The 57671-nt window shown below is 32.6% G+C and carries 19 protein-coding genes (1 of these 19 only partly in view); 6 read left to right on the top strand and 13 right to left on the bottom strand.

The window, feature by feature from the left end; all coding sequences use genetic code 11:
* Nucleotides 1-1241: 1241 nt before the first annotated feature.
* The 3 genes from GQS57_RS16725 to GQS57_RS16715 all read right to left on the bottom strand — a co-directional run bounded on the left by GQS57_RS16725 (nucleotide 1242) and on the right by GQS57_RS16715 (nucleotide 5257).
* A complete protein-coding gene (locus GQS57_RS16725; protein WP_165734008.1) occupies nucleotides 1242-3017 on the bottom strand; it encodes a long-chain fatty acid--CoA ligase in 1776 nt (591 codons plus the stop codon).
* 364 nt (nucleotides 3018-3381) lie between these two features.
* Entirely contained in the window at nucleotides 3382-4164 is a 783-nt protein-coding gene (locus GQS57_RS16720) for a pentapeptide repeat-containing protein (RefSeq protein ID WP_165734007.1), read from the bottom strand.
* Between the two features lie 286 nt (nucleotides 4165-4450).
* Nucleotides 4451-5257, bottom strand: coding sequence for a helix-turn-helix domain-containing protein (locus GQS57_RS16715; protein WP_165734006.1), 807 nt, complete (start codon nucleotides 5255-5257; stop codon nucleotides 4451-4453).
* Nucleotides 5258-5613: 356 nt separating this feature from the next.
* On the opposite strand from GQS57_RS16715, the gene GQS57_RS16710 reads away from it, so the two are divergent.
* The 3 genes from GQS57_RS16710 to GQS57_RS16700 all read left to right on the top strand — a co-directional run bounded on the left by GQS57_RS16710 (nucleotide 5614) and on the right by GQS57_RS16700 (nucleotide 7654).
* A complete protein-coding gene (locus tag GQS57_RS16710) occupies nucleotides 5614-6360 on the top strand; it encodes a head GIN domain-containing protein (RefSeq protein ID WP_165734005.1) in 747 nt (248 codons plus the stop codon).
* 278 nt (nucleotides 6361-6638) lie between these two features.
* Complete coding sequence (locus GQS57_RS16705) at nucleotides 6639-7202, top strand: hypothetical protein (RefSeq protein ID WP_165734004.1); 564 nt, start codon at nucleotides 6639-6641, stop codon at nucleotides 7200-7202.
* The gene (locus GQS57_RS16700; RefSeq protein ID WP_165734003.1) at nucleotides 7193-7654 is read left to right on the top strand and encodes a hypothetical protein; all 462 of its coding nucleotides are present in this window, start codon (nucleotides 7193-7195) and stop codon (nucleotides 7652-7654) included. Before GQS57_RS16705 ends, GQS57_RS16700 begins: the two co-directional genes overlap by 10 nt.
* A 73-nt stretch (nucleotides 7655-7727) precedes the next feature.
* On the opposite strand, the gene GQS57_RS16695 is transcribed toward GQS57_RS16700, so the two are convergent.
* The 9 genes from GQS57_RS16695 to GQS57_RS16655 form a co-directional block, all read right to left on the bottom strand.
* On the bottom strand, nucleotides 7728-8954 hold the full coding sequence (locus GQS57_RS16695) for a threonine/serine exporter ThrE family protein (protein WP_165734002.1): 1227 nt from the start codon (nucleotides 8952-8954) through the stop codon (nucleotides 7728-7730).
* Nucleotides 8955-9045: 91 nt separating this feature from the next.
* On the bottom strand, nucleotides 9046-12738 hold the full coding sequence (gene purL / locus GQS57_RS16690; RefSeq protein WP_165734001.1) for a phosphoribosylformylglycinamidine synthase: 3693 nt from the start codon (nucleotides 12736-12738) through the stop codon (nucleotides 9046-9048).
* Between the two features lie 157 nt (nucleotides 12739-12895).
* Nucleotides 12896-14929 carry an endonuclease gene (locus tag GQS57_RS16685; RefSeq protein WP_165734000.1) on the bottom strand — a complete coding sequence of 678 codons (2034 nt, stop codon included), beginning with the start codon at nucleotides 14927-14929 and terminating at the stop codon, nucleotides 12896-12898.
* A gap of 33 nt (nucleotides 14930-14962) precedes the next feature.
* Nucleotides 14963-17170, bottom strand: a complete 2208-nt coding sequence (locus GQS57_RS16680) for an endonuclease (RefSeq protein WP_165733999.1) — start codon at nucleotides 17168-17170, stop codon at nucleotides 14963-14965.
* 75 nt (nucleotides 17171-17245) lie between these two features.
* Nucleotides 17246-18457 carry an RsmB/NOP family class I SAM-dependent RNA methyltransferase gene (locus GQS57_RS16675; protein ID WP_165733998.1) on the bottom strand — a complete coding sequence of 404 codons (1212 nt, stop codon included), beginning with the start codon at nucleotides 18455-18457 and terminating at the stop codon, nucleotides 17246-17248.
* Between the two features lie 281 nt (nucleotides 18458-18738).
* Nucleotides 18739-23238: a GEVED domain-containing protein gene (locus GQS57_RS16670; protein WP_165733997.1), complete on the bottom strand. Its 4500-nt coding sequence runs from the start codon at nucleotides 23236-23238 to the stop codon at nucleotides 18739-18741.
* Between the two features lie 636 nt (nucleotides 23239-23874).
* Entirely contained in the window at nucleotides 23875-33138 is a 9264-nt protein-coding gene (locus tag GQS57_RS16665) for an Ig-like domain-containing protein (protein WP_165733996.1), read from the bottom strand.
* A complete protein-coding gene (locus GQS57_RS16660; protein WP_165733995.1) occupies nucleotides 33132-33302 on the bottom strand; it encodes a hypothetical protein in 171 nt (56 codons plus the stop codon). The genes GQS57_RS16665 and GQS57_RS16660 overlap by 7 nt, the downstream gene beginning before the upstream one ends.
* 809 nt (nucleotides 33303-34111) lie before the next feature.
* The gene (locus GQS57_RS16655) at nucleotides 34112-46378 is read right to left on the bottom strand and encodes a tandem-95 repeat protein (protein WP_165733994.1); all 12267 of its coding nucleotides are present in this window, start codon (nucleotides 46376-46378) and stop codon (nucleotides 34112-34114) included.
* Nucleotides 46379-47524: 1146 nt separating this feature from the next.
* On the opposite strand from GQS57_RS16655, the gene GQS57_RS16650 reads away from it, so the two are divergent.
* The 3 genes from GQS57_RS16650 (at nucleotide 47525) to GQS57_RS16640 (ending at nucleotide 56834) form a co-directional block, all read left to right on the top strand.
* Nucleotides 47525-47806 carry a hypothetical protein gene (locus GQS57_RS16650; RefSeq protein ID WP_165733993.1) on the top strand — a complete coding sequence of 94 codons (282 nt, stop codon included), beginning with the start codon at nucleotides 47525-47527 and terminating at the stop codon, nucleotides 47804-47806.
* Between the two features lie 169 nt (nucleotides 47807-47975).
* On the top strand, nucleotides 47976-54125 hold the full coding sequence (locus GQS57_RS16645; RefSeq protein WP_165733992.1) for a T9SS type A sorting domain-containing protein: 6150 nt from the start codon (nucleotides 47976-47978) through the stop codon (nucleotides 54123-54125).
* Between the two features lie 156 nt (nucleotides 54126-54281).
* Nucleotides 54282-56834, top strand: a complete 2553-nt coding sequence (locus GQS57_RS16640) for a DUF559 domain-containing protein (RefSeq protein WP_261973755.1) — start codon at nucleotides 54282-54284, stop codon at nucleotides 56832-56834.
* Here the strand turns inward: GQS57_RS16640 and GQS57_RS16635 are convergent.
* Nucleotides 56827-57671, bottom strand: partial view of an MFS transporter gene (locus GQS57_RS16635; RefSeq protein ID WP_205860288.1) — the 3' portion only. It continues 310 nt past the right edge of the window; 845 of the gene's 1155 nt are visible here — the last part of the coding sequence; its start codon lies beyond the right edge, outside the window — the gene reads right to left on this strand; its stop codon occupies nucleotides 56827-56829. The two genes, GQS57_RS16640 and GQS57_RS16635, sit on opposite strands and share 8 nt — an antisense overlap.

Raw genomic sequence — 57671 nt, 5'->3', positions numbered from 1 at the left:
TTGAGTGAAGGAAAGTAACGAAAAGCCCACAGTGAGGTACGAGCGAGGGAAATCATAGTCATTTTTCTGTAATCAATGCATTAGATATAATTATCTAACCTTTACAATTTTGACGGTAGGAAAAATCTGATATGCTTGATCATACACTACTTTATATTGTTATGTAAATTTCTCAAGTAGTCGAAAAGACAATCTGGGTGTAAAATATGTTAATACATGACGGTACTCGTTACAAACAAGCACTAGCCTTACATTATTCTTTGTTGTTTTATGTCAATCTGAATTTATTTTTTATATTATGTGGGTTCTACTAAGTTGTTTATCTGCTGAAACAAGTTTAGCATGACTAAGTTTAGTTTTTTTAAGACAACCTTTTGCTTTAATTTGTTTTTTAGATTGTTAATAAAGGAGCTAAAAGTTGAAATTAAAACATATAAACGTTTGTTCTAGTTATTTCATGGTATTATTGTTTCTTTTGAGTGAAGGAAAGTAACGAAAAGCCCACAGTGAGTTAAGAGCGAGGGAAATCATAGTCATTTTTCTGTAATCAATGCATTAGATATAATTATCTAACCTTTACAATTTTGACGGTAGGAAAAATCTGATATGCTTGATCATACACTACTTTATATTGTTATGTAAATTTCTCAAGTAGTCGAAAAGACAATCTGGGTGTAAAATATGTTAATACATGACGGTACTCGTTACAAACAAGCACTAGCCTTACATTATTCTTTGTTGTTTTATGTCAATCTGAATTTATTTTTTATATTATGTGGGTTCTACTAAGTTGTTTATCTGCTGAAACAAGTTTAGCATGACTAAGTTTAGTTTTTTTAAGACAACCTTTTGCTTTAATTTGTTTTTTGAGATTGTTAATAAAGGAGCTAAAAGTTGAAATTAAAATATATAAACGTTTGTTCTAGTTATTTCATGGTATTTTTTCTTTTGCGTGAAGGATAGTAACGAAAAGCACACAGTGAGGTACGAGCGATGACTTCTTGTGGATAGCCTGACCATTTGTACTTTTAAGGTTTTATAATAAGGATATTTTTTAAAATGGGCACGCCCTAATTATTACATGTAACGGAATGTTTAAAGTTAAGTGTGTAGACAGTTTTAAACTTTTACTCTTTTTGTTTAGGATATATGTTATTTAAATATTTTAAGGTCAAAAAAAAATGAGCGTACAGTTATATAATTAACTTACGCTCATTTTTTAAATTTTAATTTTTATAAAATTATGCTCTATAAATTTTATCAAATAAGTCTTTATAGATTTCTTTGATGATCGCACGTTTCATTTTCATTGTTGGAGTCAAATGACCATCTTCAATTGACCATACTTCTGGGGTCAGTTCAAAACGTTTAATTTGCTCCCATTTACCAAAGTTTAAGTTGCATTTATCTACTTCTTTCTGAATACGCTCAATTACAATATTTGAACTAGCTATTTCTTTGTCAGACAAACCAATATTTAAATTTTTATGCTTAATCCATTCTCTAATAAAGTCGAAGTTTGGTTGTATAAAAGCCGCTGGCATCTTTTCTCCTTCACCAATAACCATTACTTGTTCTATGAATAAGGATTGTTTTAATTCTCCTTCTAATAATGGTGGAACTACATATTTACCTCCAGAGGTTTTAAACATTTCTTTTGTTCTACCAGTAATTTTTAAGAAACCTTCGCTATCTAGTTCTCCTTTATCACCAGTGTAAAAATATCCTCCTTTTAATACGTTTTCAGTTCTTTCTAAATCTTTGTAGTAACCTAACATAACATTTGGTCCTTTTACTAAAATTTCACCGGTTTCTGCTATCTTCACTTCAACATTATCTATTACTTTACCAACAGTACCAACTTTAAAACCTTTATTTCTTTGGTCATTTACTGAGATTACAGGAGATGTTTCTGTTAAACCATATCCTTCCATTATTGGCATTCCTGCTGCTGCAAATACTCTGGTTAATCTTGGTTGAAGTGCTGCACTTCCAGAAACCATTATTTTTAGTTCTCCTCCTAATGCTGCTTGCCATTTAGAAAATATTAATTTTCTAGCTAATTTTAATTGAGTTTCATACCACCAACCATTTACACCATATGGTTCATATTTTAAACCCAAATTTACTGCCCAAAAGAACAACCCTTTTTTTATACCGGTTAATGCTTCTCCTTTCAAAATTATTTTGTCGTAAATCTTTTCATATAAACGAGGTACCGCAGTCATTACATTGGGTTTTATTTCTTGTGCATTTTCAGATAATTTTTCAATTGATTCTGCAAAATAAATAGAAACTCCACAATATTGATATAGGTACAAAATCATGCGTTCAAATATATGACAAACGGGTAAAAAACTTAAACCAATAGATTTTCCATAATCAAAAGGAACACGTTTTTCTGAACTTAAAACATCACTAACTATATTTCTATGAGATAACATTACCCCTTTAGGTTTACCTGTGGTACCAGATGTATAAATTAAAGTAGCTAAATCGTCTGTTTTTACATTGTTTTTTCTTTCTTCAACAAGATTTTGAGAGCTAGTATTTTTACCGGATTCTAATATTTCATTCCAGCTTTTTTCACCTAATATATCATCAAAAGTATAAATAGCTTTTAAGCTTGTTTTACTTTTTATCTTATTAATCTTTGTTAGAACTTCTATATCTGATACAAAACAGTAAATAGATTCTGAATGATTTAACACATATTCATAATCTTCTTCTGATATAGTTGGATAAATCGGTACATTTTGGGCACCAGTTTGTAATATTCCAATATCACATATGTTCCATTCTGTTCTATTCGTAGATGAAATTACGGCAATTTTGTCGTTTGGTTTTACACCTAAGTTTATTAATCCTCTACTAACTTGGTTTGCTTGATCAATATATTGTTGTGTTGTAATAGATTGCCAATTACCACTGACTTTAGAACTAAATGCTTTTTCTAAATTATAGGTTTCTAATTGGTAATAAGGAAAATCGAATAATCTTGTAACTTCTACTGCCATATAATCATATTATAATTGAAGTAGGCAAATTAGGTATTTTAGATTGAATTAACAAATACTTATTATAAGAGTTTATTATTAAGAATAATTTAATATTGATAGTGCTATATATCTAAAATACTAAATAATAGATTGTTTGTTTATGAGTATTGTATTCTACTTATTGTGATTTAGATATTCTTAAGAGTGAATCTATCCTAGTAATATTGATAATATTTTTTTGTAAAAAAAAAGCTAGCCTTTATAAAAAAAAGCTAGCTGAATACGGTTTTGGTTAGCCCCCTAATTCCAACCTCTTCCATTATGATGTAAATTTATAATTTATTATAGAAATTAAAGCAGGTATAAATACCTATTTTGTGTTTTATAAGGACTTATTGAAGCTTTTTCCGTTTATTTTGGTGTATTTCGAATCTATTTCATAGCCAACTTTCATATTAGTTATGTTGAAATTACCAGATACTTTCATGTATTTAATGTTTAAGTCTTCTTTAAAATTAGTGTTTTTAAAAGATATACCATTTAAAATTTGTGTGTATTTAAATGTTGCAGATTCTTCAAAGGTAGAATCACTAAAACTGACATTATGATTAAATTTTGCATACTTAAATGTAGCAATTTCATTGAAAGTGGTATTGATAAAACTAACCTTGTTATCAAATTTTGCATATTTAAAAGTACTATCACCTTTAAAAACACTGCCTGAGAAATCTGAGTATTTTTCAAATTGAGAGTATTTAAACATTGCTTTATCTTCAAATATGCAGTTTTTAAAAATAGTTTCCTCTTCAAAACTAGCTGTAAATGTTAGTTCAGATTCTTTATTTGGAATATATGCTAAAACATCATCTTTAAAAGTGCAGTTGGTAAAAGAAATATTTACATCTATTATTTTTTTTATTTCGTTTGTTGAGTTGTTAGAGTTCCAATTAAACCAACTATTTTTCTTTGGATGAGTTGTTTTTTTAAGAGCTTCATTCATAAAAGTAAAATCTAAGACACCAATAATAGTTGCATTATGAAGTGAAATTGATTTTCCTGCTTTAATATCCTTAATAATATTAGAGGCTTCAATTTTTTTTTGAGCAATAGTTATGGTGGATATTAAAAATAAAGTGATTACAAATAGAAGTTTTTTATTTTTCATTTTATGAATATTGATTGGTTATACATAATAATGACTTTTAATTTTATAAACTGTGACACTTTAGCAAAAAAAATAGAAACTAACAATTATGGAAGGAATATAAAGAAGTGTTTATTTTAAAAAAGCAAAAAAGACCAAATAATTAAATTTGATCTTTTTAAACTCCATAGCAAATATACGTTGTATAACAATATTAAAGTATTTCCCCCAAAACACTTTAAAATAGCACATCAATGAACAAATATAGAAATAGTGTAGCATATTATATCGTAAAAAATCGAAGTGGCTATTTTTTTAAGGCTTGTTTTATAATTAGGTAATCTTCTTTAAAATAATTTTTAAAAGAATTTGAGGTAAATAATTTAAAATCTTTGGAAAAGTGAGATTCATCATAATAATCATACATATAGATTAAGTCTTTTAAGTCTATTTGATCTTTTTCATATTTTCTCATTAAATTGAGAAAACGTTTTATTTGAATATATTTTCCAGGTGTTATACCTACCATTTTTTTAAATTTTGTTTCTAATGTTTTTTGACTAAATGGAATGGTATCTAAAAGGTCGTTAACAGAAAGTAGCCCTTCTTTTTTATTAATTTCTACAATAATTTCATCTATAATTAAAGTGTCTTTATTCTCTATAATTGGTAAAGAGTTTAGAAAAATAGCAAGCTGTTTAAAAAGGTTTTCATAATTATCTTCATAATTTATAAAAATAACACTTAATTTTTTTGATATATCTGGTGCAATTGAATCTAAAGAAATGTGTTTGTTAACTAATTTAGACAAATCTATATTTGTTAATTTAAATAGAGTTGTAGGTTTAAAACTTATACCACAGCATATCCCTAAATTTTTTACAAGAATAGTGTACGATTTAATAAATTGACCAAATATAGTAAGTCCTTCTAATTTTTGCTTATTGCTATTTTGTAAAGTTTGTTGGTTACCAGAATAAATGTAGGCAATACTAGAATACGCCATAGGAATTATGGTGGTTTTAAGAGGCGTAATTTTCTCTGAGTATTCAATACTATAGAATTCATCTACTAAATGAGACGCTATTTCAGTATTATAATATTTTAAATTCATAGGGGTAATGTTATCAATAAAAACAATTATTTAAACCTATTTTTTTTATAATTACTTTTTTTGACTCATAAAGATAAATTACAACTACTATTTTAATAGCTGATTTTTATTGTTTTTTTAGAATTACTTTAAAAAAAAGAAGGTGTGGTTAATCTCTTTTAGTTTTTTCTTAAAATTTTTCAATACATTAAAACAATAGATTTGCAGCGTGTAGCTTTATTTAGGCTGCTATTATTTGTACTATTTTGTAAAAATAATTAAAAACAGTAACAAATTAAAAATGAAACAGTCCTTTAAGTACTAACAATGTAATTATAAAAATTATAAATTAAAACTCATTTCTAAACTTATAAATTATGAAATTTAATTCAATTATTTTCTTTTTAACCCTACTATTTCTAAATAATACTGTAAATGCACAAGAAACTATTAATCTAAATACTAGTTTTAATAAAATTATTGTCAGTCCTCATATAGAAGCTATTTTTATAAAAGGTATTAAACCAAGTATTGTAATAGAAGATATTATTGTTTCTAGAGAAAAGTTTAAATATGAATTACATAAAGGAATACTGCAAGTATATCTAGAAGGAGCCAAAACATACACCAAACATAAAAAGATAGTCTCTAAAAACAACAAGAATAAGGTTCCTTTATATGAAAACAGGGTGGTTAAAGTAATAATAACTTATACAGATGTTAAAACGTTTTCTATTAGGGGAGGAGAAAAAGTGAAATTCCAAACTTCTTTAAATCAAAAAGAATGTACAATAAATTTATATGGAAAATCAGAAGTGACTATCCCTACCATTAATGTTGATGAATTAGATATCTCTATCTATGGAGACAGTTTTTTAAAGATGGAAAATGGTACAGTTAATCATCAAAAAATTAAGGCCTATGGAGCCAGTAAAGTAATGGCGATAGATGTAGTTTCTAATGAGACCAAAATTACAGCTTATGGTAATGGAACTTTTCAATTAAATGCATCAGAGAAAATTAAGGTCAATTCTTATGGAGAAGCAACTATTCTTTATAAGGGAAGTGCGCAACTAAAAAAAGGGATTGTTATTGGAGAATCTATCATTAGAAAATTGATTTAGAATTAGGGCGTTCCCAAAGGTCGGGCTTTCCGCTATATCTTTTTACTGAAAAAGTGAAAAGGATGCCGCTGTAATCCCTAACGCAAAGCAGCTTTTAGAATTTTCTAATAGCTGTTTTTTAGTTAGGGGTATTCTGTAATTAAGTTTTTTTTTAAAAAGTTTCTATAACTTTAAAACCCTCAGTTAAATGATCTATAATAGTATTAAAATGCTCTTAAATTAGAAAGTTTAAAGAAGTAATTTAAGTACTTTTGCAACGCATAAATTTAATACAGACTATGCTTAAAAAGCACGTAAAACAGCTCTCATTTAGTTTAATATTATTAAGTCACTTAGGTTTTTTAGCTGCAATTTTATATGAAAAACAGCAAAATATTTATGTTTCTATATTTGTTGTTTTAGTAATTGTATTACTTCTAATCAGATATAAAAAAACATCTTTAAAATCTAAAAATCATGATTTAGAACATGTATTAACTGTTGCATTTGTTTTTTTTGGAGCAATTATTACCTATGTTTTAAGTGTTTCATTCAAATTAAGCAGTGTTTTAGCAGCCAGTTTAGTAGGTTTGGTTGTTAGCTTTGTTCCTTCACTTTTTAAAAAGAATAATTTTATTAAAGGGATGCCTACCGCTGTTTATTGCGGAGCCTTTGTTGGTATGACAAATGTTAATATTGCCCCAGATTATATATTTATAGCACTAGCAAGTGTAATTACTGGTTTTTTGTTAGTAGGTACAAAAGATGCTTTTCACGGTTTTGGAGGTAAGTTAGGAACCTTAGCTTTTGGAGGTGTTACCCTTGCTTTTTTTATCACTTTTATAATTTCTAGATGGCTATAGATAACTTTATATTGTTAATAGTAGGAGGGTTTTCTTCTATAGTTACGTTTCTTTTACAAGTAAAATTTAAACAAGGACCGGTTAGATCATCTTCTTTAGTGGGGGTTTTAGTAGGAGTATTTGTTTTAATGTTTCCTAATTTATTATCTACGTACTTAACAGAAAATTTACCCTTAGTATGTTTTGGAGCTTCATTTATTGGTATGGTATCCTCTAAAATTATGTCAGATTATTTGTTAATTGGTTTCTCAGGAGTCGTTTTTACTCTTATTTATTTCAATACCAGTAACTATTTTAGTGGCTTTGGTGGTGGTTTAGGATCTGCAGCTTGTATTGCCTTATTAGTTACTTTAAGTATTCCTGTATTAAAGAAAAAAAGAAAATTAAGTAACGGATTTTTATTATTAAGAAGGCAAATGCGTTCTAGAATGAAAAAGAAAAATTACAAATAAATTAAATAGAAAAGCAGTTTTTAGGTAATTCTAAAAACTGCTTTTCTATTTATAAACGATATAGTATTATGTTTTAATGAGATTTAAAATGATGTTCTTTCGGTTTTCTTTCTCTAAAAGTTCCCGCAAAAAGGAGTCCACCAATAATAGCCATTAATATAAAAGTAACTTCTTCAAATAAGTTTGCAGAAGCCGTAATAGATGGATTAAAAAATGAATTACTTAGTCCCATAAAAGATTTACTACCAGGAACTAGCATGATAATTCCTTGTGTTAAATAGACAGATTTTGGTGTTTTAGAAATTCTACCAAATATACGGCTGATACCAACAACTGTTAAAGTACCAATAAAAGTACTAACCAATATTCCTAAACCAGACGATAAAAAAACGGTTATAAAAAACGCAAAAATACCTGTTAAAATTCCAAAAAACATATCCTTTTTTCTCACTTGAAAAATGGGTAAAGTACATATAGAAAATATTGGTATGGCACAAAATATTGTCCATTGTGGCATATTAGATTCATAATGAGTTAAATCAATATCAAGTAAAGAAGTCATTAAACCTAAACCTAGTATTACTCCAAAAAATTGTTTAAACAAAACAACCATTGCATCAAAGAGTTTTGCGCCACCTGCAACCAAACTTTTAGAGGTTATTTCCTCTAATGCGGTAGTAATAGCCAACCCTGGAATAAAAATAATTATAGAAGCTAATATGGTTAAACCTAAATTAAAATCGGGGAAAATAAATGTTAATAGACAAGCAAAAATAGTTACCACTAAAGCACATAAAGATTCTAAAACACTTTCTACATATTTAGATTTGTTTGCTAAATAAACAAATAGATAAGTAAGTGAACCTAGAAGTATAGAGAATGCAAAAGAGATCCAATTGGTACCGATCATTAAACTAAAAGAACCGGCTGCAAAGGCATAGGCTAAAGTTAAAATAAAATGATTAACCTCTTTTGTTTTTGCATGAATAATCTTTAATTCTTTATCGATTTCATCTACCTCCATCCCTGAATCAATAACTTTATTAGTCAATTCATCAATTCTAGAAAAAGCACCTAAATTTAAAGATCCTGGCGGAATACATTCAACATAATTATAAGAGTTCTTTTCATCATAAAAAACATAATTCACCCAAGTAGGTAAATCCATAAAACTACCTGTAATGCCTTTTGTTTTGGCAACTTGTGTTAAGTATGATTGAATTTTATAAGAAGGAATACCGTATATGTGTAACGCTTTTCCTATTTCAACTATAAATTGATATTTTTTTGGAACTCTCATTTTTCTTAATTAAATAGGGTTGTTATTTTCTATTTTTAGAGCCAAAAAAAGGGCTTTAAAAAAGCCCTTTTGATCTACTTTTTTAAATAAATTATTTTGTCAACCAGTTTTTAGCATTTACAAATGCTTCTAACCAAGGCGTAACTTCATCTTTTCTATTTGTTGGGTAATTGGCCCAGTTCCATTGAAAAGTAGAACGCTCAATATGAGGCATTGTCACTAAATGTCTTCCAGACTTGTCACATAGCATTGCTGTGTTAAAATCAGATCCATTTGGGTTATTCGGGTATCCTGCGTAACCATACTTGGCAACAATATTATAGTTTTCTTCAGATTCTGGTAAGTTAAATTTACCTTCACCATGAGAAATCCAAACACCTAATTCAGTTCCTGCTAAACTAGATAACATTACTGAATTATTTTCCTGAATTTTTACTGAAGTAAAAGAACTTTCATGCTTCTGAGAATCATTATGACCTAATTTTCCATGAACTTTATGTTCAGGGTTAATCAATTCTAATTCCATCCATAATTGAGCACCATTACATATACCAACAGATAAAGTATCTTCTCTTTCAAAGAAATTCTTTAAAGCTGTATTTGCTTTTTCATTGTATTTAAATGCTCCTGCCCAACCTTTTGCAGAACCTAAAACATCAGAATTAGAAAAACCACCAACGGCTCCAATAAACTGAATATCTTCTAAAGTTTCACGACCAGAAATTAAATCTGTCATGTGTACATCTTTTACATCAAAACCAGCTAAATACATAGCATTTGCCATTTCACGTTCTGAGTTAGAACCTTTTTCACGGATAATTGCAGCTTTAGGTTTGTCTTTTCCAATTTTAGGAAGTTTACCAGTAAAGCTCTCTGGGAACTTATATGTTAAAGGCTGATTTTTATAATTATCAAAACGGTCTTGTGCTAAATTATTAGCGGTTTGTTTTTGATCTAATAAGAAAGAAGTTCTATACCAAACATCTCTCATTTCTGTAACATCAAAAGAGAAATTATCTTCGTTGTTTTTAATAGTAACTGCTCCTGAATTGTTTGCAGAACCAATATTGAAAAATTCAATATTATTTTCTGATAAAATATTTTCTACAGAAGCATCTGCTTGAAAAACAATACCTGAGTTTTCTGAGAACAATACTTTTATAGAGTCTTCTTCATTTAAAGAAGAGATGTTAAAATCTGCTCCTAAATTTACATCAGCAAAACACATTTCTAATAAAGTGGTAATTAATCCACCAGAAGCAACATCGTGTCCTGCTGTAATTTTATCCGCTTTAATTAAATCTTGAATCGTGTTAAAAACAGTTTTTACATACGCAACGTTTGTAACATCTGGTGCTTCATTTCCAATCGCATTTAAAGTTTGGTTGAAAGAACTTCCACCTAATTTAAATTCGTCTTGAGAAATATTGAGATAATAGATGTTTCCACCATTAACTTGTAAAAGAGGCTCTACAACTTTAGTAATTGCATTACAGTTACCTGCAGCAGAAATAATTACAGTTCCTGGCGCAATTACTTCTCCATCTGTATATTTTTGTTTCATTGATAAAGAATCTTTCCCGGTAGGAACATTGATTCCTAAACCAATAGAAAATTCTGAAACCGCTTTTACAGCTTTGTATAAACGAGCATCTTCTCCTTCGTTTTTACAAGGCCACATCCAGTTTGCAGAAAGTGAAACGCTTTTTAAATTGTCTTTTAAAGGTGCCCAAATTAAATTGGTTAAAGATTCTGTAATTGCATTTCTAGAACCAGCTTCCGGACTAATTAATGCAGAAATAGGAGAGTGGCCAATTGACGTTGCAACTCCTTCTTTTCCTTTATAATCTAAGGCCATTACACCAACGTTGTTTAACGGAATTTGTAACGGACCAACACATTGTTGTTTGGCAACTTTACCACCAACACAACGGTCTACTTTATTTGTTAACCAATCTTTACAAGCCACAGCTTCTAACTGTAAAACTTGTTTTAAATAGATTTCTAAATTCTTGGTTTTATAACGTGGATTTTTATATTTTCTGATAACCGTTTTATCTGTTAAAACAGTTTTTGGAGAAGAACCAAACATGTCTTCTAAAGCTAAATCCATTGGTTTTACACCTGTTGATTTAGATTCGAAAGTAAAACGATCATCACCTGTAACTACACCAACATCGTAAATAGGAGAACGTTCTCTATCTGCAATTTTGTGTAAAGTTTCTAAATGTTCATCAGCAATTACTAATCCCATTCTTTCTTGAGATTCGTTACCAATAATTTCTTTTGCTGATAAAGTTGGGTCTCCAACCGGTAAAGCATCTAGGTCGATTTTACCACCTGTATCTTCTACTAATTCTGATAAACAATTTAAATGTCCACCAGCTCCATGATCGTGAATAGAAACAATAAAGTTTTCATCACTTTCTACCATTCCACGAACTGCATTTGCAGCACGTTTTTGCATTTCTGGATTCGAACGTTGAACGGCGTTTAATTCAATTCCTGATGCAAACTCTCCAGTATCTGCAGAAGAAACTGCCGCTCCACCCATTCCAATTCTGTAGTTTTCACCACCAAGAATTACAATTTTATCTCCTTCTTTTGGCGTATCTTTTAATGCCTGATCTGCTTTTCCGTATCCAATTCCACCGGCTTGCATGATTACTTTGTCGAAACCTAATTTTCTTGCAGGAGAATCACTTACAGAAGAATTTTCTTCGTGTTCAAAAGTTAAAACAGAACCTGTAATTAAAGGTTGCCCGAATTTGTTTCCAAAATCTGATGCTCCGTTTGATGCTTTTATTAAAATATCCATTGGAGTTTGGTACAACCAATCTCTAGCTTCAAATTTATTTTCCCAATATCTTGTGTTCTTAACTGAATCTATAGACGCTTCTAAACGAGAATACGAAGTCATATAAACTGCTGTTCCGGCTAAAGGTAAAGAACCTTTTCCACCAGCCAGTCTATCTCTAATTTCTCCTCCAGAACCTGTTGCTGCTCCGTTAAAAGGCTCAACTGTTGTTGGAAAATTGTGTGTTTCTGCTTTTAATGAAATGACAGATTCAAAATCTTTAGTTTGATAAAAATCTGGTTTATCCGCCGTTTTAGGTGCAAATTGTTCCACTTTTGGTCCTTTTACAAAAGCTACATTATCTTTATATGCAGAAACAATATCATTCGGGAATTGTTTAGACGTTTCTTTTATCATATTGAATAGGGAAGTAGGTTGCTCTTCTCCATCAATAACAAATGTTCCACCAAATATTTTATGACGACAGTGTTCTGAGTTTACTTGGCTAAAACCAAAAACTTCAGAATCTGTTAATTTTCTTCCTATTTTAGTAGCAACACCTTCTAAGTATTCAACTTCTTCATCACTTAAAGACAATCCTTCTTGTGCATTGTATGCAGCAATATCTTCAATATCTAAAATGGCTTCTGGTTGAATTTCAATAGTAAATGAATCTTGATGTAAACCATTGAATTTTTCTGAAATCATTGGATCAAAATCAGAAAATTCTTCTGTAGATGCAGTAAATTCTTCAATTCTAATGATGTCAGAAATCCCCATATTTTGAGTAATCTCAACAGCATTGGTACTCCAAGGCGTAATCATTGCGGCTCTTGGTCCAACAAAAAATGCATCTATTGTTGTTTCTTCTATTTTTGGTTGATCGGCAAATAACCAAGTCAATTTAGCAATAGTTTCTGTAGTTAATTTTTCTGATGTTTGAACAGCGAATACTTTGCTGTTTATATTTCCAAAGAAATGAATCATTATCGTGTTTTATTTGGGTGTTGTTGTAAATTGCAAATTTACTTTTTTTCAATTTAATACTAATGATTTAATTTACTGAAATTTAAGAGTTATTCACCAGGTTATAAACCAAAAAAAAAGACCGCCGAAGCAGTCTTTTTTAATGATAATGTGGTAATTAATTCTTTATCAATTTTTTTGTAACAGATTGATTATCAGAATTTATTTTAACTAAATATATTCCTTTAGCTAAATTAGAAGTATCTATACTATTGTTGTTCGAGTTTATAGTTGCTTTTTTTATCAACTTACCTAAAACATTGTAAACGTTAACCTCTGCACTTTCTGTTATTTTAAAATAAACCTCATTACCGTCTGTTGGGTTTGGGTACATTTTAAAAGAGTTAAATACATCTTCCTCTGTACTTAAAGTAGAATAACAGGTCCAAGATAAATCGTCTAAAAGGACACGATCTTCTTCAGAACCAGATCTACGGAATTCAATTATTACATTCTCTGCAATATCTATATTAGAAATAGTTGTTGTTTGCAAGTCAGCGCCATAAGGCAAAGTACCAACAACGGCTCCGTTAACTAAAACGTTTATATCTCCAGAACCACCATCATAAATAAGTTTTGTAGACGCTGTTAAACTTCCAATACCGTTTGCGAATGTAGATGAAGTTAATGTGCCCTCTGTACCATCTCTATAAAGAGCAATTATAATTGCTTTACCGTTTAATAAAGGCTCATCCGTTCTACCTTTTACAGCACTCCAATCGATACCGTCATCTCCTGTCCAACTAAAACTAGAGTAAGAGCTACCATTATTTGGCATTTTTTCAAAAGTTTCAGCACCACAAGTAGATGAGGCTACTGTTGTTGTTGCGTTTATAGCGGCAGAATTAGCAGATACATTATTTGCATTATCTTTTGCCGAAATTGTTACACTATAAGTTGTACTTGGTGCTAAACCAATAGCAGTATAAGTTGTAGTGGTAGTGGTTCCGTTTAAAGTACCATCTACATAAACAGCATAACTTTCTACAGAAGAATTATCTGTGGAAGCAGACCAACTAACTTTAAAACTAGAGCCAGATTGATTAGTAATAGTTATATCTGTTGGTATAGTTGGAGGTGTGTTATCTATTAAAGTTGTTGCGCTTGCTGCTGTTGATTGAGCAGATTTATTATTTGCAATATCTTTAGCTAAAACAGTAATACTGTATGCTGTACCTGAAGTTAAACCCGTTAAAGAGTAGGTTGTATTTGCGGTGTTAGCTTGTAAAATACCATTTGCAAAAACCTCATATTTTGTTACTGCTTCGTTATCTGTAGACGCTGTCCAAGAAGCATTAATAGAAGTTGTTGTAATATTATTTAGCGTAACATCTGTTGGTACAGTTGGTGCTTCTGTATCTGGAGTTAAATATATTCCCCAAGAATCTAAAGCATTTTCACCACCCCAAATTCTTGTTGCTAAATATGCATTGTCTATAAAGGGATTTCTGTTTCCTTGTGCGTATGATTCATTAGAATCATGATACGTGTTTCTTTGTCTTTCAAAATCTGATACTGGGTCTTCTACATTCCATTCTAGAAATAAATCGATCATTTCATCATCTGGCCCAACTAAGTTTCCAACACCAACACCTGTTGGTTTACATTGGTCTCCGTAACGGATGTACATGTACATCATCATTCTAGCAACGTCACCTTTCCATTCATCTCCAGGATACCAACCACCAGAAACAGCACCAGCATTACCAGAGCCATCAACAAACTTTAAACTACCTCTTTGAGCGTTAAAACCGACATCAGAAGGTCTTAAATGATGCGCATCTGCCCCAGGACCTACAGTACCAAGGTTAGGAGTTCCTAAAGATTTTGCATAGGTATGTTCTCTATTCCAGTCTGTACCATTATTACCTCCATTTTGGTTAATGCCTCTAGTTCTTGCTGTGGTTCCAGTAGCAGTATATCCATAGATTAAGAGTACTTCTTGATCATTTTCTGGGTTTACATCTGTTGCTTGTAAAGCAGGCCAACCATAAGATAGTATGTTTGTATGAGCAGCCATCGTTTTATTAGCTAACTCTTCTTTTAGATCTAGTTCATATTTTTTTAAATCTACATCGTTATAATAAGATTCTGCTTGAGCATTTATTAAAAATGAAGAGAATAATAAAAGTATAAGTAACGTTTTTTTCATTTGTTTTATGTTTTATTGAGTTTGAAAAATAATTTAATTTTTAATCAATTTTTTAGTGATAAATTGCTTGTCAGAATTTATTTTAAGTAAGTAAACACCTTTAGATAAATCTGATATATCAATTTTATTTTTACTTTTAGTAACATTAACAGATTTTGCTAATTTTCCTAAAACAGTATAAATATGAATCTTAGCGTCTTCTGTAACACTAAAATAGATGCTATTTCCATCTGTTGGGTTTGGAAACATTTTAAAAGTTTCAAAATTATTTTTGGAAGTACTTAAGGTAGAAGTAAAACTACCAAATCCATCTGAAGTGTTTGCAGGAAAAGAAGTCCATTCTCCTTCTAAATCAAAAGTGGTATTTGGACCACTTATATCTCCATTTCTTCTTAAAGTTTTATTTGTGGCAAAACTAGAATTGCTACCAAATACACCTATAATATCTATTAATACGTCGTTCTTAAATAAACCAATGGCGTCATTACCTGTAAAATTAACAGGTTCTCCCCAATTATTATCCTCAATAACAGGTTGTACTAAATCTACTTGACCGTTCGGGTTAGAAGTAGAGTGAGGTTGTAATTGAAGTATATCGTTTTTACCATTTCCTATCACAAATACATCTCCAGGAACAATATTTTTAACTGTTCCGCTATCTAAAGCTAATGGAGTTGTCCAAGTAGATGCGTCATTTCTATCTAATTTTATAACATAACCAGAGAGGTCTACGGTACTGCCCGTTAAATTAACAATTTCTAAGGCCTTATTTGTTCCTCCATCACCTTCAAAATATTCAGAAAAGAATAATTCAGAAGCGACACCTCCAGAAACACCGTCTGTTGTAGTGGCATTTACAGCAATACTTTGTGCAGATTTATTATTGTCTTTATCTTTAGCTAAAACAGTAACTGTGTAAGTAGTTGATGTTGTTAAACCAGTAACAGCATAGGTCGTTGCTGCAGAAGTAGCTTTGAAAGTACCATCAACAAAAATATCATAACCAGCTACTTCATTATTGTCTGTAGCTGCAGACCAATTTACGTTAAAAGAACTATCTGTTATATCTGTAATTGTAACGTTTGTTGGGACTGATGGTGGAGTGGTATCTGTTAAAGTTTTACCTGAAACAATATTACTTGCTTCTGATTTATTAATTAAATCTTTAGCAATTACTTGAAAATTGTAAGTAGTATTTGTTTCTAAGGCAGTAATAGTAGCAGAAGTTGTTGATGTCTGTTTTGTTAAAACATCATTTACATAGACTTGATACCCCGTAACACCAATATTATCTGTAGAAGCTGTCCAAGAAATATTTATAGAGGTTAATGTAATATCATGTAATGTAACATTGTTTGGTTTAGAAGGTGCTTCGGTATCACTACTTGTGTAGATTCCCCAAGTATCTTCGGCATTATCTCCTCCCCAAATTCTAGTAGCTAAAAACGGATTGTCTATAAATGGATTTCTATTTCCTTGAGCGTATGTCTTAGAAGTATTTTCGTGATACGTGTTTCTCCTTTTTTCAATATCTGAAACAGGATCTTCTCTATTCCATTGTAAGAATAAATCGATCATTTCATCTGGTGTAAATTGAGTGTGACCAACTCCAACGTTGGTAGGTAAACATTGGTTACCATAACGTAGGTACATGTACATAATCATCCTTGCTACGTCTCCTTTCCATTCGTCTCCAGGATACCAACCTCTTGTTTCTGGACCATCTGGACCATTGTATGTAATAGAAGAACGACTAGAATTTCCGTTTCCTAAAGCAAATTTGTAATTATTTCTTGCTGAGTTTCTACTTTTATCTGCAGGTCTTAGATTATGAGCATCTGTACCTGGCCCTGGGTTATTGGTTTCTAAACTAGGGTTTGCTAGCGATTTAGAAAAGACGTGTTCTCTATTCCATACAAATGTAGCTCCTGTAGCAGCATCTTGTAATGTATTGTTTCTAAACCTATCATTAGTAATATCGCTGTCTGTACCATCTTCCCAACCGTAAATTAAAATAACATTGTCTGGTTCTGCGGTATCTAGATCTGTAATTTTAGAAGCTTCCCAAACACCAGGCGTATAGCTTAACATATTAGAATGTGTACTAATAATTTTTGCAGTTAAAGCGTCTTTTAAAGCAATACCAGTTAGTTGTAAATTTACATCATCGTAATAATCTTCTTGAGAAAAAGATATAAAAGATGTAATTGTTAAAATAAAGAAAAGTAGTTTTTTTACCATTTATATTGAAATTAAATACTTTCTTTTTTAGCAATTTAAGGGTTACATCAGCAATAAATATAACCCTTTTTTGTGTTATTTTCTTTCTAAAAGTGCCATATAAAATCCGTCGAAACCAGAAATATGTGCTAATACTTTTTTATCTGATACAAAGGTAAAATCTTTTCCTGCATCTGATGTTAAGAAATGTTTAACTTGTTCTTGGTTTTCCGATGGTAATACAGAACACGTAGCGTACACCATTTTTCCTCCTGGTTTAACCATTGTAGAATATTGTTGTAAAACGTCTTGTTGAATTTTTTTAATATTTTCTATAAATTCTGGTTGTAATTTCCATTTAGAATCTGGGTTTCTACGGATAACACCTAAACCAGAACAAGGAGCATCAATTAAAACTCTGTCTGCTTTACCTTGTAATTTTTTAATTGGTTTTGTAGAATCAATTACACGCATATCTATATTGTGTGCTTTGTTTCTTTTTGCTCTCACTTTTAATTTACGGAGTTTACTTTCGTAAATATCCATGGCAATAATTTGACCTTTATTTTCCATTAAAGCAGATAAATGTAAAGTTTTACCTCCAGCACCTGCACAAGTATCAATAACTTTCATACCTGGCTTTACGTCTAAATAGGCAGCAACAAGTTGCGATGAAGCATCTTGAACTTCAAAATAACCAGCATGAAATGCTTCTGTTTTAAAAACATTGGCTCTTTCTGGTAAAATTAAAGCATCAGGATGATTTGGTACAAATTCTGTATTTACACCTTCTGCTTTTAATTTTTTCTGAAGAACTCCTCTTGTAATATTTAAAGTATTGGTTCTTAAAATTACACTTGCTTGTACATTTAAAGCTGCAATTTCTTTGGTCCAAATTTCTTCGCCTAATTCTTTAGCACACATTTCATCCATCCAATCTGGAATAGATTCTCTATATTTTCGGGTTCTAGACAATTCCGCAAAACGTCCTTTGATTCTTCTTTCTGGTACATCACCAATTTGGTTCCAATCTGGTAAAGCAATTCCTCTTAAAATACACCATACAGAGAACAATCTCCAAATATTATCTCTGTCATACGGAGCTTTTACTTCTGCAATTTCTGCGTATAACCTATTCCAACGTACGATGTCATAAATAGTTTCTGCAACAAATTTACGGTCTCTTGCTCCCCAACGTTTATCTCTTTTTAAAGCTTTTTCTACAGCTTTATCTGCATAAACACCTTCATTAAATATATCTCTGATGCTGTCAATAACAGCAAAAGTTAAGTTTCTGTGTAATCTCATTATTTCATTTGAATATAGGGCACAAATGTACAAAATCTACGGTACCAATCAGTAGTTTTGCTTCATTTTTAACAAGTGAAGTGTTTTAGTAAAGAGAAGCGTTGTTATTCTATAATTTTTGAGTTATTTATAATAAAAGAAAGACTAAATAGAGAAGAGGATAGTTCTGAGGGGCATAACTATTTTTTACAATAAAAGAAGGAACTTCTTTTATCAATCTTCTCTATTAGTCTTATAAAATTATGTAGCTTTAATAAATTAAAACAATAAGCTACACAGTATTATTCAATTACTACTTTTTTACTTGTTATCCCTTTATTGGTATTCATTTTTACAATGTAAATACCTGTAGGTAATTGTTTGTTGATGTCTAATTGATATGAAGTTTTTTGCTCTTTAATATTCCAAAGGCTTATTTTTTTACCTAAAATATTAAACAACTCTACGTTATTAATTTCTACTTCATTGTTTTTAGAAATTACAATCTGGTTATTTTTATTGTCTGTGTAGATGTTTGTGTTTTTTGCTAGTATATCGTTTTCAACATCTAATACAGTACCTGTTTCGTCCGTAAAGGTCAAAACAAACCTATCAGTGTAAGTACCTTTTTGTAATTGATACGCAGCGCTAGCATTATTTATTTTTTGTGTTTTACCCGTAAGTTTGTCTTTAATGAATACATTTTGATTGATGTTACTCTCTTCATCGATACGAATAGTGATTACACTATTTTTACTAACAACAATTTCTAAAGGTATTTCTAATTCATTAGATATTTCTTGTACACCAGCAATTACATAATTACGTTGATCATTCGGAAACTTCCAATAGAAGTCTGTAGAATTCATATCGTACATTTCAGAATCGGAACCTTTGTCATAGTCAAAAGAGTTTTCTTGATTAAAAGAGATTCCTATTTGGCGATGATAATTGTTTCCTACTTCATTAGAGTAGTTCATACCTAGTTTTAAGATAGGCAGGCTAGAGTTATCAGTTTTTTCTGTTGTTTTCTTTTGATCACTTTTAAAAAACACAGATTCTCCAGATTCTTTTGTAATATATGCTCTTTGACTATTGTTAAAAATAATTTTACCTTTAGTGTTACTACCTTCTACAAAAAAACCTTGTCCTATTGCAATATAAGGTTCTGGAGCTTTGTACTTGTCTGCATAGCTAGCTCCTCCTGTACTAGGAGCACAATCAATTTCACCATTCTTATTTATAAGCGTTATTTTGTCTATTTTAACACTAGATTGATCATTTGTAGAGGTTAGTGTAATATCACTACCTGCTGCTACACATAAAGTAAATACTTTGTCAACATAATAATTATTTGTGTTTGTAAAGGTGATGTTACCTTTTTCGATGTTATTTACTTTTAGTTTTAAAATTTTGTCGCTGGTACTAGCATAGGTTATTTTTAAAGTGTCTATTCCGTTAGAAATATTATTAATTTTTAGGTAGTCTTCTTCGTTTAGAGAAACGGCACTAATAGTAAACGATTTAATTATAAGTCCATTATGTTCTGCTTCTTCTGCTTCTAGTAATATTTCTACAGGATCATTTGAATCAGCAACATATGCATTTGTAGCCATATCTTTATTTTGAGACGCATATCCACCTATATATCCTCCAAAGTTATGACCAGCAGTTCCATTGGTAGATTCTTCACCAACGTGTTGCCAAAAATATAACGTACCTGTGGTAGTATTTATATTGTCTTGAATAAATTTTCTAGCATTCATGGCAGACGGAAAAGGGTTTCCAATTAAATAAGATTCTCCGCTATTAATTTCATTTTCGGTAGTAAAACTACCATCATTAGGTGTACCTACAAATGTGTAGTTTTGTATTTGTCCGGGACCCTTAAATATATATCCATCACCTTTATTTATGGTTCCATTTTTATATTTATGTTCCCAATTAGATCTTCCGTTGCTTCCTGCAGCGTATGTATAAATCCAATAATCTGGAAGTTTAAGAAGACCTCCGTTATAAGAACCGTCATAACCAGAAACAAAATCAATATCTTTAGGATCATTAGTATTGGTACCATCTTTAAAAACGGTTTCTAGCGTATAAGTACTTTCACCTAGCGTAGTAACAGGGGAACTCATATAATTATAACGATACTTGCTAGGTACTTCAGATTCTTGATTTACAAATAGTTTTCCGTTACCAGTAATTTTAGTCGAATTGGTATGAGTTTGCACTAGTTGTGAGTTCCCTAATAAACGAATGTTTCCGTTTAGTTTTATATCGTTAGTAACAACGAGTAAATTATCAGTTATTGTAAGTTCTTTACTAGCTTCTACAGCTAGTTTTCTAGCTCTTAGTTTATCATTTATCTGATTATAATTTTCATTTATTACTACGTATCGAGATCTATCCGGATACCCATTGTCCCAAAGAGGTAAGGTTTCAGCTGAGTTTGTTGTTTTACCAATTCTATGTAAGCCTAGTAAGGTATTTGCTTCTTTAGAAGAATTTAATACCTCTGAAATTAATGGAGCTTGCGGATGTCTGTTTATACTGATAATATCTGCACCAGATCCAGATTGATAGGTGGCGATATCATCATCTATAAATACCACCCATTCTTCAGAATTATAATTTTTGTTTGGCTTTAATACTTCGTCTATTCTTACAAGAGAGGTGTTGTTTTTAATTGAAGTAACAACATCATACCTGTTTTCCCAAGCTGTTGCATCTATTTTTTTTGTAGTTATTATAATGTCTTTACTATCACTAAAATCTGTAATTGAAGCTTCTTCTATTGCCAAACCATTTATAGCAGTAATTTTAGAACTTGGTTTTTTTATCAAGACAGATGTACCTGGTGCTATTTCTGCATTTATAAAAAAAGTTGAAGAAGGTTTAACACCTGTTAGATCTCCAGGCACATTTTTAAATAATGCCAAAGCAACTTTATTTGCGGGTATTGTTTCTGTGGTGTTTGTATTTGTGACTTCTATCCACCTGTCTGTTGTATCATAATGAAGTACTTGTGTAATCATTGCAGATTCAAAAGCGGTGTTATCAGTAGGGCCAATATAAATGTCGTAATCTTCAATTTCACCAAGTTGACTATCAAAATTACAGGCAGATGTTGGTGGTGCATTGTGTTTTATGCTGACACGTAATCTTGTTTTACCAAGAGTAGCGGTTTCTGGTACTAAAATATCTTTAAGTGCTATATTAAATACACTATTAGAATTTCCTTGACCAAGATTGGATGTGCTAAAAACTTTATCCTCAGAGTCAGAAAAATCACCATTATTATTATAATCTATCCAAACTGTAACAAAAGTATCATTATAAGGATCTTTAGTATACGTTATTTCTCCGGAAAATGTTTCTCCTGCAGTAATAGTTGTAGAGACGTTTTTATAGTATTTGTAAACGTCTGCATTTTTATCACTAGAATTGTTAATGTTACCAATTTTAACATTAGAGATATAGTATTTACTATTTTTGTTTACATCTACATTCTCATTACAATATTGTACTTCTACTGTTGTAAAAGTGGTAACAGCTGTAAAATCATTACTACATGTAGTAGCTGTTTTAACTTGTACGTCATATTCTAAACCATCATCTAAACCAGTAATCTTTTTGTACTTTAAGCTAGAAGTAGTTTCGTTCCAATCAGTAGTTCCTTTTAGACGATATTGTATTATAAAAGGACCTTCATCTTTAGATTCCCAGCGAACTATTGCTGTGGTTTCACTAATATTGGTTATTGAAATAGTAGGTGTACTTGGTGTTTTTATTGTAATGTTTTGTGTACTAATTTTAGTAGTTGTTCCATTATTAAACATCCAATCTATTTTATAAGTACCTGGTGTTTTAAAAGCGGTAGGGTCTGTAGTTGTAGCTGTAATTTCTTGATTACAATTAAGGTTCATTACAGGTGTAATTGCTGTGTAAGAACAATATTCTGTTACATCTTCTAAAGTAGGAGTAACAAAATTACCAGTATAAGGTTTTACATTTACAGTAGTTGTAGACGTAGCTTTTAATCCATCTGAATCTGTTACAGTTAAAGTAACTGTAGATGGAGTTGAAATATCATTACAATCAAAACTAGATATATCTAAAGTCAACTTTAAATCCAGTCCATTAGCGGTGTCATAAGCATCATAAGAACCATTATTAATAGCTTCTGCTGTTATAGTTGTATTTCCAAGAGCATCTAAATTAACATCAATACTGTTTATACTTTTTGCAATAGGAGCTTCTGGGACATCCTTTATATAAATATCGTAATCTTCTGTTTCTCCAACTTGGTATTCTGCATTACAAGCGTTACTTAAATTTTTTCTATTGATGGCAACACGCATTCTTGTTTTTCCTGTTTTAGCTGTTGATGGTATGTTTATTTGAAAGTTTTTGATAATACCATCTTTACTAAATGGTTCGGTAACCGTGTTGACGTATACAACTTCTCCTTCGTCGGAAAAATCACCATCCCTGTTAAAATCGATCCATACTTTTAATGTACTTGCATTATAATTAGTTACGTTATACCTAATTGAAGCAGCATAATTTTGACCTAGGTAAACATCTGTATGTGTAGATAGAGTATTATAATATTCATATACGGCAGCAGTATTGTTAGAGTCTTGAAAGAGATCGCCAAAACTGACCTTACTTATATAGAACTCTTTATTATTCTGAGTGTTTTTAGGAATACAATATGAAGATTGAGCGTTGCTATTATTGATTATAGTGCTTAGTAGTGCAATACTAAAAAGGATATGTTTTTTTAGATTAGGCATTTTTAAATGTGATAAACGAAAGTTATTTTTATTTTTTTGTAAAGCAGAATTATTCTATTCTAAATTTTAGAATTGAGCATGTGTTGTTATTAATCTTATACGCAAAACAATACTTTAGTAGTACCGATTGTGCATTGTAAAATTTTTAAAAACTTTTAAAAGAGTAGCTGCTTTCTGTTGCTTATTATAAGTTGCTATAACTTATAAAATAATTATTAAATTATTCATGTTAAGCAAAGTTTCTTGTTAAAAATAAATGCTTTCGCTATTTTAAATCTTAGCAGTAAGAGGAAGTTGTCATTTAATATAGAACGAGTTATTTCCCCAAATAAGTACGTTCCTTTTAAATGTAATAACATAAAAGAAAAATTTTAAAATGCAAATTTCGTTATTATTTGAAAATGAACATAATAAGTATTGTTAAAATTTAGATAAAAATAATTATTATTCTTTAGCTTAATTTTCGTTTTTATTTATTTATGATTGTTTCGCTTTTGTAAGAACAAAAATTATTAATAATGCTTAGAGCCATAAGTCAAAAAAACACCCTATTAAATAATTTTAATAGGGTGCTTTTATAATTGATGAAATTAAATAACTCTTTAAAGTTACCAATTAAGGATTAAATTGATAGTACTACTCAATAATCACTTTTTTGTTTATTGCACCTTTATTAGTATTCATTTTTACAATGTAAACTCCCGTTGGAATTTGCTTTTTAATATCTAATTGATACGAAGTTTTTTGTTCTTTAATATTCCAAAGACTTACTTTTTTACCAAGAATATCAAACAACTCGACCTTGTTAATTTCAACTTCATTGTTTTTAGAAATTACAATTTGCCTGTTCTTATTATCTGCATAGATATTAGTGTAAGCGGCTAAGATTTCGTCTTCTAAATCTAAACTACTATTAGGAGCAAAAGCTAGTACAAAACGATCTGTGTATATTCCTTTATTTAACGTTAATGAGATTTTACCACCTGTAATATTATAAGACTCACTTGTAAGTTTATCTTTAATAAATAGCGTATTAGATACATTCTGAATTTCATCTACCATAATCTCTACTGTTCCAGAGTATCCCATCACTACTTCTAAAGGCACTTCTAATTCATTAGAAATTTCTTGTACTCCTGCAATTACATAATTTCTATCATCCGTTGGAAATTTCCAGTATAAGTCTGTTTTACCAGTTTCGTATACTTCCGAGTCATATCCATTATCAAAATCGAAAGAATTGGTTCTATCAAAAGAAATTGCTATTTGATGGTGTAAGAATAAGTCTTCCTCATTCTTATATTCAAACCCTAATTTAATAATAGGTAATAGGTTGGTAGCTGTTTCTGTTTTACTACTTTTTGCATTTGTTTTAAAGAAAACTGATTGTGCATTTTCACCACCTTCTTCAGTAACATACGCTCTTTGACTATTATCAAATTTTATAGGTCCGCCAGTTCCGTTTCCTTTTACAAAGAAACCTTGTGCTATTGCAATATATGGTTTAGGTTCATTGTAAGGTTCATCACCTAAACCAGAAGTTCCATTATCTACGTTACTAGTAATTTCACTATTAGCAGCTACTCCTGTTGCTAAGTTTAGTGTTGAATACCCTCCAATATATCCACCAAATATGTGTCCATCGATTCCGTTTCCTTCACCAAGTTTACTTTTATGATGTTCCCAGAAATATAGTGTTTGGTTAATAGAACTAAAATTGTCTTCCATAAACTTTCTGGCATTCATTGCAGAAGGGAAAGGGTTTCCAATTAAATAATCGTCATTAGCACCAATTTCGGCTACAGTATTAAATTTCCCATCATTTGGTGTACCCACAAATGTGTAGTTTTGTGGTTTACCTGGTCCTTTAAAAATAAAGCCATCACCACGATCTATGGCTCCTGTTTTATATTTATGTAACCAATTAGATCTACCGTTAGATTCTGGAGAGTATGTATATATCCAGTAATCTGCAATAGAAATGGCAAGTGTATTCGTTTCATCAAAAGAACCATCATATCCACTAACAAACGTAATGTCTTTTGCTATTCTGATACCAACAGTAGAGGTAGTGTCTAATGGAATGGTACCGTCTTTTAAAACATCTTTTATAGTATAAGTTAAACCTACTGAATTTACAGGAGAACTCATATAACCATATCTATATTTGCTATCTATCTCTGAGTTTTGCTCTACTAAAAGCTGACCCATTTCTTCAGAAACCGTATTTGTAATTGTACTAGTGCCAACATGTGTTTGTACCAATTGAGAAGTACCTGCTAATCGAATATCTCCGTCTAAAGTAATATCATTAGTAACTACTAACAATTGATTCGTTACAGTTAATCTTTTATTTTTATTTATTTTTAACTCTCTAGCACTTAACTTGTTAAGTAGGTGTTCGTACTTGTCGTTAATTACTACAGAACGAGATCTATCTGGAAATCCATTAGTCCAAATAGCAGGATTATTTTTGTCTGTATCATTATTAGTATTGGTCGTTGTAATATTAACCCTATGTAAACCTAATAATGTGTTTGCTTCTGTACTAGAAGATGTAATTTCAGATATTAAAGGGGCTTGAGGGTGTCTTAGAATGGTTGTTACGGCTTCATCTAAAGTACCAACTGGTTGGTATGGTACAATGGCATCATCAATAAACACCACCCATTCACCTGCGTCATAATCTTTGTTAGGAGTTAACCTTTCATCAATTCTTACAACAGAAGTGTTGTTTGCAATATTAGAAGCAATATCATATCTATTAGCCCATGAATTTAATCCACTAGCAGATGATAAGGTAATAATATCATTAATTGCATCATCTAAATCTGTTACATCTTCATTGGTAATAATATCTGAGGTTCCTAAATTGCTTATAGAAGTAGCTGCTTTGTTATTAAATAAAACAGATTTACCAGCCAATAAAGCAACATTTACTGCCACAGAGTATGCTGTTGAAGGATTTGGATTTGCATCCATTTCTGTAATGGTTTTATCTACATAGAATTGAACAAAAATCGTATTTGTAGGAATAGTTGTTGTACCAATATTGGTGATTTCAATCCATTTTTCATCCCCAAACTGATATACTTGTGTAATCATAGCGTCTGCAGCAATTATTTTAGAAATAGAAGTTAAATATAAAGTAGCTTCATCACAAGCTTCTGGTGTTCCGTTGTCGCATACATTATAAATTACTGGAACGGTTCCAACAAAAGCAGCTTCTGGGTTAAAGGTATACGTACCTGTTTCAGGGTTTACATCAATTGTACCTACTAGTTCCACTGTGTCGTTTCCATCTGTATCTTTATAAACATTTGTAGGAGTTCCAGCAACCGGGGTAACAGATATTTCTATTCCCTGATCATCTAAAAATAAGATACTTGTAATGTCTTGGTCGTTACCTTCAGGATCTATGTCGTTAGCCAATAGGTTTCCAGTCATGTTTTCATCTTGTGGTGCAGAATTGGCATCATCATTTGCAAAAGTATTGTTACCATAACTGTCAACAACATTTAAGCTAAGAATTGCTGTGTCTGTACCACTGTTTCCATCAGAAATGGTATAGGTAATGTCATCAATTGTACCTGTAAAGTCAGTTTTAGGAACAAAAGTATAGGTTCCATCTGTCTTTAAAGTAAGTAAACCAGCATCACTAACGGTGTTACCATTTTTATCTTTACCAGAAACAGTTTTACCTATTTCTACAGGGAAAGTAGTGCCACCAATCGATGCTTCTGTAACAGTTAAAATATCACCATCAACATCAGAATCATTAGAAAGTACTGTTGAGGTAATGTCTGTATTTTTTTCAGTTGTATTTACATCATTTTGCGCTGTTGGCGGATTGCTATTCGGCTGAACATTCGGAATTACTTCAATAGACAATGTTGCTGTATCTGTAGTAATACTATCTCCTTTTCCTGTGTAGGTTATTGGTTTAATAGTTTCTGTAAATCCATTGGTAGGAGTAAAGGTGTAAGTTCCGTCAGATTTTATGGTAATTGTACCAGCGTTTACAACTGTTTTTCCATCTTCATCAACACCAGGTACGTTAGTAATAGTTACACTTCCTGGAGTTCCTCCACTTGCTGCAGGAACAGTATAATCAGTACTTCCTACTTTTACATTAGTTACACTGTCAACACCCTCATCATTCGTTAATAAAGCACCATCAACAGGTGTGTCTTGTGGCGTTTGATTGATATCATTATCAGCAGTAATATCTGCAGGAATCGAAGTCAAATACAAAGTAGCTTTATCACAAGCTTCTGGCGTTCCGTTGTCGCACACATTATAAATTACCGGCACTGTTCCAACAAAGTTAGCATCCGGAACAAAAGTATATTGTCCGTCAGTACCTATTGTTATTGTACCTACATCCGGAATAGTAGTGCTTGTTGTTCCTAGAGTTATGGCAGTTGTTACTCCATTAAATGTAGCAGAAGCTGTACTAACTGTTTGCTTGTTTCCTTCCGGATCATTATCATTAGTTACAACATTTCCTGTCATTGTTGTTCCTTGCGGAGCAGCATTAGCATCATCATTTGCAAAAGTGTTGTTACCTAGGTTATCAATAATATTTAGGCTAAGAATAGCGGTGTCTGCACCACCATTTCCATCAGAAATAGTATAGGTAATATCATCTACTGTACCTACAAAATTTGGCTCAGGATCAAAAGTATAAGTTCCATCAGCTTTTAATGTAACCTTACCAGCATTAGTAACTGCAACTCCATTTTTATCAACCCCAGAAACTGTTGTAGCAGTTCCTATTGTAAGTTTAGTACTAGCAATAGTTGCAGTTTTAATTGTTAAATTATCACCGTCTACGTCAGAATCATTAGAAAGTACTGTAGAAGTTATATCTGTATTTTTTTCAGTAGTGTTTACATCGTTTTGCGCCGTTGGCGGATTGTTATTCGGCTGAACATTCGGAATTACTTCTATAGATAAAGTAGCAGTATCTGTTCCAATACCTGTTCCGGTTCCTATATACGTTATAGGATTAATAGTTCCTGTAAACCCATTTGCAGGTGTAAAACTGTAAGTTCCGTCTCCGTTAATTGTTAAAGAACCAGCATTTGTAACAGCTTTTCCTTCTTTATCAATACCAGAAACTGTAGTTGGATCTCCTAGCGTAAATCCTGAAACTTTTATAGCTGTAATACCTTCATCATTTGTTAATAAATCTCCATTAACTGTTGTGTCTTTCGGAGTTTGATTGATATCATTTTCTGCAATAACACTTGTAGGAAGCGTTGTTAAATACAAAGTAGCTTCATCACAAGCTTGTGTTGTTCCGTTATCACAAATACTATAAGTAATTGGTAGTGTTCCTATAAAATTAGCAAGAGGAACAAAAGTATAAGAACCATTGGTATTTATAGTTATTTCTCCTACACCTGCAATTGTTGTTGCAGTACCTGGCGTAATTGTAATTACTGTTGGTGTACCATCAATTGAAATTGTAGTAGAAGCAGTAGAAAATGTTTGCGTGTTATCTTCAGGATCAAAATCATTGGTAATGATATTTCCTGACATTGTTGTTCCTTGCGGAGCAGCATTGGCATCATCATTAGCAAAAGTATTGTTACCTAATTCAACAACTTTTAAGATAAGAATAGCATCTACATCTGGGTCATAATTAGGGTTACTTGAGTCGTCAAAAGCTGGATCAGAGTAGGTGTACGTAATTACGTCTATTGTTCCTACAAAACTTGGTTCAGGAACAAAAGTATACGTTCCATTCTCATTTATTGTAACTGTACCTGCATTAGTAACTGTAGTACCATCTTTATCTATACCAGAAACTTGTTTAGGGTCTCCTAGTGTAAAAGGACTACCACCAATTGTTGCTTTTGTAATTTCGTCAGGGTCAGCACTAAGAGCCACTGTGGAATTTAAAATTGTACCTTTCTCCGTAGTATTTGCATCATTGGTACTGTTGCCATAGTTGTTTATAACATCTATATTAAGAATAGCGGTATCATTTTCCCCATCAGGATCTGTTACAGTATACGTAATAGGGTCAATAGTTCCTGTAAAGCCAGTTGTAGGAACAAAAGTATACGTTCCATCATCTTCTAGTTTTAGCGTTCCTGCATTGTTGACAGTATTTCCGTCTTTATCTTTACCGGAAACGGTAGTAGCTGTTCCTATGGTTACATCTGCAGAAGAAACTGTTAAGGTATCTCCATCTGGGTCAGAATCGTTTGTAAGAACCGTAGAATTTATAGAGGTATTTATCTCGGTAGTACTTACATCGTTTTGCGCCGTTGGCGGATTATTACCTGGCAGAATAGTAGGAATTACTTTTATAGTTAAAGAAGCAGTTTCTTCTTCTCCATTTGTTCCTTCTCCAGTATAGGTTATCGGGTTTATATTTCCTATAAAACCAGCAGTAGGAGTAAAGGTGTACGTTCCATCAGATTTTATAGTAATTGTACCAGCGTTTAAAACAGGATTACCATTTTTATCTGTACCAGGTACATTTGTTATTGTAGTACCAGAAGCATCTGTTGTAACATTAGTTGTGATACTACCAATAGTAACAGTACTTACACTTGATATGTTTTCATCATTGGTTAATAATGCTCCATTAACAGGTGTATCTCGTGGCGTTTGATTGATATCATTATAAGCCGAAATATAACAAGCAGGACTTTGAACGTCTGCATTTTGAGAAGTACCAATAGTTTGTGTTACACCACCAGGAACTCCGTAAGTAGCGCTTTCTTTGTCATTGTCTACGGCTGCTGTTAACATTCCTGTAACAGGATCTATATCTGAATGACTATACGTTCCGCTTCCTTCTAATGCATCCGGACAACCATCGTTGTCTGAATCTGTATCTCGATAACTTGGCATGGAGTCATCATCTGATTGACAAGCAGTACGGTGTTGAAATATGACATCATCAAAACGGATAACGTTATTTGTTGCATATGAGTTTGTTTCATTGTAGGTGTAAAAACGGTAATAGTATTTTGTACCCGCTACAAGATCTATATCATATTTATGACCTAAAGTTAAGTATTCTCCAGCTACTATTTTATCTACATAACCATCATAATATAAAACGGTAGAAGTAGCAAAGTTAGGATCTGTAGACATTTCTAAAGTAACAAAAAACTGTCCTAAATTTAAAAGGTGATCAGCACCCGTTGTTGATGTTGAAAAACCAAGACGAACAAGTCCTAAATTCATGTTAACAGCTGGTGAGTAGGCTACTTGCACATAGTCATTAGCTGTTTTTGCTTCTTCAAAAGTTGTTTTATCTACGCCACCAACAATATAAGTAGAAGAGGAATTGTAAGTCTCATCTAAACCTGCTCCAAATACAATATCATCTGCATTTGTAAAGTTTGGGCTAGATAATTTAGAATAACCGGGTCTCCAACTTCCTGTATTGTCAAAAGTAGCGTAATCAGATTGTCCATCATAACCTGCATCATTTGTAGCATTGTTATGCAACCATTCTATTTGTGTTTCTGTACATTCTCCAGGAACAATCGTTGTTTTTTCATATTCAAATATTTTTCCACCATCAGGAATCCCATCATTGTCATCATCATTATCACAAATATTACCAATACCATCACCATCAAAATCTTGGAATTTAGGGTTTGCAGGATCACAAGGACTACAAATATCTGATTGTATATTCTTATCTGTTGATGTTCCTATTGCTTGAGAAGTTCCGTTAGGAATACCAACGGCATTTACAGTTCCCGTTAATCTAGTGTAACGAGCATCAATATCATTATAAGTATAAGTTCCTGCTGCTTCTACAGCATCTGGACAACCGTCATTGTCTGAATCTAAATCTAAATGATCTGGTATCCCGTCTTCATCGGTATCTAAAATTGTAACAACATCTGGTTTTGTATAATTATTAACACAAGCAAATTCTACTTGGTGTTGTCTTCTATTACCAGATACTCCTGCTTTTCTCGCAACGGCTCCTAATCTAATAACATAAGAAGAACCGGTATGTTCTGTTGTATAGTTTACTTTGTCGTAATTATTAGATACAGAAGGGTATTCAGTATAGCCAGCAGTGGCAACAATCCAAGGCCCTGGGTGTGTTATCGTTAATTCTGTAGGGTCGTTTATCACATAATCTACGGGTAATTGAGACCAGTTTTGTTCTCCGTAATTAGAACCTCCATCTACATCGTTAAAATTAGCAAAGAATTTTGTAATTATCGTTGGAGTTGTGGTTCCTGCTTCTACAAATTCAAACTTATATTCTGTCCATGCTTGGTCTCCAATATTTGTTAAAGAAAAACTAGATTGTGGTTGAAAAGCACTTGGTTCTCCATTTACATTATCGTCTAATTTTGGTAACGAAGTGATGTTGTTAAATTCTATAATAGTAACCAAAGCATCAATACCCGAAGCAACATTAGGGAACCTAAACACCTCTCCTTCTAAAAAAGTAGCAATATTTCCATCTCCAGATTCTTCGGTATAGTCGCTATCAAAATTTAAAATAGTTTCACCCGTGCATGCAGGGGGAACAGCTGTTTTTGTATAGCCTTCATCGGTATCTAAAATACCATCATTGTCATCATCTAAATCTTCATAATCTGTAACACCGTCATTATCATTGTCATCGCAGGTATTAATAGTATTATCTAAATAATATGTGTTTTTAATAGCATAAGCACCAGAAGCAGTTACTTTTCCTGTATTAGTATCAACTGTAGGAATACCAGACCCATAATAGCCATTATTGTCTGTGTCTGCACCTGGGTTGGTAAGTGCCATATAAAAAGCTTCATCTGCATCAGAACACCCATCATTATCTGAGTCTGAATCTAATCTATTAGGTATACCATCACCATCATTATCACATTCAAGAGTAATAATTAATATAATTAATCCATCACCACCATTCTGAGCACTGTTATTTCCACCAACACCAACACCAGAAATATAATCAGTGTCTCCGGACATTGCAGGTATTTGAGTGCTAGATGTAACTGTTTGAGAGTCTGTTGTTAATGATGATATGTAACTAGAGCCTCCGCCGCCTCCGCCTTCTTGATTATTATCAAAAGATCCACTTCCTCCACCATAATAACCACCACCACCAGCAGAACCGTTTATTATAGAGCTACCACCTTGTAAAAAAGTACCAGGGTTTCCATTTGTACTACCACCACCTGTAGTTTGAGTGCCTCCAAGTCCATTTATATTAGTTTGAGCATCTGTTGCGTCACCACCTATCATTCCTCCACCTTCACCTGCACGAGTTTTTTTATTTGAATAAGCAGGCATAGAACCCGCACCACCCGCTATGGCAATTAAGTCTGCTTGGGTTACGGAGCTAGGGTTGTTTAATGTAGCATAACTGATAGCAGACATACCTCCACCAGCGCCAAAATTTCTAATAGCATTATTCACAGTTCCGCTAGAGCCAGCACCACCATTACCATAGGTAGGAGAACCTGTAGAAGAATTACCACCTTGCCCAACGGTTAGTATTAATGTATTGTTTGTAATGTTATATTTAGAGATTGTAATTTCGGTATAACCGCCAGCACCACCAACGCCTCTATCTGGACGTTCATCTCCTCTACCGCCAGCTCCCCAAATTTTTGCGGTAACAGATATTGCATTAGAGGGGATGGTATAAGATTGATCTGCGCCTGTATATGTGAAGATTTCTTTTTTGGTTTCTGGATTTAAGCATTCATTAGTATCTAGAATACCGTCATTATCATTATCTAAATCGATACTGTTTTGCACACCATCTCCATCGCAGTCTCCAGTAGAGGAGGTGTCTGCGCACTGTGCATAAAAACTATTATTGACAAAAAGTAATAATAAAAAAGCAATTACCATCGTAAGCTTTTTATGACTTTTAAATTGTAATTTTTTTAACATGTTTTAATAAGTTTAATATAAGGAAAAATCATTGGTAGTTTAATGCAAATAGCCTTTCTAAACTGTAAGGCTGGTTTTAATGTAGATAATTGAAGGGAGTTGGCATTTAATTTAAAACGAATTATTTTCCCTAATAAATTCGCTTCTTTTAAATGTGTTAACATAATAGGAAGTTTTTATACACTCTTAAATTTTAATTACAAATTAATAGTCACTTAATTAGATATATACAAATAAAAGGTGACTCCACTGTTTTTTTTGTGTGAAAATTACTTCTGGTGGAAATGTTAAACCTAAATAATTTTTAAAAGCTGCAAATGTACATTTAAAAATTTATATAGAATGCTTTATTAAAATGAACATCTTCCTTAATAAAGGCGGCGTTTATTGTGTTTTATATTGTGGAAAACAAATAGTATATAGTTAACATACTTTTGTTTTTCCTTAATAATTTGTTCGTTTAATAAGGAAAGATTTTTTTAAAACAACTATTATTAGTTTTATGCTTTAAGAGTTCTTCTTTTTATCTCCAAAATTAGAATAAAGTCAATAGTTTGTTTTGATTAAAGCTAAAGTTTGATGCCTAATTTTATTAAAATAGACATTTAGAAAGCGCAGCCTATTGAATTTAATTTTGCTTTGTATAAGGACAGCTTTTTTATAGAAGAAGAGTGGCCAGGTAAAAATACTTATTAGGAAACTTTTTCTTTTTTAATTAAAGGAGGTGAGGTTTAATAAAGTGTTTAATTACTTTTATTATAGAAGAACATCATTTTTTAAAAGTAGTTTATGGTTTAATTGAATAATAAAAAAAAGACTCAAATAGAAAAGAGATTAGTTTTGTGGGGACGCAACTAATAATTACATTAAAAGAAGAAAATTTTTCCAAAAACCTCTTTTAAATAATCTTTTCTATTTTAAGCCTTAAAAAATTTTGTCTTCTTAATTAGCTATACAAGAAGACGAAATTAAATTACTCTATTACTACTTTCTTATTCATAATGCCTTTATTGGTATTCATTTTAACAATGTAAATTCCTGTGGGTATTTGTTTTTTTATATCTAATTGATATCTGTTTTTTTGTTCTTTAATATGCCATAGACTTACTTTTTTACCAAGAATATCATATAGCTCTACTTTATTAATTTCTATTTCATTGTTTTTAGAAATTATTATTTGCTTGTTTTTATTGTCAGCATAGATCTTAGTGTAAGCTGCTAAAATTTCATCTTCTAGATCTAAACTCGTGTTAGGAGTAAAGGCAAGAACAAAACGATTAGAATACTCTCCTTGTACTAAATTTAATGTAGCTTTTCCGTTAATAATGTCATGAGAATCTCCAGTAAGTTTATCTATAATGTAAACGTTTTCTGTTACGTTTTTCATTTCATCTACTTTTAAAGTTACCAAACCAGCATAACCCATTATAATATTTAAAGGAACTTCTAAGTCACTAGAAATAGCTTGTACACCGGTTATCACATATTTTTTATCATCCGAAGGAAATTTCCAATAGATGTCTGTGTTACCAACATCATACATTTCAGAGTCATATCCGTTATCATAATCAAACGAAGTGTATTGGCTAAAAGAAGCGGCAATTTGTCTGTGGTAGTCTTTACCATCTGTAGTGCTCTTAAAGTCCATACCTATTTTAATAATAGGAAGGTTTTTAATACTATTTGCATCAGATTTTGTTGCTTTTCCTTCAGATTTTATAAATATAGAGTGATCTCCTTCTTTTATATATTCTCTTTGACTGTTGCTAAACTTTATTGGTAAAGCACTTGCTGCGTTTTCATTTCCTTCTACAAAGAAACCTTGTCCAATAGCTATATATTCTTTAGGTTCTTTATAGTCGTACACAAAATTACTATCACCAATGTTAGGACCGCAAGTAATTTCTCCATCATCTTTTAGATGTAAGTAATCAATTTCTATTTCAGATGTGTCATCTAAAGATTCTAAGGTAATATTACTACGTGGCTCTACACATAGTTTTATTTCTCCATCAATAAATTCGCCAGAAGTAGAAAAGAAATCGTAATCATCTATTTTATTAGAGTTTACTTTAATTCTTAGCACTTTAGTTTTACTTGCTCTATAGTTTATTCTTAAAGTATCTACACCAGAAGTAATGTTAGTAAAGGTTAAAGATTGACCAATTCCGTTAAGTTTAACCACTGTTTTTGTAGCGTTATTATAATTTACAGTATATTGAATAGGAGGGTTACCTACAATAGTTGCATTTTCTGCTTCTAATTTTATGTCTACAAGTCCACCTCCACCAACGGCATTTTTAGCAGTAACTCCGGTTGTAATATTTCTGGTAGCATAACCTCCAATATAACCTCCATAATTATGTCCTTCACTATTGTTTGCATTACTAGATTTTTCACCAGCATGCTCCCAGAAGTATAAAGTACCTGTTGTAGATTTAGTGTTTTCTTCAAGAAATTCTTTTACACTTATTGCAGAAGGGTATGGGTTACCAATTAAATACGATTCTCCTTTTGCAAGTGTTACTGCGGCGTTAAAGTTACCATCGTTAGGTGTACCTGCAAAAGTATAATTTTGTACTTGTCCAGGTCCTTTAAAAATATAAGCATCACCACGTGTTGTTGTTCCGTTGCTATATTTATGTGCCCAGTTAGATCTTCCATTACTACCAGGTGTATAAGTGTATATCCAGTAATCTGCTAAAGAGATAGGAGCAGATACTTTACCATCATAACCACCTATAAAACTAATGTTTTTTGCAAAATCGATACCTGCTGTTTTTGTAAAATCGTTAGTAATTGGTGTTGAACCATCTTTAAGTACAGAAGCCAGACTGTAGGTGTCTAGATTTAAAGTAGTAACCGGAGAACTCATATAGTTGTAACGGTATTTACTTTCTACAGTAGAGTTTTGGTCTAATAAAATTTGACCAGTACCCGTAACTAAGCTTGCATTTTTATGAGTCTGAATAAATTGAGAATCATTAACTAAACGAATTTCTCCATTTAAAATAACATCATTTGTTACTACTAATAAATTACCTGTTACAGCAAGTTTTTGAGAAGCGTTAACTGTTAGTTTTCTAGCACTTAATCTACTTCCAATATGGCTATAATTTTCATCAACTACTACAAAACGAGATCTATCAGGAAAACCATTGTCCCAATTACCATCATCTGTAGTAGTAATATTAATTCTGTGTAAACCAAGCAATGTATTTGCATCTTGGTTAGCGTTTAATATTTCAGAAATTAATGGGTCATGAGGGTGTCTTTCTGGACCACCAGAACCTAATAATGCGTATGGATCTAAATAATCTACATCATCTATAATATCATTTACAAACACCACCCATTCCTCTTCGTTATAGTCTTTATTAGGCGTTAATCTTTCATCTATTCTAACAACAGAAGTTTTGTTAGCAATATTAGAAACAACATCGTATCTGTTTAGCCAAGAAGTAATACCTGTAGTAGATGAAAGTATAATTACATCATTTACAACATCGTCTAAGGCGGTTAAGCTTTCATTTACAATAATATTTGAAGTTCCAATGTTTTTAAGACTTGTTGTTCCGCTATTTTTAATTAACACAGATTCACCTGCTGCCAATGGCATGCCTATCTTTAATGACGGAATATTGATGTTAGGGATTGTAACTAGTTCCGTAATTGTTTTATTTTGAAACAATTGAACATTAATAGTATTTGCTGGAATTTCTGTAGTCCCAATATTCGTAATTTCTATCCATCTTTCATCACCAAACTGATATACTTGTGTAATCATAGCGTCTGCCGTAAGAATAACAGGAATAGAAGTTAAATAAAGCGTTGCTTTGTCGCAGGCATTTGGAGTTCCATTATCGCAAACTTCATATATTACAGGAACCGTTCCTGCAAAACCAGCTTCTGGTACAAAAGTATACGAACCATCTGTATTTATTGTTATTGTACCAATACCTGTAATTGGAGTTGATGTTCCTACAATAATGTTAGTTCCATTAATAGAAGCCAAAGTAACATTTTGTTTATCATCTTCTGGATCTGTATCATTTGTTAATACATTACCAATCATGGTGTCTCCTTGTGGAGCAGAATTGGTGTCGTCATTAGCAAAAGTTGTATTACCAAAATTAGGAATCACATCTATGCTAAGAACAGCTGTATCTGTACCACCTTTTCCATCAGAAATGGTGTAGGTAATGTCATTTACTGTACCTGAAAATCCATTTTCAGGCGTAAAAGTATAGGTTCCATCAGCAGCCATCATAATTTTTCCAGCAACATCAACAGGGTTTCCGTTAGCGTCTATTCCAGAAACTATTTGTCCGGTTCCGGTAATTGGGAAAGAAGTTATAGTAGTTGGAGTAGTAGTACCACCAGAATTAGTTGTTACATTGGTTGTAAAGCTAATTACAGTTAATGCATCTCCATCTGGATCACTATCATTAGATAGTATTTTACCATTGATAATAGGTGTATTTAACTCCGTAGTATTAGAGTCATTTTGCGCCGTTGGCGGATTATTACCTGGCAAAATATTCGGAATTACTTTAATTATTAATGTTGCGGTATCTGAAGCACCACCATTTCCTAATCCTGTATAGGTTATAGGGTTTGTTGTTCCTGTAAAGCCAGCAGCAGGAGTAAAGGTGTACGATCCATTACCATTAATGGTTAACATACCAGCATTTGCAACGTCATTTCCATTTTTATCCTTACCTGCAACTTGTTTAGGAGTGCCTAAAGTAAAATCTGCAGCAGTAACACTTGTTACACCTTGGTCGTTGGTTGTTAATTGTCCAGAAACAGCGATGTCTTGCGGAGTTTGATTGATGTCATCTTCGGCAATAACAGCACCCGGAATAGAGGTAAGGTATAAGGTAGCGGTATCACAAGCGCTAGGCGTTCCGTCATCACACTTCGTATAGGTTACAGGAACCGTTCCAACAAAATCTGGAAGTGGAATAAACGTATAGTTTCCATTCGCGTCTATTTTAATGTTTCCAACACCTGTAATATTAGTTGCTGTTCCTATTTTAATTGTAGTTCCATTTGCCGAAGCAGCCGTAACATTATGACCATCACCTTCTGGATCCGTATCATTTTCTAATATATTACCAGTTATGGTGTCTCCTATCGGAGCAGAATTGGCATCATCATTTGCAAAGGTGTTATTCTCAAAATTAGGAATTACAGCTATACTAAGTATCGCTGTATCGGTACCACCTTTTCCATCGCTAATAGTATACGTAATATCATTTACTGTACCTGTAAAACCTGCGGCAGGATTAAATGTATATGTTCCATCAGCAGTCATACTAATTGTTCCAGCTACATTTACAGGGTTTCCGTTTGTGTCTTTACCAGAAACTGTCTGTCCTGCGCCAGAAATAGGGAATGTCGTTATAGTAGTAGGCGTACTAGTACCTCCAGAATTCGTTGTTATATTTGTTGTAATGCTAATTACATTTAATGCATCTCCATCTAGATCACTATCATTAGATAGTATTTTTCCATTGGTAATTGGTGTATTAACTTCTGTAGTATTTACATCATTTTGCGCCGTTGGCGGATTGTTGCCTGGTTGAATATTTGGGATTACTATAATTGTTAATGTTGCAGTATCGGTAACATCTTCAATACCAAATCCTTTATAAGTGATAGGGTCTGTTTTACCTGTAAAATCTGTGGCAGGTACAAAGATATAAGTTCCGTTTCCATTAACAGTTAACATACCAGCATTTGCAACTTCATTTCCGTTACTATCAATACCAGAAACTTGTTTTGCAATTCCTAAATCAAAACGAGCAATTGTTACGTTTAATACACCTTCATCATTGGTGATTAATTGTCCTGAAACAGCCGTGTTTTGTGGTGTTTGATTGATATCATCTTTAGCGACAATAGTAATTGGCAGTGAAGTTAGGTATAAAGTAGCCGCATCACATGCTTTTGGAGAACCGTTATCACATTTAGTGTATGTTACCGGAACTGTACCAACATAACCAGAAATTGGAATAAAAGTATAGTCACCATTCGCATCTATTTTAATATTTCCAACACCTGGTATATCAATAGCTGTTCCTGGTGTAATATCTACTCCATTTGCTAAAGCAGCGGTAACAGTATGAGCATTACCTTCTGGGTCAAAATCATTATCTAAAATATTACCTGTCATATTCGTCCCTTGCGGAGCAGAATTGGCATCGTCATTAGCAAAAGTAGTGTTACCAAAATCTGGTTTTACATTTAGACTAAGAATAGCGGTGTCTTGTCCTCCTTTTCCATCACTAATGGTATAAGTAATATCATTTACTGTACCTGTAAAACCTGTTGCAGGCGTAAATGTGTAGATTCCGTTTTCATCAATAGTAATTGTTCCAGCTATATCTACAAGATTGCCATTTAAGTCTTTTCCAGAAAGGGGTTGTCCTGTTCCTGTAATAGGGAAGGTTGTAACCGTGGTTGAGGTATTATTAGCACCAGAATTAGTGGTTATATTCGTAGAAATACTGATTAATTTTAAAGTATCTCCATCAGAATCACTATCATTAGTCAGTATTTTTCCATTGGTTATTGGTGTGTTTAACTCTGTTGTATTTACATCGTTTTGCGCCGTTGGCGGATTATTACCTGGCAAAACGTTCGGAATTACTTCAATAGATAATATTGCTGTATCCGTTGCGTCTTCTGCACCAGATCCGGTATAGGTTATCGGGTTAATTGTACCTGTAAAACCTATAAAAGGAGTAAAGGTATATATACCATCAGATTTGATTAGTAAGGTACCAGCATTTGCAACCAGATTACCGTTTTCGTCAACGCCAGGAACATTTGCAACTTCTACACTTCCTGGGGTTCCACCTGTTTCAGCAGGTATCGTATGGTCAATACCATTTATCGTTACAATAGTTACGCTTGTTACATTTTCATCATTGGTTAACAATGCGCCATTAACAGGAGTATCTTTTGGTGTTTGGTTAATGTCGTTTTCTGCATTTACTGCAGTATTACATTCCGTACTCTGAATGTCTTTATTTGTTGATGTTCCAACTCCTTGTGCTGCGCTTCCTGGTTGTCCATTAGCATCTATGGCTGCTTTAAGTCTTTGGTTATCGTCTAAATGAGAATAATTGAATCCACCATCTCCTTCAATAGCATCCGGACAACCATCGTTGTCACTGTCTGTGTCTAAATAATCTGGAATGTTATCTCCATCTGTATCTTGATGTATAGAAGCGCTTAAATTACCAATTATTATATCTCCATTGTTTTGCGTGCCATCTGCAAAAGTGTAGGAAATATTCATTTTATCGATACCATTTATTTGGGTATGGATACTCATAACAACTCTAGCATCTGGTGGAGTTCCGTTACCATTGGCTTGGAAAATATTATTTCCTAAATAGGTATATCCTTCTGGAATCGTAAAATCTGAAGCTTTTAATATGTAAGTTGAACCATCAGATAATAGGATATCTATAGTAACCTGTTCACTTTTTCCAGAACCATTTGTACCTTCATCTAAGTCTCCAATTTGAAAAGCAAGATTATTTACATTTTCTGCAAAATCGATGGTTGCTATAACTGGAACACCAGCAGTTTGACCATCATGTCTTATGCGCCATCCAGAAAAATTAGGTTCAGTACCACTAGTTCCATTTGCAGTATGTGTATCATCTGCTAACGTAGCTGCAGATATTATAGATGCGGTAAAAGTAGTAGCACCAAAAGGATGTGGATTTGTTGTTGCAGAGGTTGTGGTTGGGGAAATAGTGCCTACTGGGGTTCTTGTCCAATCATTAGATAAACTTGTTTTGTTTAGCCCCTCTATAATATCTAAAATACCATCGTTATCGTCGTCATTATCACAAATATCATTTATACCATCGTTATCTGAATCTAATAAATTTGGGTTGGTACAATAATTCGCGATACCAAAATTGTTTTCACAATCGGCTACATCAGAGTCGTTAAAGATAGCATTTTTGTAGCTAGGTGTTGTAACTTTATAATCAGCTGGTAAGGTAGATTCATCAACTTTTACAAGATAATTTGTTGTTATTGGTAAACGGTAGTTTACTATAAGCTTTGGTGCTTTACCAGATCCCTCATCAAAAGATTTAGCTACTCTAGTACCGTCACCTACCACTAAAATTGCAATAGCATTGTTTTTATCCCAACCTGTTCTGTCTATAATTTCTTGAATAACTTTTCTAATATTAGGCGAGTTATAAGTTGCATTATCAGTCCAAGCTGGTACAGAAGTCCAAGGTACAGAAGTCGTCGTTTTTGTACGTGATGAAGTGTTGTTTGTTGCAGTAGTAAATGTAGGTGCATTATCTACAGCATCTGCAGAGAAAACAAGGTTTGTAGATCCGCTATTAGATGATTCTGCTGTAAATTGAACATACGCATTGGTTATAATTGCACCTTTAGGTATGTTCATGTTTTGAAATCTCATTCCTACAATTCGTGGAGTTCCACTAAAGGTCCCTAAATCTAGACTTTCGGTTGTAAGAAGTGGAGTTCCTCCAGCCGAATCTTCCTCAACATCGTCAGAACTATGAGACACTCTTTTAGAAATAGTAGTAACGTTACCTACTGGTACCGTAAATTCTACAGAATAGTTTCCATTACTATCTGTTACACTAGTTTCTTTAAGAGGTTCTCCAGTATCAACCATGCCATTTTTGTTGATGTCTTCATATAGGTTTATTTTTACACCATTTTTTCCAGCTTCACCAGTATCAAAATTAGCATTTAAGGAATCATCCATAAACACGGTACCACTTATTTTGTTATTTCCTGCACTTGCAATAGAACAACCTACTGGAACTCTAACTTTAGCGACATCGCAGATATTATTAAAATCGCTAGAACAAATTCTATACTCAAATTCATCTACACCAGAAAACCCAGGGTTTGGGGTGTAGGTTACTGTACCGTCTCCGTTTGTTACTACTTTTCCGTTAGCAGGTTGTAATAAACCTAATGTAGAAATTGAAGCAGGATCTATGGTACATAGAAAACCTACATCATTATTGTCTAGGTCTATGGTAACAGGTGTGTTTATTATAGTCCCTTTTAAATCGTCGTTTGCAAATACAATTTGTTGTAAACATCTTGGTTCCATTACATAGCCCACATCTTGCGAAGGAGAACCTGTTGGAGTAGTGTTGCCATTAGCTTTAGGGTCTTGACCCCAAACAGCAGCAAAAGGCACATCATTACAAGTATAAACAGCTACTCCGGTTTGGTCGTTACCTGGGGCATAAATTTGATAGGACTGGAGCGCGTTTAAAGGTACTGCCAAATCATAAGGTAAATTACAGCCATTTGTAAGTGTATTTGGAGATGAGGTTAAGTTTCCGTTGTATTTTATATAAACGGTAGTATTTGCAGTTGGGGTAATCCAAATAGGATTATAATTTCCTGATAAATTATTAGATCCAGGTGCCCAAGCAACACTTGCAAAAGTTGTTAAACGATTGGCAGCGATAAGGTTGTAAGACCAGTCGTAAGTTGATCCATTTGAATCTGCATCCGTAATTGAGATTGCTGTAAAGGCTTTACCATTATTACTTTTAAATTTATAGCCAGTTTCTTCATTAGGTAAAGCAAAATAACTAGAACCATGGGCCGGTAAAGCAATACTTCCAGATTTATTTGCTCCAGAAGTATAGTTTATGGTCATAGAAGTATCTAAAGTATTTGTAAAAAATACATGAACAGGGGCAGAGTCTAAAGTTGTATATACAGGAGTGTAATAGGTGTCACTATAATATTCACCCGGTAAAAGCGCTAGATTACGTGTTCCATAAAAATCAATCCCTCCAAACAGTAAATCAATTCCTACCGGATGCGTTGCTGTAATAATGGCACCAGATTTTATATCGTTGGCGTTATTAATGTCACTACTTTTCCCTGGGGTAGAAGCTGTTCCGTCATAAAACCAAACTTCTCCTTCATTTAGCGTATGCGTTAAATCAACAGTATTATCTCCATCGTAATCTAAACTAATCACGGTACCATCTGTTGCAGCTCTAATAAATAAGGCAGTGTATTTAAAAGCGGATGTGCCACCTAATGTTATGTTTTCTCCAAAAGGAATCACAAAAAGTTCTCCAAAACGACTAGTGTCGAATACGTTTGTTTTTATATTTTGAACATCAAACAATTGATTATTTGTTCCTTGCGGTGTCGTGTCTCCAGATACTTTCGAAATAGCTACATCAGACGAAGTTAAAAGTTTGTCTTTCCCATCGTATTTAATTTCTGCAGGGTTTCTTGGGTTATAGGCAAACTCTTCATCAATATTGATGTATCCACCTGCTGGAATTATATCTGTTGGATAACCAGGAGCTACACCGTTACTGAGGTCTCCGTCTCCCCAAATTATTGTGCTAGACTGAGTAGGAATATTAAGGTCTGTTTCATATCCATCTTCCCAGTGATCGTAGGTTAAGGTAGTATTTGGGTAAGGGAATTTAATACTAAGTATTGTTCTTACCTTACTAGAGGTGTTCATTGCATTCGTGTTGGCAGCACTTAGCAGTGATTCTCGTAACATATTTGTGTCTTCCGGAAACGGTAAATAAAATGTTTTATTATTGGTAGCCTCCAAACACGGGTCACCGTTTACTGCTTCTATAGTAACTGTTACCTCGGCTGTATCGCAGTCTACAATTGGTCCGTTGCTACAAACTTGGTATGTAAATGTTTCTGTACCAGAAAAGTTACCGTTAGGTAGATACAGAACGTTACCATTATCATCTATTTGTATGTTACCATTGGCAGGTTTAACCGTTATAGATACAGTGGTTATATCTATATCACATTCATCATTAGATAATACATTAATCGGTATTGGTCTTCCTTGAAGCCCTGTAACAGCATCTGCATTTGCAATAACTGCAGTAGTAGAAATTATTAAGTTTATCGTTTCAGGACCATTACAGCCTGCTGCAGATGCAGTAATTGTAGCGTTTCCACTCCAGCTAGATGCCCAAGTAACGGCTCCTGATGTTGTGTTAATAGTACCTGCTTTATTTGGACTTATAGTATAGGTAATACCTGTTGTATTCTTTGCTGTAGCTGTATAGGTTTCGGTTGTTGTTCCTTTACATCTTTCTAAAGAAATACCAGTAGTAAATATAGGCGTTTCTACAGATGGGTTTGTTGTAACTGTATATGTAGAACTTGTTGGTCCTCCACAACCTGTTGCATTAGCGGTTATAGTAGAGGTACCTACCCATCCTGCAACATAAGTAACTTCACCACTTGTGGCGTTTATAGAATTTCCAGCCGTTGTACTTGCTGTATCTAAACTATAAGCAATGTCTGTAGCGCCTGTAGCGGTAGCAGTAATCGTTGAAGTTCCTGCACCTTGACAACGATCAAAAGTTGTGCCTAGCGCAAATACTGGAGCTGCTATTAGAGGAGAGCAGATATCAAAACTAAGTGCTTTTGTAGTTGTTCCCGTACCTTCAAACCCTTCTTCTGCGGTTGCGGGAATGTTGTATGTACCTTCTAGTCCTGTGGTGTTCCATGCATATTCGTAAGTACGCGTACAACCTGAGGTTGCTACAGAAGTTGCTGTTACAGGAGCGCCTAAAATATTAATTTTTAAACCCGTAATGTCATCATTACCAAACGGACTTGTTGCCACAGCTCTTAAATAGGTTTTGGTACCTGCTGTAGCTCCAGTAATGATGTTACCAGCTGGATAAGGTGCATCATAAACGGCATAAGATATAATGTCTATGTAAGTAGAAAGTGGTAAGTTAATTTTGGAAGGTTTTGTCTTGCTATCGTAATGAATGCTAAAAATAACTCCAGCTTGTTCTGTTGTTACTTCTAAAGTTATTGCTTGTCCTGCAGGTATGTTAGCTTTAGTGGTTAAAGCGCTACTCCAAGTTAAAATGCCACGATTATAACTAGGGTTTGTTAATGTTGCTATTTGGGTTGTACCATATTTTAAAACCGCTGTTATATTTGGATTAGCTGGCATTGAACCGCTATCTATATTTATATAAGTGGACACTCCAATAGGTGTACCCGTTTCTATTACCAAAGGGCTGCAGAGTGCTGAAGTTTGTGTAAAAGACACAGATGTTGATGTTAAGGTTGATGTTGGGTTTAATACAAAAGCAAGATGAGCATATTTTTTCTCTCCACCAGACCAAGACATAGATCCATTAGCAGGTGCTGTTGCTGTACTTGCTGCACCAATTAGTTTGTCATTGTCAGGGCCTAAATTCCATTGTGTTGTTTGACCGCTCCCTGCAGAATGTTTATGATCTTTATACTTTTCTTCCCAAACAATAGCATCTATCACTATTCCGTTTGTTGGTACGGAAACTCCTAGAGAAAAAGAAGAAGACTCTCCATAGCTTCTATAAAATTCTCTTGTAGGATTACTTAAGTTTACATTATTAAAACTAATTGCTCCTGCAGCTAATTTTTTACTACCATCCTCTTGAATATAAAAAGATACGGTATGGTTTCCTGTTGTAGGATTTGATATTCCCCACATTTCAACTTTATACTTTTCATTTTCACTGTATTCCCAATCTAAAAAGTTCATCTGATTGCCGTTGTAGCTCATTGATGTGATATGGTCTTCAAAATCATCACTTTCATATGATACTGCAACAATTAAATATTGATTGGCAGCTGTTATTTTATGAGTAAATGAATGGTTGTTTTTTTTATCAGTTGTATTAGTATACGTTGTTTTATTAGCAACAGAAACAGGAGGCGTTGATTTAGAGATACTAGCAGAGTTAGCTGTAGTTGCATCATTAGTAGCTACAGGATCTATTCTGTCTAAAGCGTTTTTATCTGTAAGATAAAGCTGTTTTAGAGTTGTAGTTTGGACGGTAGTAGATGCTGCAGCATAGGCAGAGCTATTACTTAAAAAGTTAACAGAAGAATTAAAGTTGAATGTTTCTTTAGTAGGTTCATCTCTGTATATAAGAGGAGTTGTTGCTGTTTTTGAGGTAGTACTTACGGTACTTATGTTATTGTCTGTTGTGGTTATTTCTGTTCTCTTCTTTAATGCATGAGAATGTTTAGATTTTACACCGTTTAATGAGCTAGTTGTTTGCGAAGCTATATTTTGAAAAGCAAATAAAGCAAAAATCAAAAAGGTATTACGGGTTAAATTTAGTAAGCTAAACTTAGGAGTAATTTTAAAAGAAATACTAACTCTGTTAAAATAAAATTGTTTCATAATTTTTTAATTCTTTTTTTCTTGATCAATTCTGTAATATTCATGTTTCATAAACGATGAACAAAAAAATATTTTAGCACGTTTAATTATAACCAAATTCAGGAAGAATATGGAGACGTTTCACATAGCTATTTTTATACCTTTTTTTAAAGGTGTGTTTTTTGTGGGGGAAATAATGTGGGGGTTTTTCTATCTAATAAATAGAAGCGCGAAATTATATATAGTAATTTTAATAGAAATTAATTTTAAAAAGTATTTTATTCAAACCTCTTCAATATCACTACGCACTTACTACTCACTCCATGTTTTCTTATTGATATTGGCAATTTTATTGTGTTTATTTGTGAAGTGTAGTACTCAATTTATTTAAAAATTAATTATTAAAAGTGTTCTTTTAGAATGTTTAAAAAGTAAAATTTCGCCTTTTTTTTAGTTGAATTTCATTAAATAGGCACAGTCTTTTTTTAGCTTTTGGTTTGTTTTTTCTGTGCCATGTGAAATTGTGTTTATTGCAATTGTTTTGGCTTTGATTGAAGGACCATATTTTGAGAAATAAAAAATAAAATAGATGCAAAATAAATTTATGAGTGACATTTCAGGTTTCATAATTTTAGTATAATAATTATGCTTTACAGCACAGTTATTAGGTTCTATTTTGTATTGATTCTTTTTTATAGTTTAAATGAGGTAATTGCGATTTCTGTTATTTAAAATAGAACTTATAAAAATATCAGGAAATAAAAAACCCGTAAATGTTTTATTGATTTAGATTCAAGAATTGTTCTTTTAGCCTTATTTTTTAGCTATTGGCGAACTTGAAAAAAGGTTGGTAAAACTATTTTGAATAATTGTTTGTTTATTTAATGTATCGCTAAGGTTATGTTTGTTTTTTTTGATAAAATATTAGATATTTAATAGGTAAAAGTTTGTTTTTGTAAATAAAAAATTATATTATTGGTATGTCTAATGAAATTTACTGAATTAGTTTTTAGAGTTTTAGATAAATTACTTGTTAAGATAATTGCTATGTTATTTTACTAAAATAGGAACAAACATCATTGTGTATTTATTTTAGGTGAGAATTATATTTTTTGCCCCTAAATAATAGTATAAATAAGTTTATGAATTTTTTAATCCCCCGTAAAAATGAAAAGAAAAACAACTCAAAAAAAGTTCACCCTTTTATTCGTTTCTAGTATTTTAAATACTTCTGCAGAAAATAATAATAATAAGGTGAAAAGACTTACTTACAAGTCTAAAACTACTAAAACAATACTTGCTGTTGATATTCTTGGTAAACCTCCGGAGAACCAAGTAGTGTCTTTAATTAATAATCATGCTTTTTTTAATATGGTTATGAAGGTGAATAGTAAATACCGTCTATTGCAGGTTGATAAGACAAAGCGTAGAAATCTAAAGGTAGCCTAATAGGTAATTGAGTAGGCATAGTCCTATAAAAAAAACATATTATTTTTTTAAAATTCAAAACAAACACAATAGTTAGAATAACTATTCTGAGGATAAAATTATATGTATATAGTTTTAATCTAGAAGAATAGCTTACAGAAAGTTTATAATTTTTTTAATTCCCCGAAAAATGAAAACAAAAACAACTCAAAAATGGTTCACCCTTTTATTCGTTTTAAGCATCATAAATATTTATGCTACGAATGATAAGGCAAATGGTATTGAAGGTCCACCTAAGACAAAAACAACAAAAAAATCACTTGTAGTCAATACTATTGCAGGTTTACCTAAAAATGTAATTGTACCGTTGGTAAATGATCTTACTTATTTTGATGGGGTTGCAGTAGATGGAACTGAAACTTGTACTGGAGTAGGGGTATCTGAAGTATGTACCCCTGAATGGAGTACACCTCCTGGAGTTGATACTTCAGGAAATGCTGTAGACTCAGATTTAACTAATTCGACATCTACAATAGCTACTGTTGCAGGAACTAATACATTAACAATTACAGCTCCTAGTGCATTAGGAGATTTTCCTGCAGGAACTTATGCCGGTTTTAATATTGGTACGGGAGTAGGTTTGCTTAGTACAATAACTATTAATTTATATAAAGACGGTAATCCAACTTCAGTAGCTTCTTATATTCCTTCGAGTGATGTATTGTCGCTTAATTTAGGTTTTGGTTCAAGTGCAAGTATTGGTTTTGTATCACCAGTTGCATTTGATGAGATGAGAATTTCTGTAGGTGGTTTGGTTACCACCTTAGAAGTTAACTATCCGTTTGTGAAAATTTATGAAGATACAAGTAGTGCTTTAGCTTGTAATACAATGTCGGAAATTTCTTTGGGTACAGGCTACGCAATGGAAGTAGATGATGTTGGTCAGGTTGGTGTTAGTTTAAATCTTTTAGGAACAACAGGTATTAACCCAGAAAATGTATTAGATGGTAACGCTAGCACTCATGCTAATTTAACAGGAGGTGTCCTTTCAGTAGGAGCGTTACGAACTGTTTATTTATCAGTAAAAAAACAAAGAGATTTTGAAGCTAGTGCATTAGTCCCTTTTGCAGGAGGTACTTATGCTGGTTTTAATATAACTACAAATGCTGCTGTGGATTTAAGTGTGTTAAGTACATTAAAAATTACCACTTATTTAGGTAATGTAGAACAACAGTCTATAAATGTTACTGATGCTCTTGTGGGGCTTCCTCTTTTAACAAGTGCTACAAGAAATGTAGGTTTTGTAACAGCTGCAAGTAAACCTTATGATGAAATTAAAATAGAGCTTTCAGATACTCTTGGTGTTAGTTTAGGTGATTTTAATGTAAATTATCCTGTTATAAAAGAATATTGTAGTAATACAGATACTTTAGATTGTAATACTCAAGTAGCTTGGACAAATACAGATTATCCAGTAGAGATTAAGACATCAGGTACTGGTTTAGTAAGTGCAGGTGTTAATATAAATGGATTAGAGAATATTATAAATTCAGATACAGATGATTATGCAGAATTAGGTTTAGATATAGATGCTTTAGGTTCGTTAGAAATTGGTGTTTATGATGTTTTGGACAATTACGTAGCTACAACAACGAATCCTTATTATGTGGGTTTTGTAGTAGAATCAGAATCTCTTGTAGCAATAGATTTATTAAGTAATACCACTATTTCTACTTATTTAAACGGAACTTTGGTACAGTCTAAGTCTGGAGGTCCTCTTTTAGTAGGTGCTCCTTTGTTAGCTTCAGAAAACAAACAAACTATTGGTTTTTCTGCTACACAAACTTTTGATGAAGTTCGTATTAAATTTGCAGCGCCATTAGCAGCAGTTAATTTAGGTACCATTAAAATTTACAATAGCTTTATTCAAAAAATGTGTTCAACAACTTTAGAGTGTAATACTTCTTACGCTTTAAACGCACCAACTTTTTCTACCTATATAGATTTTAAACAAACAGGTGTTTCGGGATTAGCGTGTGTAGGTTGTAGTGTTGCTAATGCAGATAATGTAATAACAAGTGACGATACAGATTATGCAACAATTAATATTTTAGCAAGTGTTGGTGGGTCAGCTAGTTTAGCCGTAAGAGATGCAACGAATAGTTTTCCTGCAGGATCATATGCTGGTTTCTCCCTAAATTTTAATGATGCTTTAGTAAGCCTAAGTATTTTACAAAATAGTTTAACGATTACTACTTTAAGTGCTACTGGAGTAGAGTTAGAGTCTAGTACCGCAGGTAACTTAATCGGGTTAGAGTTGTTAACAAATATTATTGGAGTATCTGGTTCTGGAGATCTTAATCTTGGCTTTAAAACGACGCAGGCATATTCAGGAATAAAAATTTCTGCTTCAGCATTGGTAGGTGTTTCTTTAGATAATGAAATTAAAGTTTTTGGAGCTTTCGTAGATACAAGAGGGGCTACAGAAGGAAGTTTTGCTACTTGTTTAGTCGATACAGATAATGATGGAATTGATGATAGTTTAGATATTGATGATGATAATGATGGTATTATTGACATTATAGAGAATGGTAATTGTCCGATTGAAGATAAAGTAGAAATTGTAGAACTGTATAGTGAAGATTTTGGTACGGGTACCGGAAGATCAGATAATCCTTATATTTTAAATCATTCGTATGACACTGGGGGAGCTATTCCAGATGGTTCTTATGCTGTTGTGTCTTCGTTAACTCCAGGCTTAGGGCATTACAACCGTACAGATCAAAATGGAGATTTAGATGCAAATATAGATGAGTTTAGTGGCCCTATAGGAGGTTCATCAAACGGTAGGTATTTGTCTATTAACATGATTAATGAAGGAAATAAGGAGTTTTATCGTCATACTCTTAATAATTTAGTTATTGGTGCAGATTATAGATTTCGTTTAGATATGTCTGGATTATGCAATGGATGTGCTGATGCACCTATTTTTAGATTAGAAGTACAAGATAGTAATGGATTAACTTTAAAAACAGCTTCTTCGGTAGGAGTAACTAATAATGATGAGTGGGAAAGGGTTGTCTTAGATTTTACAGGTAGTACTGATGAAGTAGATATTGTAATTTATAACGACCAACCCAACGGTGGTGCAGGTAATGATGTTGGGGTAGACAATATTGTTTTTAGTGTTTTACAATGTCCATCAGAATTTAATGATGAAGATAATGATGGTATTATTAATAGTTTAGATTTAGATTCTGACGGAGATAGTTGTCCAGATGTTATGGAGGCAGGGGTGCCTGGTATTTTAAAAACAACAAATGTAACTAATGGAAATGGAACCGATGCTTCAGGAAATATTAGCGAAGCTACAGATAATGCTATTTTAGATATTGCAGCTTCTGGTCAATCTGTAGGTAGTAATGGTTTAGTAGCAAGTATAGAAACAGATGATACTGCAAGGGCTATTACAACTTATCCTTCCAGTTATTTAGCCTATGCATTAAATAACAGTATTAATGGCTGTGGTACAGCAATGATTACGCAAGTATTTCAGTCTGATGGAGAGCGTTGGATTGAGGTAACTAACATAGATCCTAATAATATTGTTGCTCCAAATACAGCTAATGTTGCTTTCTATAAAGATAGAATATTAGATCCATCAGGTTTATTGTCTCCTACAGCTGTATTTGCTAATACAAGTAGCATTGATGGAGGAAAGTCTATATTAATATCTATGGGGGCTGTTACAAATAAATTATCTACTGCAACAGAGCATGTAAATACAGGAGTTACAGATTTTAGTGATGAAAATGATATTATTGTATTAACAAAAGACATTGATTATAAAGCTTGGGTTAATAGAACAGATGTAATAAGAAATATTGCAGATAGCACAAGTTATGTGCGTATTGATAGCATTTCATTACCAAACACAACTTTTGAGCCTGTAGAATGGATTGCTTTTATAGATGATGAGATTACTACTTATACAGATTTATTAACGGATGCTACTATAGAACGTCATGCTCATGATCCGTTGTTATCTGAGATTGCTTCAGCCAAAGTAAATGCAAACACAAGACCCGGATTTCATAGATTTGGGTTAACAGATAGAATAAGTGGAGATTGGTCTAACGGTTATCCAGATAGATCTAGAGAAGTTGTAATTTCTGAAAGCTATGAACATATAGAAAAATTAAGTGCCCGTAAATTAGAAGTTAAAAGTAATACAGTGTTTAGTGTTACAGATCATTTATTAGTAGTGACCAATAACATCGTTTTAGACGGTGAAATTAGATTGGTGAGTTCAGATGATACAAACAAAGCGCAGTTAGTGCAAACACATGACGGAGTAAAGCGAATTACAGGTTCTGGGAAGTTATTGGTAGATCAAAAATCTATGGTGCCTAGTATGTATAGATATAATTACATGAGTTCTCCTGTAAATACTATAGATGAAAGTACTTATACCATAGAAAGTGTTCTAAAAGACGGTACAAATCCTTTAAGTCATAGTGGTACAATTGGTCAAGGAACTACTGATATTGCAAAAAATATAACTTTTATTGGTGGTTATAACGGAACATGGAGTACAGACCCGATATCCATAGCAGATTACTGGGTGTATACCTATGCTAATGGTGCTGGATCTAGATCTAATTGGGAGCATAAATACAAAGACCAAACAATTTCTGAGACGGATGGTTTTATTTTTAAAGGTCCCGGAAGTCTAAATCAAAATACGAATGGGCAAAATTATACTTATGTGGGAACACCAAAAGATGGAGATATTAGTACAACAGTTGGTGCAGATGAATCTTATTTAGTAGGAAACCCTTTTGCAGGAGCTATAAGTGCAAAGAAATTTATACAAGATAATACGAGTTCTATAACAGGTGCTTTATATTTCTGGGAACATGCCGGTGAAGAAAGTGGTTGGGGAACCGCAGGGCATAATTTTGGTGGCTACATAGGAGGTTATGCTATTAGAAATATTTCTATGGGGTTGTCTGCGAACCAAGTAGAGGCTAATAATGGAGCTGATACTACAGTAAGTTTAATCGAAGCTGAATCTTGTGACAAAGTAAATGGAGCAATTGAATATACAGAGGTAGTGTCAGGTAACTCTATTACGGGTGTTTTAATAAATAATTATAATGAAGGGCTTTCTTTTACAAGTAATACCGATGCAGATAAATTGTTTGTTTCTTACAGAAGTGTTAATGATATACCTCTAGGAATTAGGGTAAATGGCGGTAACCTACAAATACTTCAGTTGGCAGATTCAAATGTTAAGTATGAACAAGGGAGTCTTCAATTGGATATTAAAGTTGGTGACCTTATAGAGTTTTCATATACAGATAATTCAGGGAATTCTGGCCTGTATATAGATTCATTTACTCTAAAAGGGCGTGTTGCACAAGCAGGTGTTCCATCTGTAGGTAGTGGAGATTATAAAGTGCCAGCTGCATATATTGCTATGGGACAAGGTTTTTTTATAGAAGGAGATAACAATGGTGGTCCAATCGAATTTAATAACAGTCAAAGAGAATACATTCAAGAGGGAGAGGAGTCTATTTTCTTTAAAACTGATGGTCATTCTAAAAAAGAAAGTGAAGCTCTAGTAAGTAAGCTTCCTATAATTAAATTAGGTATGGATTATGTAAATGAAGAAGGTTTAGGTCTACATAGACAAATAGGTATTTCTTTTAAAAGCGACAATTCTTTTGGATTTGAAAAAGGGTATGATGCTGCAATGTTAGATGTTGGTGAAACTGATTTTTATTGGAAGTTTCCAGAAAATGATGGTAAATACGCTATTACTGGAGTACAAGAAATAACTGACGATTTAGAAGTTCCTTTATTTATTTCTTTGTTAGAAAATGGTACTGTAAGTATTGGTGTTGATGAATGGGAGGCTATTGATAGAGATGTATTTATAAAAGATAAATTAACTGGTAAAGCTTATTTAATTAATAGCGGAAAATTCTCGTTAACATTATCGGCCGGAAGTTATACAGATCGTTTTTTCTTAGCGTTTAAAGAAGTAACAAATACAACTTTAGATGTTGCAGATGAAGCTGTTATTTTAGATAAAAATATAACGATCTTCATAGATAAAACTACTAAAGAAATAGTAATTAATAACAACGATAATTTGCAACTTAGAACGGTTAAGTTATTTAATCTTTTAGGGCAAACAGTTGATCAGTGGAGTAACCTAGATCAAGAAGTAGCGCAACAAAGATTAAAAACAAAGAAATTATCTAAAGCTATTTATATTGTTAATATAGAAACAGAGAAAGGAAAAATTTCAAAGAAAATAATATTAGAGTAGCGTGGGGAAAAATGACGTTTGTAATTTATAAACGTCGAGGTTAATTATTTTTGAGAATAGTTCTATTGATTTTTATTAAAAAAAAATCATTAGAGCTATTCTTTTTTCTTTTATTTATAGAGATTTCTGTATTTTCGTTCTTTATATTTCTATAAATTGAATTTAAACCATCCCATAACATATATTAAAGGAATTAGTGTACAAAGAGCAACGCTTATGTACACCGAATTGGGTATAAAAACATGTAATGATTTACTAAACTTCTTTCCGTTTAGATATATTGATAAAACCGCATTTTATGCGATAAAAGACTTACAACCAAATTCTTCTGAAGTACAAATTGTAGGGAAAATTACACGCGTAAAATCGGTAGCTCAAAAAAGAGGAAGTAGGTTAGTAGCTACTTTTCAAGATGCAACAGGTTCTATGGAGTTGGTTTGGTTTAAAGGTCAAAAATGGATTAAAGACTCTTTAAAAATTAATGAACCCTATGTGGTTTACGGTAAATTGAACCATTATAACGGCAATTTTAGTATTCCACACCCAGAATTAGAATTGGTAACGGAATACAAGAAAAAGTTGCAATCTAAAATGCAGCCTGTATATCCATCCACAGAAAGATTGGTGAACTCTGGTGTTTCAAATAAACTAATGCGTACTTATGTTCAGTATGTATTACAGCAGTTTTTTGAAGTAATTACAGAAACATTATCACAAGAAATAATAGACGATTTCAAGTTGATGTCTAAGCGTGATGCTTTGCTGAATGCACATTTTCCTAAAAATCAAGAAAACTTAGCCAAAGCGCAAAATCGTTTAAAGTTCGAAGAATTATTTTTTATTCAGTTGCAGCTATTGAGAAAGAAACTCATCAACAAAACAAAAATAAAAGGCTTTGTTTTTGAAAACGTGAGCGATTACTTTAATACTTTTTATAAAGACCATTTACCTTTCGATTTAACAAATGCTCAAAAAAGAGTACTAAAAGAAATTAGAAAAGACGTAGCTTCAGGTGCACATATGAATCGTCTTTTACAAGGAGATGTTGGTTCAGGAAAAACCATTGTAGCTTTATTAACCATGCTTTTAGCCATAGACAACGGTTTCCAAGCAACAATTATGGCGCCAACAGAAATTTTGGCAACCCAACATTATCATGCAATTTCAGAAATGTTGAAAGACATGGATATTAATGTCGATTTGTTAACAGGGTCGGTTAGAATAAAAAAGCGTAGAGAAATTCATGCAAATTTAGAAGACGGAACGTTGCATATTTTAATAGGTACGCATGCCTTGTTAGAAGATAAAGTGAAATTTAAAAACCTTGGTATTGCAATTATTGATGAACAACATAGATTTGGAGTTGCACAAAGAGCTCAACTTTGGAAAAAAGGAGGGAAAGATCCTTCTCAACCTTCATTTAGCGAAGAATTTCAAGCTGTGCATCAAAAATATATGACTGCTAATCCTTCTGTGTATGCTTTGATGAAGGAATTGCAAGTAGAACGTAAAAAACAAACCACACCAGCAGAACAAGTTCTTTGGCAACAATTAAAGGCAAAAAAGCTAGATTCTAAATTTAGAAGACAACATATTGTTGATGAATTTATTGTCGATTTTATTTGTATCGAAAAAAACTTAATTGTTGAGGTTGATGGAAAATATCATAATACAACAGCACAGCAAGAAGCAGATGATTTAAGAACGAAAATTCTTAGAGAATTAGGTTTTAAAGTTATTAGACTTACTAATGAAGAAGTTATAGGTGATATTGAAAAAGTAACAAAAAAGATAACACAAGAATTACACAACAGTGATAAAAGCCTTCCCTTCGGGGAGGTTGGAGGGGCTTCTCTTCCTCCACACATTCTAGTAATGACGGCAACACCAATTCCTAGAACTTTAGCAATGTCTGTTTATGGAGATTTAGATATTTCTGTAATTGATGAGTTACCTCCAGGAAGAAAAGAAGTAAAAACAGTACATCGATTTGATAAAAATAGATTGTCGGTTTTTAAATTTATGCGCGATGAAATTGAAAAAGGAAGACAAGTATATGTGGTGTATCCTTTAATTCAAGAATCTGAAGCCATGGATTATAAAGACTTAATGGATGGTTTTGAAAGTATTTCACGAGATTTTCCTACGCCTAAATATCAAATCAGTATTGTACACGGAAAAATGAAACCTGCAGATAAAGAACACGAAATGCAGCGTTTTGTAAAAGGCGAAACACAAATTATGGTCGCTACAACGGTAATTGAAGTCGGTGTAAACGTACCCAATGCTAGTGTAATGATTATTGAGAGTTCAGAACGATTCGGGCTTTCTCAATTACATCAATTAAGAGGAAGAGTAGGTAGAGGTGCAGACCAAAGTTATTGTATTTTATTGTCTAGTTATAAGTTATCCGAAGAAGGAAAAACACGTTTGAAAACGATGGTAGATACTACTGATGGATTTAAAATAGCTGAGGTAGATTTAAAATTACGTGGTCCTGGTAATTTAATGGGCACCCAACAAAGTGGTGTTTTAAATCTTAAAATTGCCGATGTTGTTAAAGATTCTAAAATTTTAGTGGCCGCAAGAAACACAGCAATTGCTGTTTTGCAGGAAGATGGTAATTTATCGCAACCAGCAAACAGCAATATTAAAAAGGCGTATGTTGCACTTTCTAAAAACTCTAAAATTTGGAGTGAGATTAGTTAGATTTCTTCAGTAAAACTAAATAGTAATAAGAAAAACAAATACCTATTGCTACCATACCAACTCCAATAAGCAAAGGCGAATTATAGGCGTAACCATAGGTAATTGGCAATCCGCCGAAAAAAGCACCCATCGTATTTCCTAAATTAAAACTAGACTGACCTCCAGCAGCGGCAATGCTTTCTGAACCTTCAGCAGAATCTATTAAAAGCATTTGTATTGGAGATGAACAACTAAAAGCAGCAACACCCGTAATAAATGCCATTGAATAACTCATAAATGGAATATGAGCTGTAAAATAAATGATAATTAAACAGAGCATCATAAATATAAAAGAAACGGTTACTGTTTTTTGAGGTGTAATAATGTCTGCTAACTTACCTCCTAAAAGGTTTCCTATTATCATTCCTAAACCAACTAAAACCATCACAAACGGAATTCCGTCTTCATTAATTTTGGTAATTTCGGTCATTAAAGGCGCTATATAGCTTAACCAAGCAAATAAACCACCAGTTCCTATAGAAACCATACCGATTATAACCCATGCTTTTTTTGTTTTAAAATAGGCCAATTGACTTTTCTTACTAACTTGTGAGAGTGGTTGCATTTTTGGAATCCAGAAGTATATAGAAAGCATCGATAACAAACCAAATAAACTGATTATTAAATACGTGTATCTCCAAGAAAAGTGATGCCCAATATAAGTGCCTAAAGGAACTCCAATAAGGTTTGCAATGGTCATACCGGTAACCATTATGGCAATTGCCTGTGCTTTTTTACCAGGGTCGGCAAATTTTGCAGCCACTACAGAGCCAACTCCAAAAAACGCACCATGTGGCA

Source organism: Polaribacter sp. 20A6, from assembly GCF_011378915.1.
Lineage (GTDB): Bacteria > Bacteroidota > Bacteroidia > Flavobacteriales > Flavobacteriaceae > Polaribacter > Polaribacter sejongensis.
Note: the sequence above shows the minus strand (reverse complement) of the source record. Positions and strands in the feature narration are given on the sequence as shown.

Bases quoted from the DNA above. Each gene is read 5' to 3' on its own strand.
- GQS57_RS16725 (WP_165734008.1), bottom strand. From the start codon at position 3,017: ATGGCAGTAGAAGTTACAAGATTATTCGATTTTCCTTATTACCAATTA.
- GQS57_RS16720 (WP_165734007.1), bottom strand. From the start codon at position 4,164: ATGAAAAATAAAAAACTTCTATTTGTAATCACTTTATTTTTAATATCC.
- GQS57_RS16715 (WP_165734006.1), bottom strand. From the start codon at position 5,257: ATGAATTTAAAATATTATAATACTGAAATAGCGTCTCATTTAGTAGAT.
- GQS57_RS16710 (WP_165734005.1), top strand. From the start codon at position 5,614: ATGAAATTTAATTCAATTATTTTCTTTTTAACCCTACTATTTCTAAAT.
- GQS57_RS16705 (WP_165734004.1), top strand. From the start codon at position 6,639: ATGCTTAAAAAGCACGTAAAACAGCTCTCATTTAGTTTAATATTATTA.
- GQS57_RS16700 (WP_165734003.1), top strand. From the start codon at position 7,193: ATGGCTATAGATAACTTTATATTGTTAATAGTAGGAGGGTTTTCTTCT.
- GQS57_RS16695 (WP_165734002.1), bottom strand. From the start codon at position 8,954: ATGAGAGTTCCAAAAAAATATCAATTTATAGTTGAAATAGGAAAAGCG.
- purL (WP_165734001.1), bottom strand. From the start codon at position 12,738: ATGATTCATTTCTTTGGAAATATAAACAGCAAAGTATTCGCTGTTCAA.
- GQS57_RS16685 (WP_165734000.1), bottom strand. From the start codon at position 14,929: ATGAAAAAAACGTTACTTATACTTTTATTATTCTCTTCATTTTTAATA.
- GQS57_RS16680 (WP_165733999.1), bottom strand. From the start codon at position 17,170: ATGGTAAAAAAACTACTTTTCTTTATTTTAACAATTACATCTTTTATA.
- GQS57_RS16675 (WP_165733998.1), bottom strand. From the start codon at position 18,457: ATGAGATTACACAGAAACTTAACTTTTGCTGTTATTGACAGCATCAGA.
- GQS57_RS16670 (WP_165733997.1), bottom strand. From the start codon at position 23,238: ATGCCTAATCTAAAAAAACATATCCTTTTTAGTATTGCACTACTAAGC.
- GQS57_RS16665 (WP_165733996.1), bottom strand. From the start codon at position 33,138: ATGTTAAAAAAATTACAATTTAAAAGTCATAAAAAGCTTACGATGGTA.
- GQS57_RS16660 (WP_165733995.1), bottom strand. From the start codon at position 33,302: ATGTTAACACATTTAAAAGAAGCGAATTTATTAGGGAAAATAATTCGT.
- GQS57_RS16655 (WP_165733994.1), bottom strand. From the start codon at position 46,378: ATGAAACAATTTTATTTTAACAGAGTTAGTATTTCTTTTAAAATTACT.
- GQS57_RS16650 (WP_165733993.1), top strand. From the start codon at position 47,525: ATGAAAAGAAAAACAACTCAAAAAAAGTTCACCCTTTTATTCGTTTCT.
- GQS57_RS16645 (WP_165733992.1), top strand. From the start codon at position 47,976: ATGAAAACAAAAACAACTCAAAAATGGTTCACCCTTTTATTCGTTTTA.